We start from the raw sequence: 57671 nt of genomic DNA, 5'->3' as shown, positions 1-57671 counted from the left end.
AGCAGTAGATGCAGGCGCAAACCTAATGCTTATGCACAGGATGGAAGACGCTTTTATAACAAGTATAGATATAGCTGTGAATAAAGCATTTACTTCAGCAGCATTAAAAATAGGAACCCATGAAGTAACTCCAAACATTCAGCCAGGAGAAAGTCTTTATGGATTACAGTTAACTAATAACTGTAGAATAGTACCTTTTGGTGGTGGCTTCCCAATAATAGTAGATGGACAAGTGGTCGGAGCAGTTGGAGTTAGTGGTGGAACTGTAGAGGAAGACATGGCTATAGCACAGGCAGCTGTAGAAGTATTTCAAAAGTAGTATGGGGCTCAAGTAATGAATCCTATATAGAAATACTAGAGATAAGTGAAACCTTAGATTTAAGTATCTATACAATATAAAAAACTTTAGGAGGAAAATTTAAGATGAGAATGTATGATTATTTAGTGCCAAGTGTAAATTTTATGGGAGCAGGTTGTATAAGCCTAGTTGGTGAAAGATGTAAGATACTAGGAGGAAAAAAAGCTCTAATAGTTACTGATAAATTTTTAAGAAGTATGGAAGATGGAGCAGTTGCGCTAACTGCTAAGTATTTGATTGAAGCAGGAATAGAAGTGGCTTATTATGATGGAGTAGAAGCAAATCCAAAAGATACAAATGTAAGAGAAGGTTTAGAAATATTTAAGAGCGAAGATTGCGATATGATAGTTACAGTTGGAGGCGGAAGTTCTCACGACTGCGGTAAGGGGATAGGTATCGCTGCTACTCATGAAGGAGACCTTTATGACTATGCAGGAATTGAAACTTTAACAAAGGCACTTCCTCCAATAGTTGCAGTAAATACTACAGCTGGAACAGCAAGTGAAGTTACAAGACACTGCGTTATAACTAACACAGAAACAAAGGTTAAGTTTGTTATAGTAAGTTGGAGAAACCTACCTCAAGTGTCCTTTAATGATCCAACGTTAATGGTTAAGAAACCAGCAGGTTTAACTGCAGCTACAGGAATGGATGCCTTAACCCATGCTGTTGAAGCATACGTTTCAAAGGATGCTAATCCTGTAACAGACGCAGCTGCAATACAAGCAATTAAACTAGTAGCTCAAAATTTAAGACAAGCAGTTGCTTTAGGAGAAAATCTAGTAGCTAGAGAAAATATGGCATATGCTTCATTATTAGCAGGTATGGCATTTAATAATGCTAACCTAGGATATGTACATGCTATGGCTCATCAATTAGGTGGTTTATATGATATGCCACACGGAGTAGCTAATGCTATGCTTCTACCACATGTAGAAAGATATAATCTAATATCAAATCCACAAAAATTTGCTGATATAGCTGAATTCATGGGAGAAAATATAGCAGGATTATCAGTTATGGAAGCAGCCGAAAAGGCTATAGATGCTATGTTCAGACTTTCACAAGATGTTGGAATTCCAGCAAGCCTAAAGGAAATGGGAGTAAAAGAGGAAGATTTTGAATACATGGCTAAGATGGCATTGAAGGATGGTAATGCATTTAGTAATCCAAGAAAAGGAAATGAAAAAGATATAGTTTCAATATTTAAAGCTGCATTTTAGTTTTACCAAAATGTTATTATTAATACCCTTGGTGTGAAAATCAAGGGTATTATATTAATAACCTGTTCAAACGTTTACTTAGAGGTTGGAGGAGTAATAATTATGACAAACTTTTTAGCGGAAATGCTTGGAACAATGATTCTTATAATTTTAGGGGATGGAGTAGTTGCTAACGTAGTATTAAATAAAACAAAGGCTCAAAATTCTGGGTGGATTGTTATTACATCAGGATGGGCTTTAGGAGTTACTATACCGGTTTTTATATTTGGAACTACTAGTGGAGCTCATTTTAATCCAGCAGTAACACTTGGTCTTGCTGCAATAGGAAAATTCTCTTGGGCTAGTGTACCTAGTTACTTAACAGCTCAATTTATAGGTGGTTTTTTAGGTGCAGTAATAGTTTGGGTATTCTATAGACCACACTTTAAAGAGACTGAAGATCAAGGTGCAAAGCTTGGTGTATTTTGTACAGGACCAGCAATTAGAGATACCTTCTCAAATTTTATCTGTGAATTTATTGGTACGTTTATATTAGTTTTTGCAATATTAGGTATAGGTAATACACATATGGTTGATGGATTAGCTCCAATAGTTGTAGGTCTTATTGTTTGGGCAATTGGAATTACTTTAGGAGGAACAACTGGTTATGCAATTAATCCTGCTAGAGACCTTGGCCCCCGTGTAGCACACTATATTTTGCCTATACATGGAAAGGGACATTCTGACTGGGGATATGCATGGATTCCAGTGATAGCTCCTATAACCGGAGGAATAGTGGCAGCAGTATTCTATAATATAATTTTTTAATATTAATTATATCTAGCAATTATTAAATTTAGTTTTAAGGATTTTTCACGAATAGAACCTACTTGTATAGATTTTTCACAAATGATTAACTACAAGGAGGTTCTTTTTAGATTAGATAAAAGAGGAATAAAGTGTTAATTTATTAACATAGCAATTGTTGAGTTTTTCGTTTATTATTAATATTATAAAAATAATATTTTACCTTAAATAAAAAGTATTTGGAGGGAAATTCATTGGGTGATGTACTTCGTTTACAGGATATTATAAACATTGAAATGTTTCAAAAAATACAGGATGATATTGCAGATGCAACTGGATTAGCTATTATTACAACAGATTATAAAGGAAAACCTGTAACTGAGCACAGCAGGCGTACTGATTTTTGTAGTATTATACGGAGAGATAGTAAGCTTGCAGAACTATGTGAAAAATGTGATTCAAGAGGTGGATTAGAAGCAGTAAGGACAGGAAAACCATATATATATAGATGCCATACGGGGTTAATAGATTTTGCAGTTCCTATTATTGTACAGGGACAATATTTGGGAGCATTAATGGCAGGGCAAATTTTAACAGAGGAAAGCAATTTAATAGAGTTAGAAAGCATTATTCAAAGTAATAAGGATTATATAGAACAAAGTGAAGATCTTATGAAGGAGTATAAGAAGTTACCTATAATTCCTTTTAGTAAAATTCAAGCTATTGCTCAGATGATGTTTCATATTAGTAATTACATTGTAGATGAGGGTGTTTTAAAAATAGCACAACAGGAGCTTAATGAAAAAAATATTAAGTTTATGGAGGCAAAAAGAGCACAGGTAGAGATCGAAAAGGAATTAAAAGCTGCACAGTTAAAGGCTTTGCAATCTCAAATCAACCCTCATTTTTTATTTAATGTATTAAATAGTATATCTTCATTAGCTTTGATTGAAAAAGCATATAAGACACAGGAAGTTACATGTAATTTAGCAGAAATACTTAGATATACTCTAAAGAAAGCAGATCAAATGGTAGAGGTACAGGAAGCAATCAATTATGTAACTGCTTATCTACAGCTGCAGAAAGTAAGGTTTGGACCAAGGTTAGAATTTTATATTGATATAAAAGAAGAATATAGAAAAGTAAGAATTCCATTTATGATCATTCAACCCTTTGTAGAAAATTCTATAATACATGGATTGGAGTTAAAAGAAGAGGGAGGAATGATAAAAATAAGTATTTATGAATCAGGAAAATTCTTAGTAATAAGTATAACGGACAATGGAAGAGGAATTGAAAAGGATAAGCTTGAATTAATAAATGCTGGAAAAGAAGAAGAATATACTAGAAACACCTTAAGTGGAATAGGAATTAGTAATATTAAGCAAAGGCTGACACATTATTATGGTAATAACTATTCTATTAGCATAAACAGTAAGATAAATGAAGGTACAGAAGTTAAAATTAGTTTACCACAATAGTTATGGACGGGAGATCTGAGATGTATAAAATATTATTAGTTGATGATGAAAGTTTAGAAAGAGAAGCGCTGAAAATAATGTTAGAACAATTTAAAGATCAAGTAACAATTGTTGGAGAAGCTGAAAATGGTAGAGAGGCTATAGAACTGGATGGAAAATTAGATCCTGACATAATATTTATGGATATAAAAATGCCAGGGATAGATGGGATAAAGGCTTCAGAAATTATTAAGAATAGAAACGAAAATAAAGCAATTATTGTGCTCACTGCATATGATGATTTTGATCTAATTCATAAAGCTTTAACTTTAGGCGTAAATGATTATATTTTAAAACCGGTAAAAGCTGATAATTTATTAAAAGCTCTAAGTGTTCAAATTGATAGCCTAAAAATTAATAAGAGTAAAATCAAAGAAAAAGAATTATTGTTAATGGATAAAATCATATCTGAAGAAGAGAATGAGGCTGAAACTTTATTGAATAGTATTATAGAAAGTTATGTTATCTCAAGTAACGAAAATATAGATTACTTTAGGGAAAGAATTCAGTTACTTCTAGAAAGAATCATTAAGGTAGCCTTAAAATTTAAGTTGAGACAGGATAAATGGATAAATGAAGAAGAGTGTTTTTATAAACTTAAATCTCTTGAGAATATAGAATCTATTTCTACTTATATACATGAAATTTTAGTACTAGTATTTGACAAAACAATAGAAAAAGAAATAAAAATAGAAGAAAGTGATAATAAAAAGTTAAATCATCTAAATAGAGTTTTAGAACCAGCTCTGAAGTATATTGAAGAAAATTATAGAGAGGAAATGTTCTTAGAGAAGATGGCTAGTATTTCTAACGTGAGTCCTTATTACTTTAGCAAACTATTTAAAAAAGAAATGGGAATGAATTTTACAACTTATGTAACAAAATATAAAGTAGAGAAAGCTAAAGAAATGCTTAAAAATACAGATATACCAATAGTAAATATAGCAGCAGAACTTGGATATTATGAGTGTGGCTATTTTACTAAAATCTTTAAAAAGGTAGAAGGTGTGACACCTACAAAATATAGAAATAAGAATTACTAGTAAATATTTGAGAAAGTCCAGATTAATAAAATGTCTGGGCTTTTTTAGCGTCTTAAAATATGTTGTTTTAAGATTCTAAAATATAAAGTCTAGAATTATAAAAAGACAAAAAAATACTATCTAAAACAGAAAAGTACAAATTTTAAAAGTTCGTATTTTTTATATTGAACAATAATATACAGAAATACAACAAAATAGTTTGATAAGGTTTTCAGATTTATATTGTATCATTTATGTATAAAAACAAATAAGAAAATATTTATATTTTTCAAATAATAATTAAAATATTGCTAAGAGAATTATATCTGGAGGTGTGTAATGAGAAAAGAAGCATCTATTATAGTTGATGAGGTAAAGGATAAAGATTTGAATGATTTACAATTAGAAGATGTAATAGATTTAAATTTTCTACAAAGTTTTCAGGATAATTTTGCAAGAAGTGTAGGAATGACTAGTATTACTACAAATAATAAAGGAATACCTATAACTAAGCCAAGTTGTTTTACTAGCTTTTGTATAGATTTTACACGTAAAACTCATATTGGCAACAGTAGATGTATTGAATGTGATCGTAAGGGTGGAGAAATTGCAGTAAAAACTAAAAGACCATCTATTTATACTTGTCATGCAGGGTTAACTGATTATGCTGCGCCAATTTTATTATGCGAAAGACAAATTGGAACTATGTTAGGAGGGCAAATAATAACTTCACCACCGGATGAAAATAAGTTTAAGGAGATAGCTAAGGAAATAGGTGTAGATTCAAATGAGTATATAGAAGCCTTAAGAAAGATTAATGTTGTAGAAAAAGAAAGAGTGGAATCAGCAGCAGAAGTCTTATATATGGTTGCCAATACATTATCTAAACTTGGATATGAGCAGTATAAGTTAAAACATATGTCTAAAGTTATTAACAATGGTTTAAGTCAAATATCTAGTGCAGTAGAGGAGGTTTCAATGTCGTCGATTAATGTTTCAGAAAATCAACATTCCTTAAATAGTGAAATTGACGATATACAAAAAACATCTGTTGAAATCTATGAAATTTTAGGATTTATAAAGCAAATAGCTGATCAAACTAAAATGTTAGGTTTAAATGCTGCAATTGAGGCTGCTAGATCTGGTGAATCTGGTAGAGGATTTAGTGTTGTAGCAAAAGAAATACGAAAACTCTCAGATAATTCAAAACAAACGGCTATTAAGATTAGTGAACTTATGTCTAATATCCAAGATTCTATAAAAATAACTGTTGAGACATCGAATTATACATTGAATGCTACGGAAAATCAATCTTCGGCTATTCAAGAAATAAACGCTAGCGTAGAAGAAGTTTTATCAATAACACAACAAATGAATAATTTATAAAGTCTTTAAATTAACATATCAAGCAATTATTAAAGGTTATATAAAAAGGGGTGTAATAATGGGGAAATATATAATGGCTTTCGATCAGGGAACCACAGGATCAAAATGTATTATTTTTGATCAAGGCGGAAATATAATTAGTTCTGCTCAAAAAGAAAGCAGTCAAATATATCCAAAGTCAGGATGGGTAGAGCAGAATCCTATGGAAATATGGGCTACACAATTTGGCGTTGCCACAGAAGCAATGGCAAAAAGTAATATACAAGCAAAGGATATAGCTGGAATTGGGATTACAAATCAAAGAGAAACTACTATAGTTTGGGACAAAAGAACAGGAATTCCAGTGTACAATGCTATAGTTTGGCAGTGCAGAAGAACAGCTGAAATTTGTGATCAATTAAAAGAAAAGGGCATGGATAAAGTAATAAGGGAAAAAACAGGATTAATGTTAGATGCTTATTTTTCAGCAACAAAAATCAAATGGATTTTAGACAATGTACCAGGAGCCAGAATAGAAGCTGAAAAGGGAAACCTATTATTTGGAAATGTAGATACATGGCTAATTTGGAATCTGACAAAGGGAAAGGTTCATGTAACCGATTATACCAATGCTTCTAGGACTATGCTTTATAATATATATGATTTAACATGGGATGAAGAATTATTACAAGTATTAGACATTCCTAAGTCAATGCTTCCAGAAGTTAAGCCATCTAGTTGTATTTATGGAGAGACAGATGAAGTATTATTTGGTGGATCGATTCCAATATGCGGAGATGCAGGAGATCAACAGGCTGCATTATTTGGACAGGCCTGTTTTGATGAAGGAACTGCTAAAAATACCTATGGGACTGGTTGCTTTATATTAATCAATACAGGAGAAAAAGCAGTAAAATCTAAAAATGGGTTATTAACTACTATTGCAGTAGGGATGAATGATAAGGTGGAATATGCTCTTGAAGGAAGTGTATTTATGGCAGGAGCTTCTATTCAATGGTTAAGAGATGAAATGAGAATGATAAAAACAGCAGAAGATACAGAGGATTATGCTAAAGCAGTAGAAGATACTAATGGGGTTTATATGGTACCTGCTTTTGTAGGCCTTGGTGCACCTTATTGGGATCCTTATGCAAGAGGGACTATAGTTGGACTTACAAGGGGAAGCAGAAAAGAACACATAATTAGAGCTACTTTAGAAGCCTTGGCATATCAAACTTATGACGTACTAAGAGCAATGGAAGAGGATTCAGGTATTAAATTAAAAAATGTAAATGTAGATGGTGGGGCAAGTGCTAATAATTTTCTTATGCAATTTCATGCGGATATCCTGAATGTTACAATTCATAGACCTAAGGTTATACAAACTACAGCCTTAGGAGCAGCTTATCTTGCAGGCTTAGCTGTGGGATATTGGAAGGATAAAGAGGATATTGCAAGAAATAGAGAAATCTCAATAAGTTTTAAACCCAACATGGAAGAAGAAAAAAGAGAAGATTTACTATCGAATTGGCATGCAGCAGTAAAAAGATCAATGAATTGGTGTAATGCTTAAAATTTAAGGAGGTATAAAATGTTTGATGTAGTTATTGTTGGAGCAGGTGTAATAGGATGTAGTATAGCTAGAGAACTATCTAAATATAATCTAAAAACTTGTGTGGTTGAAAAGGATGTAGATGTAGCGAATGGAACAAGTAAGGCAAATAGCGGGATTGTACATGCTGGTTATGATGCAAAGTTTAATACTTTAAAGGGAAAGTTGAATGGAAGAGCTAATAGAATGTTCGATGATCTATCTAAAGAATTGGATTTCCCCTTTAAAAGAAATGGTTCATTGGTATTATGTTTTGATGAAGATGATAAGGATAAGTTGAAGGAATTAAAAAGTAATGGTGAAAAAAATGATGTTCCAGGTTTGACAATATTGGAAAGAGATGCAGTAAAAGTTCTAGAACCTAATATATCTGACAATGTAGTGGCTGCTCTATATGCGCCAACTGGAGGAATCGTCTGTCCTTATGAAATGACTATTGCTTATGCAGAAAATGCGTGTACAAATGGAGTAGAATTTAAATTTGAAACAGAAGTGAAAGATATAGAAAGAACAGATTTTGGATTTACAGTATATACAAATAAAGGTGATTTTAAAACAAAGTCAATTGTTAATGCAGCAGGTTTATTTGCAGACAGTATAAATAATATGGTTAGTGAAAATAAGTTCAACATTATACCGAGAAAGGGAGAATATTGTTTATTTGAAAAGGATGCAGGAAAGAATTTTGTAAGAACTTTATTTCAATTGCCTACTAAGATGGGAAAAGGAGTACTTGTTACACCAACTGTTGATGGCAATTTATTGATAGGACCTAATTCCATTGATATTGAGGATAAAGATAACATTTCAACAACTCAGGAGGGAATAGGTGATATATTAAGTAAAGCAAAGACTACAATTGAACAAATTCCTATGAGACAGATTATTACTTCTTTCGCAGGTCTTAGAGCTCACTCAGAAGTAAATGATTTTATAATAGGAGAAGCAGAGGATGTAGAAAACTTTATAAATGTTGCAGGAATTGAATCACCAGGACTTTCAAGTGCTCCTGCTATAGCTGAAATGGTAGAGCAAATTGTTGTAGAGAAATTCTCTCCAAACATGAATAAGAGTTTTAATCCTGTTAGAAAGGGTATACCAAAATTTAGAGAAATGAACAATAAAGAAAGAGAAGAGCTAATAGCTAAAGACAATGCTTATGGAAGAATTGTATGTAGATGTGAAACTGTAACTGAAGGAGAGATTGTAAATGCTATTAGAAGACCTTTAGGGGCAAGAAATTTAGACGGGATAAAGAGAAGAACTAGATCAGGTATGGGACAATGCCAAGCAGGATTTTGTTCAACTAAGATAGTGGATATATTGGCAAGAGAATTAACTATAGCACCTATTGATGTAACTAAATTCGGTAGTGACTCAAATATATTAGTAGGAAAAATAAAGGAATAATAATATATTAAGATCTTGCTTCAATCTATGAATAATTATTGGAGGTTAACATAATGAAACAATATGATATTGTAATTGTCGGTGGTGGTCCAGCTGGCCTTGCAGCTGCAATAAAAGCAAAAGAAGAGGGTATTGATAATATACTGATTTTAGAAAGAGATAATAAACTTGGAGGAATACTAAACCAGTGTATTCACAATGGATTTGGACTTCATACCTTTAAAGAAGAACTAACAGGACCTGAATATGCAGAAAGATTTATAAATAAAGCAAAGGAACTAAAGATTCCATATAAATTAAACACTATGGTAATTGATATGACGGAAGATAAAAAAATTACTGCAGTAAATGATGTAGATGGAATTCTTCAAATTGAAGCAAAGGCTATTATTTTAGCTATGGGGTGTAGAGAAAGACCAAGAGGAGCAATAAATATACCTGGCAGCAGATGTGCCGGAATATACTCTGCTGGTACTGCTCAGAAGTTTGTAAATATAGAAGGATATATGCCGGGAAAAGAAGTAGTCATTCTTGGTTCAGGAGATATTGGACTTATCATGGCGAGAAGAATGACCTTTGAGGGGGCAAAAGTAAAAGCAGTAGTTGAATTAATGCCTTATTCAGGAGGGTTAAAGAGAAATATTGTTCAGTGTTTAGATGATTATGGCATTCCACTTAAGCTCGCACACACTGTAACAGATATAAAAGGTAAAGATAGAGTTGAAGGTATCACAATATGTAAAGTTGATGAAAATAGAAGACCTATAGAGGGAACTGAAGAGTTTATTTCTTGTGATACATTACTTTTATCTGTAGGACTTGTACCGGAAAATGATCTTTCAAAAAAAGCAGGAGTAAAGTTATCTAATATTACTTCAGGAGCTTTTGTAAATGAAAGTCTACAGACAAATATTGAAGGAGTATTCTCCTGTGGTAATGTATTGCATGTACATGATTTAGTGGACAATGTTACTACAGAAAGTATGGCTGCAGGAATAAACTCTGCTAAATATGTAAAGGGTAAAAAGTTTGTAAATGAAGGGATAGAAATGATAGCAACTGGTGGAGTAAGGTATACTGTTCCAGCTTGTATTAATCCAGAAAATGTTGAAAAAGCTGTGGATGTAAGATTTAGAGTTGGGGATGTATTTGAAAATAGTTATGTATCTGTATATTTTGATGATATAAGAGAAATGCATATAAAGAAGAGAATTCTTACACCTGGAGAAATGGAAACAGTAAAAATTACAGAGGAAATGTTGGACAAATATACGGAGTGTAAGAAAATAACTATAAAGGTAGAAGGAGAATAGATATGAGTACTATGAGAGAGTTAACCTGTATAGGATGCCCAATAGGATGTTTTTTACAAGTACAACTAGAAGGAACAACGGTAAAAAGTGTAACAGGTAATACCTGTAAGAGAGGTGCAATCTATGGAGAAAAAGAATGCACTAATCCTACTAGAATCGTAACATCTTCTGTAAAAGTAAAGGGTGGAATAGAGAATGTAGTTTCTGTAAAAACTGAAGGCGATATTCCTAAAAATATGATTTTTGGATGTCTAGATTTACTTAAGGGTATAGAAGTGGAGGCGCCTGTTAAAATAAATGATGTAATATTAGCAAATGCAGCAGGTACTGGTGTGAATATTATAGCTACTAGAGATGTAGAGTCAAAGTAGTTTTCTATTTAAAGAACCGCTGTGTATCAGAGCAGTATGCACAGCGGTGTGAGTAGGAGAAAAATAATTTATACAACAAAATGTGAATTTTGTTGCGTAAATTATTTTATTACTTATTAAATATATGTTATGAAATTTTCTCATCTGTAGAAATTTCATTAATCTCATCCAGAGTTTGCCCCTTAGTTTCAACACCTGCTATAGCAACTACTATTGCTACCAATGCAAAAACCATAGTCAGCATAAGAAAGACATAAGTAAAACCAGCTTCTTTACCTTTAATCTGATATACTAAACCAACTATATAAGGAGCGGTGATTGCGCCAATACGGCCAATAGCAGCTGCCCAGCCTGTTCCACTGCCTCTAACCCTTGTAGGATAAACTTCTGGCGTATAAGCATATACTGCACCCCAAGCCCCTAGACTGAAAAAATAAAGCAGGCAGCCAGAAGTAAGAATGGCAGTAACGGAGGCACCTTGACCAAATAGATATGCAGATAATGCAGTGCCTATTAAGTATACTACTAAAACCAACTTACGACCAATTTTTTCTATTAGATAGGCTGCACTATAATATCCAGGTAGTTGAGCAATGCTCATAATTAATGTAAATTCAAAACCTTTTACTAAACTGAATCCTTTGCCTACAAGGAGAGTAGGAGTCCATAAAACAAACCCATAATAACCAAAATTAATACCTAACCATAGAACCCATAACACAAAGGTACGTCTAATATAGCTTGGAGCCAATAGATCCAAAATCGTGATAATGCTCTTCTTTTTTTCTTCAGGATGATTAATTAGGCGGGATTTTTTGCCCGCTATTCCTGCTTGCTGTTCCATTATGCTTACAATTTCATCTGCTTCTTGAAGACGTCCTTTTTGTTCCAAGTATCGAGGAGATTCAGGAATATTTTTTCTCATATAAGCTGCGTATAGTGCTGGTATTCCTCCCAAGAAAAATCCAATACGCCAGCCATAAATAGGAATTAAAAGATAAGCTATTAAAGCGGCAACTATCCATCCCCAGGCCCAAAAGCTCTCTAATAAAACAACCATTTTGCCACGGGCTTTAGCTGGTGAGAATTCACTAACCAAAGTAGATGCTGCGGGCAATTCTCCACCTAGACCTAATCCTGTTAAAAAACGAAAAAGCAATAATACTTCAAAATTAGGTGCAAGTCCAGAGAGAGCACTAGCTAATCCGTATAATATGAGAGTAAAGGTAATAACTGCTTTTCTGCCCCATTTGTCAGCTGCCATTCCAGCAATAGCGGCACCAATAGCCATTCCCACCGCTGAAGCGCTGCCTAATAAACCTAAGTCAGCAGGAGTTAAATTCCATGATTTACCAATTGCGGCCATAACACCAGAGACCATCCCTTGATCCATGGCATCAAATAGCCAACCGATACCAGTTAAAAATAAAACTTTTCGGAGCATGGGGTAACTGGCAATTTTTCAATTCTTTGCGAAATACTATTCATAGATGTTCACCTCTCGTATAATTTAATTATTCATGTTTATCAAACAGTTTGTACAACTAATTTTCGATAACTTTATAAATTTTATATTCATTTTACCTCCATAATATATTCCTAATAATTTTAAGCATCTTTAGGCCTTAAAGAAATTTGTTATTTTAACATTTTCTTAAAATAAATTTTAAATATTATTAATTTGTTAAAAAAACAATTAATTTATTAATAAATTGTTTTAATTATAACAAAAAAAAATCTATATGAAAAATATTTTTTACATATTAATCTATATATATAAAATATGACTATGTTTTCATTTTGGTAAAATTAGAGTTACTAGCTTTCTACTCTAAAACTTTCTATGAAGTTACGAGCAATATTTGATAGATATCGATTTTTTATCCATATTAAATAGCTCTTCGACTCCATGGCAGGTTCTGTAATTTCTTTAATTTCTAAATCTGAATTGTACATTAAGTCTGATGAGGTTTTTGGAACTATAGCTATACCAATTCCTGCATTAGCCCAAGTAAGAGAAGACACAATATCATCATTTTTACATACTATATTTGGAACAAAGCCTTTTTTTGTGCAAGCATCTATTATAATATTTTCATATCTTCTATGGATTATTAAAGGGCTGTTTTTTAGTTCTTCTAAAGATATTTTTTTTTCGGAAATTTCCTTATAGAATTCGTGTTTAGCAACAGCTACCATAGGGTCGTTTATATAATGTTTTGATATTTTGTCCTCGATCAATACAGAGTCATATAACTTTAAATTAAAGGGAGCTCGTACAAAACCTATATCTAATATTCCGTTATTTAACAAATCCATTATTCTAAAACTATCACTTCTCCAAACTTGAAAATCTATGTTTGGGTATTTTTGACGAAAATCATATACTTTTTTAGGTAAAATTTTAACATCACAAGAACCAACAGTACCTATATTTAAGGTACCTTTAAAGCCTTTATTTAAGTCGGTTAACTCTCTAATGGCGGATTTTGTTAATTCTATTATTTGTTCAGATTTATTTCTAAGTATAATACCCGCTTCTGTTAGCTCTACATTTCTGCTGTTTCTTATAAGTAATTGAACTCCTAATTCATTTTCTAATAATTTTAATTGTTGGCTAAGTGGGGGTTGGGATATATTTAACCGCTTAGCAGCAGATGTTATTTGACCTTCTTCAGCAACTGTCAGAAAATATTTAAGTTGTCTAATATCCATATATCTTCTCTCCTTTAAATTCATATGTTTTTTATATGAATGTATATATAATAAATATTTTTCATATACATATGTTTTTGTTATAATAATAAATAAAAAATGAAAATTTATCAATATGAAGTTAGTTTTGTTAATGATTTTCTAATTAAAGATAACTGTTATTGATGAAATGCTAAAATTGATGCTATTTTACAATTGGATAAAAATAGCGAAAATATAACTCGACCAATACTTTTAAGTATCAGTACTCACATTGGCTGAAAAATATAAAAATAAATAATAAGTCAATGTATTTTGAAAAAATATTGTGCTTATTATTTATTTGTAATAAGGATAGGTTGTTGTTAAATATAAAATTGGAGGGATAGCTATGAAAATAGGATTTATAGGACTTGGAGTCATGGGTAGAAACATGGCTAATAATATATTAAAAAGTGGACATGAACTTAAGGTTTATAATAGATCAACAAAAATTGTAAAAGAGTTTGAAAAAAAAGGGGCTTTAATTGGAAAAAATCCAGCGGAAGTTGCAGAAGAATGCAATATAATTATGACTTCACTTCCTAATTCAGAAATAGTTAAAAATGTAATTTTGGGGGAAAATGGAGTTTTACAAGGAGCTAAAGCAGGAACTGTAATAATTGATCTAAGTAGTATTACTCCAAAGGCTATTAAAGAAATTGCTGAGGAGAGTGAAAAAAAGGGGGTAGAAGTAGTGGATGCTCCTGTTAGTGGGGGATCAGTTGGTGCGGAAAAAGGAACATTGACTATTATGGCTGGATGTAAGAAAGAAGTGTTTGATAAAGTAATGTCAATTTTAAAGTGCATAGGTGAAAAGATTTACCATGTAGGTAATGTAGGTGCAGGCGATACTGTGAAACTAGTAAATAATCTTCTTTTAGGTGCAAATATGGTAGCTGTATGTGAGGCACTTACATTAGGAACTAAAGCAGGTTTAGATCCAGAAATACTTTATGAAGTTATGAGTAAAAGTTCGGGTAATTCTTATGCATTAACTTCAAAATACAAGAAATTTATACATGAAAGAAATTTTGATCCAGGATTTATGGTAGATCTGCAATATAAGGATTTACAATTAGCAGTTGATACTGCTAGAGATTTACAATTACCTTTATTTATGGGCAATTTAACTCAACAGATGTATGAAATGGCACGAAGTGAAGGTTTGGGAAAAGAGGATATTTCGTCAATAATAAAGATTTATGAAAAATGGTTAAATATTTAGATTAAACAAATTAACTTGATTGATAAAATATTAATTTTAAATAAAATTATTTTACAAATTAATAAAAATTATATAATCATAAACAATTATTTAAAAATAAGCAAAAATATTAAAAATTAATAGCAACCTAAATGAAAAATACAAATGACGATTAATGCAATAAAGGAGGTTATAAGATGGATTCATTTCAATACTACAGCCCAAGAAATATTAAAGAAGCTATTGATATGCTAAACTTGTGTGATGAAAATACTTATCTTTTGGCAGGTGGAACTGATCTAATTGTTAAATTAAGAAAAAAAATAATACAGCCAAACAATCTTATAAGTTTAAAAAAGATCAAAGAGCTTAGTTATATAGAAGAAAAGGATAATATTATTAAAATTGGTGCTATGGCAACTCACTCTAAAATAGAACAAAGTGAAATAATAAATGGCAAAGCTAAAATATTAGCTGAGGCTTGTAGAGATGTTGGTTCGACGCAAATAAGAAATTTAGGTACAATAGGTGGAAATATTATGAATTCATCAGCTGCTGCAGATTCAGTTGCTGCTTTATGTGCATTAGATGCTAATTGTGTTATAAAAGGTTCTAAAGAAGAAAGAATAGTAAATATCAATGACGTTTTTGGAAATAATGGGAATGCTGTTATATATAAGGATGAATTGCTAAAAGAAATATTTTTTAGAATACCCAATAGTAATACAGTATCAGGCTTTAAAAAATTAGGAAGAAGAAGTGCACTAGCAATAGTTGTAGTAAGTGTAGGAATAATCCTTGAAAGAATACCAGGTGAAAGTAAATGTAAAGATATTAAAATTTCTCTTGGTGGAATTTCAAGAAATCCATGTAGGGCAAAAGCAGCGGAAACCATTCTGATAGGTAAAGAAATAAATAATGAAAATATTGAAAAATGTTTAGATGAAATTTCTAAGTTTACAGTTAACAATCTTGAAAAATCACCTTTTACAAATTTAATTCCACATAAAAGATATGCTGTAAAGGGAATTGCATTAGATGTATTTGAAAGGATTTGTCCAGAACTAAAATAACGAGGAGTTATAATTATGGGAAAAGTAAAGATATTTTTTAATTTAAATGGAGAAGATGTTTCAGCAGAGATTAATCCTAATAAAAGATTATTAGATGTAATTAGAGAGGAGTTCGGACTTACAAGTGTAAAGGAAGGCTGTTCTGAAGGTGAATGTGGAGCCTGTACTGTTATCTTAGATGGAGAGGCAGTAACGTCCTGTTGTATATTAGGACCACAGGTGGATGGATGTTCAGTTATAACAATAGAAGGTCTTGAAAAAAATGGAAAATTAGATATACTTCAACAGGCATTTTTGGATGCAGGAGCTGTTCAATGTGGATTTTGTACTCCTGGAATGATACTTTCTGCAAAGGCATTGCTAACTAGAAAACCCAATCCAACTGTAGAGGAAATTAAAACAGCTATTTCAGGTAATTTATGTAGATGTACAGGCTATAAAAAAATTATAGATGCAGTTCAAATTGCAGCAGCACAGAAAAAGGGTGATATATGTGAGTGACTTTAATGTTATAGGGAAAAATGTTGAAAAAAAAGATGGTATCCCTAAAGTTACAGGAAAAGCTTTGTTTGCTAGAGACATTAGTTTTGAAGGTATGTTGTATGCTAAGATTTTAAGAAGTAAGGTGGCACATGCCATATTAAAAAACATTGATACTAGTAAGGCAGAAAAACTGCCAGGAGTTGTTTGCGTATTAACTAGTAAGGATATCCCAGGAAAAAATAGAGTAGGAATAATTATAAAAGATGAGCCTGTACTAGTAGAGGATAAAATCAGAAGATTTGGTGATGCTTTAGCCGTTGTTGCGGCAGAAACAGAAGAAATTGCAGAAGAAGCATTAGATCTAATAGAGGTTGACTATCAAGAATTACCTGTAATAACCACTATAGATGAGGCATTAAAAGAGGGTTCATTAAAAATTCATGGAGATACCAATATTTTAGAAAACAAAAGTCTGATAAAAGGTGATGTAGATGAAGCCTTTAAAAAATGTGATGTAATAGTAGAAAAAACATATAAAACAAATTATTTTGCACATATGTTTATAGAACCGGAAGCCGGTGTGGCAAAATATGAAAATGGAATACTGACAATCTGGGCATCTACGCAGAATCCTCATTTTGACAGAGGAGAGGTTGCAAGAATGTTAGGCCTTTCTCAGTCTAAGGTTAGAGTGGTACAAGCTGTGACAGGAGGAGGGTTTGGCGGTAAGCTAGATATTTCTACTCAATGCTTTGTTGGACTGGTGACTTATCATATCAAGAGACCTGTAAAGCTTGTTTACACAAGGGAAGAATCTATGGAAGTATCCTCTAAACGACACCCACATGTCATGAAATACAAAACTGGAGCAGATAAAAATGGAAAAATACTGGCTATGGAGGCAGAATTTTTACAGGATTCAGGTGCCTATGCATCCTATGGACCAGCAGTAGTTACAAGGGGCATGGTTCATGCTACAGGACCTTATGAAATACCTAATATTAGGATTAAGACTACTATGGTATATACTAATAATCCAATGGCTGGTGCTTTTAGAGGCTTTGGAGTCCCACAAGTATCAATTGCACATGAACAACAAATGGATTTATTAGCTGAAAAATTAAATATGAGTCCTTATGATATAAGAATAAAAAATGCGCTTAGAGTTGGTTCATATACAAGTACTATGCAAAAATTAGAAGGCAGTGTTGGAATTGTAGAGACTTTAGAAAAAGCTAAAGAGAAGGCTGAAGAAGTTATATTCAATAATAATAAAGATTTAGAATGTATAAAGAAAAGAGGAGTAGGAATAGGATGTATGTGGTATGGAATAGGAAATACGGGACTTCCAAATCCAGCCTCAGCATTTTTAGAGGTGCATAAAGATTGTTCGGTGACAGTTTTAGCTGGATGTGCAGATATAGGACAAGGATCCAATACAGTAATGTGCCAAATTGTATCAGAAACCTTAGGCCTTGACTATGAAGATGTAAACATCGTTTCAGCAGATACAGGTTCCACTCCTGACGGAGGAGCAACTTCTGCAAGCAGACAAACATATATATCTGGTAATGCCTGTAAGAAGGCTGCTGAGATGGCAAAAGAAACATTACTAAAGATCGCTGAAGAATTATTAAATGTGGATAAAAGCGAAATTATATTAAAAAATAAAAAAGCTTATTCAAATAAGGATGAAAATAATAGTATAACCATACAGAAAATATTAAATAATTGTGCAGCTAAGGGAATAATGGTATTAGGCTGTGGATATTTTAATCCAGATACAACTTCTCTTGATGCTGAAACAATGCAAGGGATACCATTTGCAACCTATGCTTTTGCAACACATTTCATAGAAGTTGAAGTTAATACGTACACAGGTGAGATTAAGGTGTTAAAAATTGTTGCAGCTCACGATGTAGGAAAGGCAATTAACAGACGTATGGTAGAAGGCCAAATAGAAGGTGGATGCTTAATGGGTATGGGACTTGGTATTCTTGAAGATTTAAAGGTGGAAAATGCAAAAATGAAAACCTTAAATTTTTCTAATTATTTAATTTATACTGCAAAAGATACACCTGAAATTTATCCAATAATAGTAGAAAGTGAAGAAAAGACAGGCCCCTTTGGAGCAAAAGGTGTAGGTGAACCTGCATTGATTCCAGTGGCTCCGGCAATTTTAAACGCTGTATATAATGCCACAGGTGTAAGGTTTACAGAAGTACCTTTAACACTTGAAAAAGTAGTAGAAAAATTAAATTATTAGTTTTATAGACAATCTATATATTTAGAAGACGTAGCATTTTAAATTTAGTATAGGAGGAGTTTTAATTGATTTCAATTGATATAGATAAATGCAAAGGATGTAAAGTTTGTGAAAATAATTGTCCTCTTGATGCAATTAAAGTTATAGATAAGAAAGCCCAATTATATGACAATTGTGTAAGTTGTGGAATATGTTTTAAAGTATGTCCATTTAAGGCTGTCAATAAGTCGGATGTAAAAAATGCTGAAAACATTACTTGTACTCATTGTCCTGTTAACTGCTCTGTTCCATTAAATAAAACTGGAGCCTGCAAAAGGTATACTAATATAAAGGGAGAATTAATTAGAAATAGAAAGCTTGTGGTAGAGTCAATTAGAAAGGATTTAGAATTAAATAATGCATATAAACCTCTTATTACGGCAGTAGGTAGTGGAACAAACTATCCATGCTTGCGACCTGCACCAAGAATAGTTCAGGATACCGTTAATGGAGTAGATGTTGTAACTGTAGTTACAGAAGCTCCTTTAAGTTATAGTGGAGTAAAAGTTAAAATTGATACTAATATGGATATAGGTGAAGAAGGTGCAAAGGTAAAAAGAGATGGTAAATGTGTGGGTAGGGTGACTACTGAAGAATATGGATCAAAAATGCTTACAATAGGTGGAGCAAATCTTTTAAGTGGAAGTAATGATGGATTTATAGTAGCAAAGACTATTGTAGATTTAGCCAATGGAAGAAGAGTTAAATTGAAAATAGATGATGGAAGTACTATAGAGATTCAACAGGATAGTCCACCTATTATCGATGATATAGAAGAAACATATATGAGAGTTGGTTGTGGTAGTGCAACTATAGGTATGTTCGCCGCTCAGTTAAGCAAAGCAGTAGATGAAGCAATTATATTAGATTTTCATGTAGTAGGCTTACTTTCAGAACATGCTGCTGGAAAGGAAGTAGGTATGAAGTATAGTGGAGTAACACCTTATGGAAGAAAAAGTACTATGGGTAGGTATTTTGGAAAACATGGTCATGGCTGGGGCGGTACAGAAATTACAAGTCCTTTGGATGCTGTAAAATCTGTAGATATGACTATAGCAAAAGAAGGATATAAAATATTAGTTACAGAGACTACAGGGCAGAAGGCTGCATTATTAGAAGTGAAAAAAGATGGAACAGTAGAAGAAATTGAAATGACAGAAGCAGCACTAAAATGTGTCAATTTGATTTCTGAAAATTGTGAACAGTCAAATGCTTCTATTATATATACGGGTGGCACTGGCGGAAGTGCAAGAGCTGGAGTTACGACTTTTCCTAAGAAGCTTACAAATGCAATTCATAATAATGAAGTTACAATGACTATAGCTGGAGCACCTACTTTTGTTCTTCCAGGAGGAGGAATAAACTTTATGGTGGATGTTTCTAAGATGGTACCAGATGCTACAACTTGGGTTCCAACACCGGCAACTGTAGCTCCTATAGAATACACAATGACTAGAGAGAAATATGAGGAAATTGGTGGTCATGTAAATAGCATAATAACAAAGGAACAGTTGCTAAAAGAACTTAATGAGGAAAAATTATGATTCAAGTACTGGAAAACAAGAAAGTATTTATTAATAATGGACCCATTCAGATGGTTGTTGATATATCAGTAAAAGGAAAAAAAATTCCCGAGATAGGCCTTGAAGTTTCAAAATATGTAATTTCAGAATTTGATAAATTAGCAAAACATGTTCCATATATAAAGGCTAATAAGCCATTAAAAGTTATGAAGGATATCCCTAGTATTATTCTTGAGAAGATGATAAATGCAGTTACAAGGTCAGGAGATGAAACTTTAACGCCCTTTGCTGCTGTGGCAGGTTCTTTTTCTGACTTTGCTTTAGAAAAAGCTCTGGAGCTTGGTGCCACTAGAGTAATTATAAATAACGGTGGAGATATAGCACTTAAGGATATAACTGGCGCACTTATAAAAGTAGGAATCCCCTTAAATAATACAGAGTTAGTTCTTAATATTACAGGTGAAAGTAATATTCAAGGTATTTGTACTAGTGGAATTGGAGGAAGAAGTTTTACAAAGGGTATTGCTACAGCAGCAGTGTCCCTAGGAGAAACTGCTGCTATAGCAGATGCATGTGCTACATATCTAGGAAATGAAACCAATGTAGAAGCAGATAGTATAATGAGGTGTTTTGCAGAAGAAATAGATTCAGAGACTGATATACCAGGCCATTTAGTGACTATAAAAGTAGGTAATCTCACCAAAAGGGATATATATAAATCATTGTTAAAAGGAATTGAGAAAGCAGAAAAATTATATAATGAGCATATAATTCAAGGTGCTATACTATGTGTAAAGGATAAGATTGTAATGCTACCAGATAATATTGAAGTGCTAAAGTAAAAATTATATAGAAAAACTATTGCTATAAAGCATCATAGTAACTAATGAGAAAAATTTAGGGTGAAAGAAGCTCAATTTATTCGAAAATGTATACTACTAAGACGGCATAAGGCAATGCTCAGCACAACTTGAGCGTTTATTGGTGTTCTATACAGTAACGGATGGTTGTTAACTATCCGTTTTATTCGTGTGCACCCAGCATGAGCGATAACCTCAAGGATTTGATGAAAGAATCTCCAAACTATGCTCCTTTATTTAGGGTTTCACTTTAAGCCATTCTATATATATGTCAATGAAATACTATATTGATTAGTCATAATATTTGCATATTTTTTTCGTATGAATCAATACAAATCAAATATTTTTAATATGAATAATTTCTTGCTATAATAAAATCAATTCATTAATAATTAAATGATATTTTTGTTAAATTGGTTTTAATGTGGTGTTCTTTTAAAACATAAGGGGGGATTTATGACAATCATAACAACAAAAATTTGTACATTTTTAGAGACTTAAAGATGATGTAGGAAAAGAAGTAAGTAATAAAATTTAGTTAAATATATAAACTATGGAAGTGATTATTATGGATTATAAAAAAGTATATAATAGGAGGATGGAAAAGAAAAAATATGAAGTGACTCAAGGAAAATTTACAAATTATAAGTTAATATTAGGATTGTCGGTTTCCATTATTTTATTAATTATAATTTTATTGATGCCAACTCCAGTGGGATTGACAATAGTTGGACAGCGATGCTTGGCAGTGTTTGCAGCTACTTTTGTATTATATTTATCAGAGGCAATTTCAGCTGCAATTGTAAGCTTAGCGATTGTACCAATACTAGTAATATTTAATATTGTGTCCATAAAAGATGCATTATCGGGGTTTTCATCTACATCAACATACCTAATAGTAGGCTCTTTTATTTTAGCAGTGGCAATGTTGAAATCTAAACTAGCCAATAGGATTACTTATTTGATAATGCTGAAAATTGGAGTATCCGCACGGAATATAACATTTGGAATTGTATTAGTGAATATTGTGCTTGCATTTATGGTACCATCATCTACCGCTCGTACTGCTATGTTATTGCCGATATGTATTAATATCATTAACCAGTTTAGGGGCGAAAGTAGAGAAAAAACAAAATTCGGTGCTAATATTTTATTAACACTATGTTGTACTAATTCAACTATTAGTGCCGGTATTCTAACAGCAACAGTAAGTAACCCAATGGCTATTCAATATATTAAAGATGCAACTGGTAAAGTTGTAACCTTTGGGCAATGGTTTGTTTGGGGATTTCCGCCTGCTCTTATAATGACATTTGTTGCATGGGCAATTATTCAAGTTATGTTTAAGCCAGAAGTAAAAGAACTAAATGGTGGAAGAGAATTCATACAAGAAAAAATGAATGAACTTGGAAAAATAAAATTAGATGAAGTAAAAGCACTTATTGTACTAGGGATAACAATTATACTTTGGGCCTTTGGAGATAAAATTGGGATTGATAGTACAACCGCTTGTTTGTTAGGTGCTTGTGCATTATGTATTCCCAAGATTGGTTTTTTGTCATGGGATGATTGTAAAAGTAGTATTTCTTTAAGTGTGGTTTTTATTACTAGTGGCGGAATAAGTCTAGGTACAGCTATGAGTAGTAGCGGAGCAGCTAAATGGATGGCAGAGAAAATTTTTAGTTTACTTAATTTGGGAAGTTATTCAGTAGTTGTGATGATTATTATTTTAATTATTGTGGTACAGTTTATGCATGTTGTTTTTGTAGGAACAGCAACTATGGCAAATGTTTTTTTTCCAATATTATCAGGTATTGCAATAGTTGCAAATATTAATCCGATTTTGACAATTATACCTTCTGCTATGATGTTAGGTGGGTATCCAATAATAATGTTCTTCAATACAACGCCTAACATTTTATGTTATGACACAGGAGAGATAAGTTCGGATATGTTTCCTAAATTTGGTGTAATATTATCTGTGATAGCTTGTGTATTATATGCAGTATGTGTCTTTGTATATTGGCCACTAGTAGGATTATTTTAAAATCAGTTATAATGAAAGTTGCTGCTTCAAAAAACGATAGATATAAAAGCGTGGCGCAAAAGTCACGCTTATTTTATGTAAAAAAATAAAGCGTGCTGTCTCACCTAGAAATTATTCTATTGTGAGACTGCACCTTTTTTATAAAAAACAAATTAACCTATTATAATGTTTACATATTTTTTTAATATGAATTAATATATATAAAATATTTTTAATATGAATATATTTCTGTTATAATAAAATGAATTTAATAATTAAGTGATAATATTTTTGATAAATTAATTTTATTAAAGCGATTTTTTAAAAGAATGTTAAATAAGCAATGCTGGGTTAGGAGCTTTAATAAAAATATATTTCAAACCTCTTTTTATTAATGGCTTGGAAATGTGTTGTAAAAATAATTTTAGAATTTAAACATTAAAACACTTAAAAATAAAGATGGAGGGATTAATTATGGAGATTAGAGTAAGAAAATTTTACACTTGTGTAGAAGAAATTAAATCAGATGGCGGTAAGGATATAACGGATAAGATTCATAAAAAGGTTACAGCTGCAGTTATAATTGAAAATCCTTTTGCAGGGAAATATGTTGAAGACTTATCACCACTTACAGAATGGAGTGTGGGAATAGCACCAACTCTTATTCAGAAGGCATTAGAAGCTGGTAGAATGGATATATCTGAGGTAGAGAGCTATGGAAAGGGAGCTATTGTGGGTGGAAATGGAGAGCTAGAACATGCAGCAGCAATTCTACATCCAAAGCTTGGGAAGCCATTTAGAGATGGAGTAGGTGGAGGAAAAGCTATAATTCCGTCATCAAAAAAAATGGGATTTCCAGGATGCACATTAGATATACCATTACATTATAAAGATGCAGCATTTGTAAGAACACATTTTGATGCTATGGAATTAAGAATACCAGATGCTCCAAGAGATAATGAGATAATTGTAGCACTTACTGTTACAAATTGTGGAAGACCACATCCTAGAGTAGGCGGACTTAAAATAGAAGAAGTTAAAGGCGAAGATGGTTTAAGATAACTAAAGGATTTAAGGGGGATTTATTATGTCAGTATTAGCTATAAAAAATATTGGTATATTAGTTTCAGGCGATATAAATAAACCTATATTAGAGTATAATACAATATTGATTGAAAATGGGACTATAAAGAAAATAGGAGATGAGTCAATTCTAGTTGGAGTTCAATGTGATAAAGTTTTAGACGCAAAAGGAACAACAGTTGCACCAGGCTTTATTGATTCACATACTCACCCAGTAATAGGAGATTTTACACCAAGACAAAGCACATTAGGATATATAGCAAGTTCGCTACATGGTGGAGTAACAACTATGATATCTGCTGGAGAATGTCATACTACAGGAAGACCAAAAGATCCGTCAGGTACAAAAGCATTAGCTATATTAGCTCATAAAAGTTCTGAAAATGCAAGACCAGGTGGAGTAAAACTTCATGGTGGAGCACTAATTCTAGAAAAAGGCTTACAAGAAAAAGACTTTGAAGAGTTATCAAAAGAAGGTGTATGGTTAGTGGGGGAAATAGGACTTGGGTCGGTAAATTCTCCAGAACTTGCAGCACCAATGGTAAAATGGGCTAGAAAAAATGGATTTAAGATTATGATGCATACAGGAGGTACATCTATTCCAGGAAGTAGCACCATCACTGCACAAAATGTAATAGATACAGATCCAGATGTAGTATCACATTTAAATGGAGGTCCAACAGCTATTCCTTTAAAAGAAGTTGATAAATTAGTAAATGATACAAAATATGCACTGGAAATAGTGCAATGTGGTAATTTTAAGGTGATGAAATATGCAGTAAATGCAGTTGCAGAAAAGGGTGAATTAGAAAGAATAATAATAGGAAACGATTCTCCATCAGGTACAGGAATTATTCCTTTGGGAGTAATGCGTACATTATCATACATTGCTTCAGAAACGGAAATTTCAGCGGCTCAAGCAATATGTTTTGCAACAGGAAATACTGCAAAAGTATTTGGATTAAATGTAGGAATAATAGAAGAAGAAAGAGAAGCTGATTTAGTAATAATGGATGCACCAATGGGTTCAGTAGGTAAAAATAGTTTAGAAGCATTGGAAGCTGGAGATCTACCAGGAATTTCAATGGTACTTGTGAATGGAGAAATATTGGTTACAAAAAGTAAGAATACACCGCCAGCTACAGTAAAGCCTGTAATCTGTTAATGTAATATTTTTGTAATATAACTTTTTAAGCAAACAAAAAAATTATAGATAATTATATCCCAGATGCAATGCTTTTAGAGATTAAAGATGGATATCGATAGTTATAAAAAATATTAAACATTAAACGAGGATTGATTAGATATGCTTGAAGAAATTATTATAATTAGAGGTGGGGGAGATATTGCATCAGGAACAATACAAAAGCTATATAGAAGTGGGCTTAAAGTTTTAATACTAGAAATAGAAAATCCCACTTCTATTAGGAGAAATGTATGTTTTAGTGAAGCTATATTTCAAAATTATGTAGAGATAGAAGGAATAAGAGCTGTAAAGGCTGGTAATATAGATGAAGTAAGAAAATCATGGAGAGAGGGAGTTATACCTGTTGTTATAGATCCAAAAGGTAAATATGTAGATTTAGTAAAGCCTCAGGTTCTGGTAGATGCTATACTGGCAAAGAGAAATTTAGGAACCAATAGAAGAATGGCGCCTATAACTATAGCATTGGGCCCAGGTTTTGAGGCAGGTAAAGATGTAGATGTAGTAGTGGAAACTAACAGAGGACATAATTTGGGGAAGCTAATCTTTCAGGGGTGTGCAGTGAAGAATACTGGTATACCTGGTGATATAAAGGGGTATTCAAGAGAGAGGGTCATATATAGTCCAGTAGAAGGCATTATTGATAATGTGAAAGAGATTGGCGATATAGTTAAGGCTGGAGAAAATATAGCTTGTGTGGATAATATTTCGATTAAAGCTACCATTGATGGGGTATTAAGAGGAATAATCAGAAATGGTAGTAATGTTTTTAAAGGACTTAAAATAGCAGACATAGATCCAAGACTTAATGAAGTAGAAAACTGTAATACAATTTCAGATAAAGCTAGAAACATAGGAGGAGCAGTGCTAGAGGCAATATTATATTTAAAGAATAGGCAGCAGTATTATAAAAAGCAGGCTATATAACTAGGCATTAGTGTATCTTTAGTAGAAAATTATGATATGCATAAAAATTGAAATATAAGGTGTTAGCAAAACTATTTATTGTTCTAAATCAAAGAAAGGGATATCTCAAAATGATTTTTTAATCATTTTGAGATATCCCTTTCTTTGAATAAATACTAAAAGACAGCTATAAGTGTAAATGATATTTAGGCAATTATTTATTTTAGGGCATAGCAAAAATGAGAATTTTTAAGTTTCTGCATTTAGTTGATATACATCAAAATAGTACATCATATTCAAATCTATATAATACAAAAATAAGTCGAAATAATCAAAAAAAGTTAAGGGGTTTAGGAATAAAATTTAATCATAAAAACAATCAATAAAAATTATATAAATTTAATTAAATCAAGGGGGTCATTTAAGTGAATGAAGTTTTAAACAAACTCTATAGTGTAAATCAAAGTAAAAGAATAGAAAAATTAATTAACGATTTATACTCAGTAACTCCTGAAATCGAGGCGCAAAGAGCAGTTTTAATAACTGAATCTTTTAAGGAAACGGAAGCTTATCCTATGGTTATTAGAAGAGCTAAAGCTTTAGAAAAAATACTAAATGAAATGGATATAGTTATTCGTGATGAGGAGCTTATTGTAGGAAACCTAACTAAAAAGCCTAGAGCAGCTTCTGTATTTCCTGAATTTTCTAACAAGTGGCTTTTGGATGAATTTGATACTTTAGCTAAAAGAACTGGAGATGTATTTCTTATTAGTGAAGATGTAAAATTACAACTTCGTGAAGTATTTAAATATTGGGATGGAAAAACTACAAATGAGCTTGCAACAGAGTATATGTTTGAAGAAACAAAGGAAGCAATGGCAGCAGGGGTATTTACTGTTGGAAATTACTATTTCAATGGTGTAGGTCATATTTCCGTAGATTATGCCAAAGTATTATCTAAAGGATTTAATGGAATAATTGAAGAAGCAGAAAATGAAAGGGCTAAATCAGACAAAGGAGATCCTAATTACATAAAGAAGGAGCAGTTTTTAACAGCTGTAATTATAACTTCAAAAGCTGTTATTAAATTTGCCAAGCGTTTTGCAGAATTAGCTAGAAATCTCGCAAGTCAAACATTGGATTCAAGAAGACGTGAAGAGTTAATACAAATAGCTGAAAACTGTGAATGGGTACCAGCAAAGCCAGCTAGAACATTTTATGAGGCCCTACAATCATTTTGGTTTGTACAAGCTATTATTCAAATAGAATCTAATGGACATTCAATATCACCTATGCGTTTTGATCAATATATATATCCTTATTTTAAGAAGGATATATCAAATGGTTTTGTTACACAAGAAAAAGCTCAAGAACTTCTTGACTGCTTATGGGTTAAATTCAATGATGTTAATAAGGTTCGTGATGAGGGATCAACAAAAGCCTTTGGTGGATATCCAATGTTCCAGAATTTAATTATAGGCGGACAAACTACTGATGGAAAAGATGCTACAAATGAGCTTTCATTTATGTGCCTTGAAGCTACTGCACATACTAAATTACCACAACCATCAATTTCAATAAGAGGTTGGAACAAAACTCCAGATGAGTTATTGTTAAAAGCTGGTGAAGTGACTCGTTTAGGATTAGGTATGCCAGCTTATTATAATGATGAAGTTATCATTGCTTCTCTAACAAGTCGTGGTCTTACACTAGAAGATGCTAGAGATTATGGTATTATTGGATGCGTAGAACCTCAAAAAGGTGGAAAGACTGAAGGATGGCATGACGCTGCATTCTTTAACATGGCAAAGGTATTAGAGGTAGCTATAAATAATGGTATGGATAATGGTAAACAACTAGGATTAAGAACTGGAGATTTTACTTCTTTTACATCCTTTGAGAGATTCATGGATGCATACAAAATGCAAATGGAGTATTTTGTTAAGCTTCTAATTAATGCAGACAATAGTGTAGACTTAGCACATGGAGAGAGAGCACCATTACCATTCTTATCTTCAATGGTAGATGATTGTATAGGTAGAGGAAAATCACTACAAGAAGGGGGAGCTCATTATAACTTTACAGGTCCACAAGGAGTGGGAGTTGCAAATGTAGCAGACTCATTAGTAGCTATTAAGAAACTTGTTTTTGAAGAAAATAAAGTAACTCTACAAGACTTAAAGGATGCGTTAGATACTAATTTTGGTGAATGTAAGAAAAATCCGATATCTGAAATTGCTAATAGCATAAATGGAGCAAGTGGTATAGAAGGCTTAACACGTGAAACCATAATGCAAGCTATTGAGAAGTTAATATTTGAAGAAAAGAAAATTTCATTAGAAGATTTAAAAGAGCCAGGTAAAGATATTAACTTAGGTAGCTATGGTCATAAAGAAAATCTTCGTCAGATGCTCTTAAATAGAGCACCTAAGTTTGGTAATGATATAGATGAAGTTGATGATTTAGCACGTGAAGCAGCATTAATTTACTGTAGTGAAGTTGAGAAATACACTAATCCACGTAACGGTCAATTCCAACCTGGTCTTTATCCTGTTTCTGCAAATGTTCCAATGGGATCACAAACAGGAGCAACACCAGATGGAAGAAAAGCTGGTGAAGCACTAGCAGATGGTGTATCACCAGTTTCAGGAAGAGATATAACAGGACCGACTGCAGCTGTTAACTCTGTTGCGAAAATAGATCATTATAAGGCTTCAAATGGTACATTATTTAATCAAAAATTCCATCCATCTGCTTTAGAAGGTCAGACTGGTTTACAGAATTTATCTTCTCTAGTAAGGAGTTTCTTTGATCAAAAGGGGTTACATGTGCAATTTAATGTAGTAAGTCGAGAAACACTTTTAGATGCCCAAAAGAATCCTGAAAATTATGGAAATCTAGTAGTGCGTGTAGCTGGGTATAGTGCTCACTTTACATCTTTAGATAAATCAATTCAGGATGATATTATAAAAAGAACAGAACATGCTTTTTAGTTAGATTAGTTCATTATACAGTGAGGAAGAGTTTTTCAACTACTTCCTCATTTTTTAAATAAGACTTATTTATTCAATTAGTAAAGGTAGAAATATTTGTAGAATTTTTTTGTAGAAGAACTTTTTATAGGAGGGAACGTTATGTTGAAACATCAAGTAAATTTAAATAAAAAAGGTGTTATTTTTGATATACAGAGATTTTCTGTTCATGATGGACCAGGAATTCGTACAATAGTTTTTTTTAAGGGATGTCCATTGTCTTGTCGTTGGTGTAGTAATCCAGAATCTCAGTGTATGGAACCACAAGTAATGTTTATTCCACATAATTGTATAGGATGTAAAAAATGCTATGAAATTTGTAGTAAGGGGGCAATAGATTTTAATCTTCCTTCTAGAGTTGATCAGAATAAATGTGTTAAGTGTGGCAAATGTGTTGAGAGTTGTTATGCTGGAGCTTTAAATTTAGCAGGAAGTATGAGAACCGTAAGGGAATTATTAATAGAATTGAAAAAGGACAACATATATTATAGACGTTCTGGTGGTGGTATTACCTTATCAGGAGGAGAAGTAACAGCTCAACCTGAGTTTGCTGAAGAATTACTAAAAGGCTGTAAAGAAAATAATTGGCACACAGCCATTGAAACGACAGCCTTTACAAATCCAAGTGTTTTAGAAAGAATACTACCCTGGCTTGATTTAGTTATGCTTGATATTAAGCATATGGATCCAAATAAACATTTAGAATATATAGGGCAGTCTAACGATTTAATATTACAAAACGCAAAATTAATAGCCCAGTTTGGAGCTCCGTTAATAATAAGAGTCCCAGTTATTCCGGGAGTTAATAGTGATGAGAAGAATATAAAAGCTACAGCTAATTTTGCAGCTAGTCTTAAAAGTGTTAAAGAATTGCATCTCTTGCCTTATCATCGTCTTGGTCAAAATAAGTATGAATACTTAGGGTATAATTATATAATGAAGGATTTACAGCCACCTACCAAAGAAGAAATAAATAATCTTAAAGACCTAGTAAAAAAATGTGGACTAATATGTAAAGTTGGCGGAATTGACTAAGTTTAAAGGTTATATAACTAAGAAGTGTATTAAAATGCAGCATTTTAATACACTTCTCCTATTAATTGAGCAGTAAAATTTAAGTATTACTGCAGTAACCCATTTTAAATTTATAAGGTGATTTATTTTCATTTTTAAAAAATACTTTGCTGAAATATGCAACATCAGTGTAGCCCACTTCCATGGCAATTTGTGTTATAGACTTATCTGTATTAACTAACAGCCTTTTAGCATTTTCAAGTCTTAAATTTGTAACATATTGAGTAAAGGTTACTCCTATTTTTTGTTTGAAATATCTACTTAGGTACTGAGGGTTTAAGTGCACAAAATTCGCTACAGTATTTAATTTTATATCTTGTGTATAGTTGTTATGAATATATTTTATTGCAGCTTTTATAGTATTTTCAGAAATTTCCTTAGACTTTAAATTAGCTATTTTTGTAGAGTCAATATTCTCTATAGATTTAAGAGCTTTATATACGGAAGCTTTTAAATCAGATGGTCGTACAGGTTTTAATAAATAATCTATTACCCCATATTTTATTGCAGTTTGTGCATAGTCAAATTCTCCATAGGCTGTCATTATAATTGTTTTAGTGTTTGGTAGAAAATTAATTATTTCTTTTTGAGCATCTAGACCAGTTTTTTCAGGCATTTTTATATCCATAAGAATTATATCAGGTTTATAAATCTTGGCATTTAATACTGCTTCTTCGCCGTTTTTAGAATCTTCTTTAATATCAATATTAAAGAATTCTCTTTGTAGTATTATTCTTAACGCTCTTCTCTCAAGAGGTTCATCCTCTACTATCATAAGTTTATACACCTTAATCATCACCTTCTTAGTTAAAATATTATAAAATTTATTGGAACAATATAGCGAAAATTTAATTAATATCTTTATCTTAAATAATAAGAGTTATTATTTAAGCTTTGGGATACATACACATACTTTTGTTCCAACACCAGGTTCACTTTCTATTTTAAGACCATAATCCTTACCAAAATAATGTTTAAGTCTACTATCAGTATTTTGAAGTCCTATACCTAAACCACTATCAGATAGATCTTTTACGTTATTCAATAAATTTAGTATACTACTATGAATTCCTTTGCCGTTATCACTTATTTCAATTAACATATCTTTTTTTGAATTAGAGCTGCCCTTTATAGTTATTTTTCCACCCTCTTTTTTTGTTTCAAGACCATGAACAAGGGAATTTTCAACAAGTGGCTGAAGAATCATAGTTGGAATTCTACATTCATTAAGAGATTCTTCTATGTTAATTTCATAAGTTATTCTATCGCTATACCTTAAAGTTTGGATAAAAAGATATCTTTTTATATTAGCAATTTCAGCTTCAAGTTTAGGAAATTCTTCTGAGTTTCTTAAGTTATATCTTAATAAATCAGAGAGGTTATATATTAGCTCTTCTGTTGTAGGAGCATCTTCAACTAGAGCCATTCTTGCTATTGTATTTAAAGTGTTAAATAGAAAGTGAGGATTGATTTGAGCTTGTATAGTTTTTAATTGCATCTTCTTGGCATGTTGTTCAAGCTTGATTTTCTCTTCACTTTCTTTTAATAATTTTTCTTGAGTAAGAGTATGAAGCCCCATTTGAGCAATATAGTTTGCAAGAAAGTTATAAAATTCAACATAATTCTGTAGATAATCACTTTCAACAATTTCTATGAGCTCAGCAGCTTCTTTTAATTTTTCTAGGGGAATTTCATATTCTTCAGAAATTCTTTTTAAGTCTAGGGTGTCTCTTGTTTGTTGTCCCTTTAATAGAACTTGACCACCTAATACAGAACCTAGATAAACATCGTTTACTATTATAGGTGCAGCACAATCTATAAGTCCTGTATGACAGGTATAAACTCTAGGTTTTTTAGCTTGCATAGCTAAAAAACCTGCTTGTGAATCACAGGAGATACAGTTTTTACATCCTTTTGGTGAGGAACGAATAAGCTTACAAAATGGAGTGAAATTATTTTCATTACATACTGGAATGCCATGAATATCTACTGTAATTGCAGAAAATACAACTATTTTAGCTAATTTATCTTGAATATCCTTTAGAGTGTTTATATCAATAATGTCACTAAACTTAAGATCTTTTAATGAATTCATTTGTATATCCTCCGTAAAAAGAAATCTTGTAAATAGGTAAATTGCTTAGAAGTCTAATTTATATATGTATTTGTAAAATCTAAGAATGTTTTAAAAATCATATGATTTGAAAGTTAGAGAAAATAAAATTTATTAAAGGTATTTTCAAAACAACCAAACAAGTTAAAAAATTAACATTTAATCAATCGTACTACTAAAGTAAAGTTTTTTAGTATTTAATAAAATTATAATATTTAATGTATTGCTTTACAAGAAAATTAACTAATTAATATAAAAATATAACAAATTCCTAACACATCAAAATAATACAACATATATAAATATATATTGTACAAAATGGAGTCGAATTTATTAAAAAATTTCAATCAGTTTGGTAATAAAATTAAATTGCAAACTTGATTATAAAAAATATTAAAACTTATGGAGGTGCGATTTTATGGGACAAGAAGCATTGGGAATGATAGAAACTAAGGGATTAGTAGCTGCTGTAGAGGCTGCAGATTCAATGGTTAAGGCAGCAAATGTTGCTTTAATAGGATATGACAAAATAGGATCAGGACTTGTAACTGTTATGGTAAGAGGGGATGTTGGAGCTGTTAAAGCTGCTACTGATGCTGGTGTTGCTTCAGCTAAGAGAGTAGGGGAAGTTATTTCAGTACATGTAATTCCAAGACCACATACAGATGTAGAAAAAATATTACCTTCATTGTCAAAATAATTAGAGGTTTTGAGGTGAAAAAATGGATCAAGAGATAATTAATAAGGTTTTGGAAGAGCTTAGAAAGAAAATAAATATAGAAAGCTCAAATAGTGATTTGATAAAGAGTACCGCAACTGAAATAAATAGCATAGAAAATCTTAAATCTGAGTTACAAGAAGAAAAATTAATAGAAAAAGAGGAAAAGAGGGGAGTTCATATGGTAAATGATATACCTACGATAACAGAATATGTAGGATGTGCTATTGGAGATACAGTTGGTTTAGTTATAGCTAATATTGATGGATATCTTCATGAGAAAATGAAATTAGATCCTAAGTATCGTTCATTAGGAATTGTAAGCGCAAGAACAGGTGCTGGTCCTCATATTATGGCCGCAGATGAGGCTGTAAAGGCAACAAATACTGAAATTGTGGCAATAGAGCTTGCAAGGGATACAAAAGGTGGAGCAGGACATGGATCACTTATAATTTTTGCTTCTGAAGATGTATCGGATGCAAGAAGAGCTGTTGAAGTTACATTAAAAGATGTAGAAAGAACTTTTGGTGATGTATATGGTTGTGATGCAGGACATGTAGAGCTTCATTATACTGCTAGAGCAAGTCTTGCACTTGAAAAGGCCTTTGGAGCTCCACTTGGAAAATCTTTCGGAATAATTGTAGGAGCACCAGCAGCAGTAGGTTTGGTTATGGCAGATACTGCAATGAAAACTGCTAATGTAGAATTAGTTACTTATGCAAGCCCGAATGATGGTACAGCACACTCAAACGAAATTATTATAACAATAACAGGAGATTCAGGGGCTGTTAGGCAGTCAGTAATAGCAGCTAGAGAAGTAGGAATAGGAATATTAAAATCTATGGGACAAAATCCTGTTTCAACCACAAAGCCTTATATTTAAAATACATATAACATATGGGCAATGTGAGAACGTTTAATTAAAATCATAAATGGAAATCTAATTTTAAAATAAAACATCCTTTTCAACTAAATTTATGTAAATTGCGTAAAAAGGATGTTTTAAAAATATATAATACTAAAATAGTTGTAATCATTAGGTTTAGTTATTCATGTAAAAAAGTTTTAAGTTGAAGTAAACAAAGGTGGTGTCAACAAAGATGCAGGCACTTGGATTTATAGAAGTTGTGGGAAAGGTTGCAGCTATTGAAGCAGCCGATACATGTCTTAAGTCAGCAAATGTTAATCTAATAGGTTATGAACTTACAAATGGAGCACTGATAACCGTAAAGGTAGAAGGCGACGTAGGTGCAGTCAAGTCTGCAATCGATGCTGCTAAGGCAAGGGATATAGTTCAAGATCAATTAGTAGCTGCTTTAGTTATTCCAAGACCAGCTAAAGGAATTAGTGCAATGGTTGAATCGGAGCCAACTAAACAAGTAGTATCTAAGACTAAAGTAGAGGACAGTGAGAATAGTTATAAAAATGAAGGAGAAATGGAGTTTTCTAATAAAGTAGAAAATAACGAGGAAGTTTTAGATCCGGATGAAGTAAATAATAATGAGACTTCAACCTGTAGTGAGAGGGTAAATGAGGATATTTTTATATCTGAGAAAAAGGACAATAAAGATAATAATAAAGATGTTGAAGATGTACAGGAAATAAGTACAGTCATAGATATAGGCATGATTAAAAGTGGTAAGGTTAAAGCTGAGATTGAAAATAGCAATGATACCGATAATACAGATAATGAATTAGTTGAAGAAAATCAACAATTAGAAGATAAAAAAGAGATTAGTTGTAATTTGTGCCATGATCCAATGTGTTTAAGAAAAAGAGGACAACCTAAAAATTTATGTATGCATTACAAAGATAAAATGGATAATATTGGAGGTGATACAAGTTATGAAGCTAAATGATATGCTTGTAAAAGACATAGTTTGGGAAATAATTAAAAAATCAAAAATCAAGGATAGGAGCTTATGTATACCTGTTGGAGTGTCTAATAGACATATTCATCTAACTCAGGAGGATTTAGATACTTTGTTTGGCAATGGGTATAAACTTACTATAAAAAAAGAATTAAGCCAACCAGGACAATTTGCAGCTGAAGAGACTGTATGTATTGCGGGACCGAGGGGTTGCTTTACTAACGTAAGAATTCTTGGTCCCGTAAGGAAATATAGCCAAATTGAAATATCTAAAACGGATGCCTTTAGCTTAGGGATAAAGGCACCAGTAAGAAATTCAGGAAACATATCTGGATCAGCTTCTTTATGTGTAATCGGACCTAAGGGAATGAAAGTATTCAATGAAAATGTAATATGTGCAAAAAGGCACATACATATGACTGAGAAACAATCACAGTTATTTGGAGTTAAAGATAATGATTTGGTAGATGTAGAAACCTTAGGGGAAAGAAAAGTGGTATTTAATAATGTACTTATAAGAGTAACTGAGGATTCTGACCTGGAAATGCATGTAGATACAGATGAGGCAAATGCTACAGAAATAAAAAACAAAGATTTAGTAAGGATTACAGGTAAAAATAGGTGATAGCTATGTTGGAAAGTGCAAATAAAGTTATAAAAGATATGGAAGATAAAATTTTAGATGAAAATTTAAATTTTAAAAATAGTGAAAATATCATTAAAAAGTTAACTAAAAGTGATATAAAAGTGGGAGTGGACTTAGGGACATCCAATATTGTTATAACGGTTTTAGATAAAGAGAATAGACCTATAGCTTGTGCTTTAAAATCAGCTAGAGTAGTAAAGGATGGTATAGTAGTAGATTACATTGGAGCAGTAAATATTGTGAAAGAACTTAAAGAAAGAGTAGAAAAAAAGCTCAATCTAGAACTTAATTATGCAGCAACTGCTATACCTCCAGGAATAATTAAAGGAAATGTCAAGGTTATTAAAAATGTTGTTGAAGCATCTGGCTTTCAGGTTACTAATGTTATAGACGAACCTGAGGCAGCAGCAAAAGTTCTTAATACTAAAAATGGAGCTGTTGTTGACATTGGTGGTGGTACCACAGGTATATCAGTATTAGAAGATGGAAAAGTTGTCTTTTCAGCAGATGAACCAACTGGAGGAACTCATCTTACTCTTGTTACTGCAGGAAACTTCAATATATCCTTTGAAAATGCAGAGAAATACAAATTAGATCCTAATAACTATAATATGGTTTTTCCACTTGTTACACCAGTAATTGAAAAAATGGCAGATATAGTTTTAAGAAGCATAAATGGATTTTATGTGGAGTGTATTTACCTGGTTGGAGGAACCTGCTGTCTTAAAGGGCTAGAAAGTGTTTTCCAAAAATATACTTCAATAAAATCAATAAAGCCATATAATCCCTTACTTGTAACACCAATTGGAATTGCTATAAGCAATATCTAGAATGGGGCGCTATTATGAATATGGAAGAAATAATAAAAAGTATAGTTAGACAAATATTGCCATTAATTAATAAAAAGATATTAATTTTTATAAGTGGAGGCAAGGTTAATGCAGAAAGTCTGATAAGCACGTTATCAGATTTTGAATTAATAGATTATAACATAGTCATGTCGGAGGCAGCAGCATCAGTTATAGATAAAAGATTAATAGAAAAATTAAAAGGTAGAATTATAGACTCGCAAGATAAGTTAAATGAGACTATAAGGAGCTCGGAGTTTATCCTGATTCCTATACTTACAAGGAATACCTTAAGTAAAGTGGCTCTAGGAATAGAAGATAACCTTATCACAATTGGTATAGCACGAGCAATAATGCTTAGTAAAGAAATTATTGCTGTGAGAGATAGCTATGATTCCCAAAATTCCATTAACATTTCTGAAGGATTTTCAAGTAATTTAGCTTACAATTCAATGCTTTCAAATCATGAGAAAATATTAGATAGTTTTGGGGTTAAATTTATTGACTCAAGTGAATTTAGAGAAACTATTCAGGATAAATTTTACAAATCATCACTTCAACCTTTTGATAAGAAAAAAGTTGATATTCCGGAGAGATATACTGAAAGCAATAAAAAGGAAAATATAGCCAGACAAAACAAGCTTATTGAAAACAAAAAAGAAGAAAGAATTATATTTAATTCTTCTATTTTGACAGTAAAAGATATTAACCACACTTTAGAGGATGGTGTGATTAGGTTAAATAAGGGGACAATAATTACTCCTCTAGCTAAAGATTATATTTACAATAATAATCTTAGAGTTGAATTCTGTTAAGCTATTAAAAATTAAAAAATGGAGGTAGAAAATAATGGAAATATTAGATAGAGATTTACAATCAGTACAAGAAACAAGAAATCTTATTTTAAGAGCAAAAAAAGCTCAAGAGCAATTTAAAAATTTTTCTCAAGAACAGATAGATAAAATTGTTAAAGCAATAGCTGAGGCTGCTGAGGCAGAAGCTGTGAGACTTGCAAAGTTAGCTAATGAAGAGACTGGTTTTGGAAAATGGGAAGATAAAGTATTGAAAAATAAGTTTGCAAGTAATATCGTGTATAACCATATAAAAGATATGAAAACTGTTGGAATCATTAATGAAGACATAGAAAAAAGAATAGTAGAAGTGGCTGTACCCATGGGCGTTGTAGCTGGTCTTATTCCTTCAACAAATCCTACTTCAACTACAATCTACAAGGCGTTAGTGGCATTAAAAGCAGGAAATGCTATAGTATTCTCACCACATCCAACTGCTAAAAAATGTATTATAGAAACTGTAGAGGTATTAAGCAAAGCAGCAGTAGAAGCTGGTGCACCAGAAGGCATAATTGGATGTATGACTATCCTTTCAATGCAAGGAACAAATGAACTAATGAAACACAATGATGTTGCATTAATACTAGCTACTGGCGGAGAAGCAATGGTTAAGGCTGCTTATAGTTCAGGAACACCGGCAATAGGAGTTGGACCTGGAAATGGACCAGCATTTATTGAAAAATCTGCAGATCCTGAACTTGCTGTTAAAAGAATAATTGATAGCAAAACCTTTGACAATGGTGTAATCTGTGCATCAGAGCAATCAATCGTTATAGAGGCCTGCAGTAGGGAAGAGATTGTGGCAGAGTTAAAGAAACAGGGAGCATATTTTTTAGATAAAGCTGAGTCTGATAGATTAGGTAAGTTTATATTAAGAGCCAATGGAACAATGAATCCACAAATAGTAGGAAAGAGTGTACAAACATTAGCTGAACTAGCAGGTTTAGACATACCAGAGTGCACAAAAGTGTTAATCTCTGAACAAGATACAGTAGGAAAAAATAATCCTTACTCAAGAGAAAAACTTGCTCCAATATTGGCATTTTATTGTGAAGAAAATTGGGAAAAGGCTTGTGACAGATGTATTGAAATATTGATGAATGAGGGAAAGGGGCATACTTTAGTAATCCACTCAAATAACGATGACGTGATAAGGGAGTTTTTACTTAAGAAACCTGTGTCAAGATTACTTGTAAATACTCCTGGAGCACTTGGTGGAATTGGTGGAACAACAAATCTTGTGCCTGCTTTAACATTAGGATGCGGTGCAGTAGGTGGAAGTGCAACCTCAGATAATGTTGGTCCAATGAATCTATTAAATATTAGGAGACTGGCTTATGGAGTTAAGGAACTGGAAGAATTAAAAGGCGAAGAGCCTGAAAAAGCATTAGAGAGTATATCAGAAGATGCCCTTGAAAACATTGTTAGAAGTCTTTTGTTAAAGTTAAACTCTTAAAATTGAACAATCAAGTAAAAATTCTAGTTAAAGAGGTATTTAGTTATGTATTTGGCAAAAGTAGTTGGTAATGTTGTATCAACTCAAAAAAGTGAAAAACTTATTGGTGCAAAGCTTCTATTAGTTAGACTAATTGATGATAATAAAAACGTTATTGAAAGTAACTCTATAGTTGCTGTAGACACAGCCGGTGCAGGTATAGGGGATAATGTTCTTTTAGTTAAGGGTAGTTCAACAGGAGCCATATATGAAGATAAAAGAATTCCAGCTGATGCAGCTATTGTGGGTATTATTGATTCTGTTGAAGTAGATGAAAGATATAAGTAGTAGAAAGCTGTTAACCTAGTAAAAAAGGAGGTGTAAGCGTGGATTTACTTGAGAAGATTCGACAGGCTGGAATTATAGGAGCCGGTGGAGCTGGTTTCCCTACTCATGTTAAGCTAAACTGCAAGGTTGAGTATTTTATAGTGAATGGATTGGAATGCGAACCATTACTTCAATCGGATAAATATATGATGCGAAACAAGAATGATGAAATAGTACAGGCAGTAGAAGAAATCGGCAAGGCAATTGGAGCAGAACACTTGGTAATAGGATTAAAAGAAGAGTATAAAGATGAGATACAGGCATTAAGGGCATCTATAGGAAAGTTTAATTCTAGGGTAAAGCTCCATTTAAGCAGAGCCTTTTATCCAGCTGGAGATGAGCAGGTTTTAGTTTATGAAGTAACAGGAAGAACAATACCACCAGCAGGAATTCCTTTGAATGTTGGTGCTGTGGTTTCAAATTCTGGTACTGTATTTAATATATATGAAGCTATGCAGGATAAACCTGTGACATATAAATTTGTTACGGTTATAGGTGAAGTATCTAAACCTTCCATTGTCAAAGTGCCTATAGGTACAACAGTTAAAGAAATTTTAGAAAAGTGCGGCGGAGTAATTACTAGAGATTATGCCATAATAATGGGGGGGCCTATGATGGGAAAAAGAATGTCAAAGGATCAGATCGAGAGTAGAGTTATTACAAAGACTGATGGTGCCATTATAGTACTACCTGCAGATCACTATTTAGCTGAAAGGGAAAAAATGACTATTGACCATATGAAGAACCAAGCTAAGTCTGCTTGCATACAATGTCATTTCTGTACAGACATGTGTCCTAGAAACCTAATTGGACATCCAATAAATCCTCATAAAATCATGAGAAGTGTTGCATTAAATGAAGATAATAAGGATGTTTTAAAGCAGGCAATAATATGTTGTGAGTGTGGAGTATGTGAAATGTACGCGTGTCCTATGAGATTATCGCCTAAGCGTATCAATGTCTATGTAAAAGGTAAATTAAGAGAAAGTGGAGTAAAGTGGGAAAACACTACAAACACATTTACAGGCAATATATTAAGAGACTATAGAAAAGTACCTACAGAAAGATTGGTAGCTAGATTGCAGCTTAGTGGATATAAAAGACAAAGACTGCAGGAAGGTGAAGAAATAAATCCTATTGAAGTAAAGATTCCTTTAAGACAGGGAATAGGAACAGCAACAGCTGCTGTTGTTAATGTTGGAGATACTGTGGAAAAAGGACAGCTTATAGGCAGAGTTGAAGAGGGTAAAATGGGAGCAAATGTTCATGCAAGTATTGCTGGAGTAGTCTCTGAAATAAGCGATAGTATAGCTATAAAAGCTATCCAAGCCGAGGTGATAAAATGATAAGAACTATAGGATTGATAGAATTAAATAGTATTGCTAGGGGAATTCAAGTTGCAGATGAAATGATTAAGTCTGCAGAAGTAGAGTTACTTTTAGCTAAAACTGTTTGTCCAGGCAAATACATTATTTTAGTTACAGGTAATGTAGGTGCTGTACAGGCGGCAATTAGCCATGGTGAAGCTGCTGGACGAGAAGCTGTAGTTAATAAGTTATTAGTGCCTAACGTTCATCCACAGGTAATACCTGCGATTAATGCAGCTAGTAATGTTGAAAAGTTAAGAGATTTAGGGGTATTGGAATTCTTTAGTATTGCATCTGCTATTATTGCTGCTGATGCAGCGGCTAAATCAGCAAATGTAGAATTAATAGAAGTTAGATTGGGAGTTGGAATTGGAGGAAAAGCCTTCATAACTCTTACTGGTGACATAAGTTCAGTTAATAATGCTGTAACAGTAGGAGCAAATACAGCTCTTGAAAGTGGAATGTTAGTAAACAAGGCTATAATAGCTGCTCCAAGTAAGGAATTACTTCAGAGCTTGCTTTAGCCTTTTAACATACTTAAAAGTACTAGTAATTTTGGTATTGCAGCGGCTATTGTTTGTATTGATACCGCTGCTACTAAGTAATAGATATTATAAACGTAAAAGAAGGGATAATATGAATACATTTAGCATTAAACCTACAATTTGTTTTGATACAGGATCGATAGAATATTTGAAAAATATAAAGAATAAAAGAGTGTGTATAGTTACAGACCCATTTATGATTAAGTCAGGTGCTGCAGATAAAATAACTAATATCTTCAAAGCTAATAAGGTGGAATATGAGATTTTTTCAGAGATAAAACCTGATCCAACAGTCCAAACTGTTGCTGCAGGAGTAAATAAAATGAGAACCTTTAAACCGGATGTAATAATTGCATTAGGTGGTGGTTCATCAATTGATGCTACAAAAAGCATTATACTCTTTACTGTTAAAATTTTAAATGCTAGTGGAGATGAATACAAAAAACCATTATTTATAGCGATTCCAACTACTAGTGGTACTGGATCTGAGGTTACTTCATTTTCAGTAATTACAATGGGAACAACAAAGTTTCCATTGGTTGATGATAAGATAATTCCAGATATAGCTATAATAGATGCGGATTTTGTTAAAACAGTACCTCCACAAATAACAGCAGATACTGCAATGGATGTTTTAACTCATGCTATTGAGGCTTATGTTTCTACAAATAACTCAGATTATACAGATGCTCTTGCTGAAAAAGCAATTAAAATAGTATTTGAATATCTGATAAAAGCCTATGAAAATGGAGAAGACTTAGAAGCTAGGGAAAAACTACATAATGCTTCTTGTATGGCTGGTATGGCATTTACAAATGCGTCTCTAGGAATTAATCATAGCATTGCACATACGTTAGGAGGTAATTTTCATATACCTCATGGCAGAGCAAATTCGATTTTGTTACCTTATGTTATTAAGTATAATGCTAACTTAGAATCAGGAGAAGAAACAGAAGCAGGAAAAAGATATGCCAAGTTGTCTAAGATTTTAGGTTTGCCTTGTTCTTCGATAAGTGAGGGAGTAAAAAGCATTATTGTTGCAATAAAAATATTAATGAAGACAACTAATATTCCTATGAACTTAAAAGAAGTAAATATAGATAAAAATGATTTTCTAAATAAGCTAGAAAGTATGGTAAATGATGCTTTAAATGACAAGTGTACAGCTACTAATCCAATAAAGCCTAGTAAAGAAGAGTTAACGCAATTATTTCAAGAGATTTATGGTGAATGAGATTGTTTTCATAAGGTAATAAAATTGTTAATGATCAGGAGGAGAATAATAATATGAAAAATAACTTATTTGGTGAGTGTTTGGCTGAATTCATGGGTACATTTATTTTATTATTTATTGGAATTGGAGTAGTAGCATCTCTAGTTGCAGTAGGGGCAGATGTTACATTTTGGGGATTATCTATATGTTGGGGATTAGCTATAACAATAGCTATATTTGTTGTTGGAGCTACTTCTGGAGCTCATATAAATCCGGCGGTTACAATAGCTCTAGCAGTATGGAAGGGTTTTGATAAGAAGAAAGTAATTCCTTATATTGTTTCACAATTTTTAGGAGCTTTTGCAGCAGCGGCAATAGTTTATGGATTATATGGTAGTGCTATAAAACAATTTGAAAGTAGCAAAAATATTATTAGAGCATCACAAGCTGGCTGGAGCTCAGCAGGAATATTCAGCACATTTCCTAGAGCAGGATTATCAATGACTAATGCTTTTATGGTAGAAGTATTTATAACAGCTATTTTAGTATTAGTTATTTTTGCAGTGACTGATGGAAATAATAGCAGTTGTCCTAAGGCGGGCATGCCAGCTTTAGCTATAGGGTTAGTGGTAGCATTATTAGGGGTTTCCTTTGGGCCTTTAACTGGTTTTGCCATGAATCCAGCTCGTGATTTTGGACCAAGATTATTATGTGTGTTAGCAGGATGGGGAACAAGTGCTTTTGGACCTGATAACTATGGACTTATTGTACCAATATTTGCACCTATTGTAGGAGCTATTTTAGGTGGAGGTATCTATGAAAAATTAATTTCACTTTATTTACCTACTAGAATAGAACTGGAGATTGAAAAGAGCTAAGAAGCATAATAGCGGGTATATAAGATGAAAATATAAAAGGTGTAATCTGAATAAATTGGTGATATGCTCCCCCTTGCGGTAGACAGTTAAAATAAAAAACTGTTTATTTCAAGGGAGGCATATTTTTTTATGAGTCGAAAAGCTAAAGCTACATTTGAAAACAAAGAATAGCTTTCATCTGGTTATAATAACTGAAGGTTTTAAATTTTAACTAAAATCATATTGATTAATTGTTGTTTTAATAGTAAAATGATAATGTAAATTGTACGTACAAATTTTTAGTTTGTATGAATGTTATTTTATTATAAAGAGATAATATTTGAAGTACTTGTTTAACTATGAAAGGACAAGCAATAAATTCATATAAATATAACAATAGTAACAGAAATATTGGAAAAAGCTCCATAACACATTGTACGTACATTATATGTTGGGGGCTAAACACATATCTGCTAAGAAAACGTTTGTAAGTGTTTTAAAAAAGTTATCAATTCACATAATATAAATATAAATATTAATATTGTGGATATTTTATGGAGGATTAAAAATGAGTGTTGCAATGAATGATATGAAAAATTCCATTATCAACGGAAAAACAGTGCTTGGTATTGAACTTGGTTCAACCCGAATTAAAGCAGTTCTAATTGGTGAAGACAATACACCTATCGCTTCCGGCAGCCATGAATGGGAAAATAGCTATATTAACAATATCTGGACCTACAGCTTAGAGGATGTTTGGAAGGGTATACAGGATAGTTATCAGAAGATGGCCAGTGACGTAAAAGAAAAATATGGAGTAGCCCTTACAACTATTGGTGCAATCGGTTTTAGTGCTATGATGCATGGTTATATGGTTTTCAACAAAGAGGGAGAACTTCTAGTACCATTCCGTACATGGCGTAACACTATTACTGAAAAGGCTTCAGAAGAATTGACTAAGCTATTTAACTACCATATTCCTCAAAGATGGAGTATAGCTCATCTTTATCAGGCTATTTTAAATGGCGAAGAACATGTATCAGATATCGCATTCCAAACAACATTAGAAGGATATGTACATTGGAAATTAACAGGTGAAAAAGTTTTAGGTGTTGGTGAAGCATCAGGAATGTTTCCTATTGATATAGACACAAAAGACTATAATAAAACTATGATTAATCAGTTCAATGAATTAATTGCTCCTAAAAACCTTCCATGGAAGCTTGAAGATATCATGCCAAAGTCTTTAGTAGCTGGTGAAAGTGCTGGAGTTCTTACTGAAGAAGGAGCAAAGCTTCTAGATGTTACAGGACAATTGAAACCGGGTATTCCACTTTGTCCTCCAGAAGGTGACGCAGGAACAGGTATGGTTGCAACAAATAGTATTGCTAAGCGTACTGGTAATGTGTCAGCTGGAACATCTGTTTTTGCAATGGTTGTGCTTGAAAAGGATTTGGCAAAAGCATATGAGGAAATCGACTTAGTTACAACACCTACCGGTAACTTAGTAGCTATGGTTCACTGTAATAACTGTACATCGGACCTTAATGCATGGGTTGGCGTATTTAGAGAATTTGCCGAGTCAATGGGAATGGAAGTTGACATGGATAAGTTATTTGCAACTTTATATAACAAGGCTCTTGAAGGAGATGCAGACTGCGGCGGATTACTAGCCTATAACTATTTTTCAGGTGAACATATAACTGGTTTTGAAGAAGGACGTCCATTATTTGTGCGTACACCGGAAAGTAAATTTAATTTAGCTAACTTTATGCGTGTACATTTATTTACATCCTTAGGTGCACTAAAAACTGGTTTAGATATTCTTCTTAAAGAAGAAGGCGTTAAGGTTGATGAAATGTTAGGTCATGGTGGACTATTTAAGACTAAAGGTGTAGGACAAAAGATTATGGCTGCAGCTATAGATGCTCCTGTTTCTGTTATGGAAACTGCCGGAGAAGGTGGAGCATGGGGAATGGCATTACTTGCCTCATATATGCTTAACAAAGCTGAAAATGAGACATTAGATGATTATTTAACACATAAAATATTTGCAGGTCAAGTTGGTACAAAAGTTGAACCAGACTCTAAGGACGTGGCAGGCTTTGATGAATTTATGAACCGTTATACTAAGGGACTTGCGATTGAAAGAGCAGCTGTATATAATCTTAAATAGTTAATGAGGGCACACTATACAGAAAGCTTTTGTAAAAGAAAATAAATTAAAGAATAGAAGAATTAAATTAAGCCTATATCTTAAATTACTATGTAAAATAAGATATAGGCTTTGTTTCATATTATTTAATTTTGGCTTTGAGTCTGAGCCTGAGATTGTTGTGCTGCTCTAACACTAACTTTAGATATAGTAGTTTTATTACTATCTGAATAGGAAATATCTAATCTATCTCCTACTTTTATGTCTTTTACAGTTATAGTTTTTTCAGTTCCACCATTTTCACCTTTGTTAAATGTAGTGATAGAAACCCCATCAGAAATTTTTATAGTTTTAGTTTCTCCAGTGTATTTGACTTCCATTTTAGGTCTTTCACCAGGTTGTCCGCTAGGTTTTTGTCCACTTTGATCACTAGGGGCATTTCCAGTAGTTTTTTGATCAGCTTGCTGTGTACTTTGAGTTGAAGTACTTGCGCTTGAGTTGGTGCTTTGTCCATCCTGTGATTTACTATTTTTGTCTGAATTCATAGCTGGAAGTTCAATAAGTTTTAATGTAACCTCACTACCGCTAATCGCTGTAACTTCCCCAGCAAGATCAGGCATTTTTTTATTTTGATTGCTTGTAGTAGAACTGCTGCTTTGAGTAGTAGTAGTAGTACTAGCTTGGGTGCTTGTACTATTATTTTGACTGCCACAACCTGTGAAAAGAGACATTAAAATTACTGAAGTAGTTACGAGAGTTAGTATTTTTTTCATATTTCTATTCCTCCTTGATATTTAAATATCATGTTTTCGTATGTTTATTATTATAAAAACCCAGTATTACATTTATATTACAGAACTAAGGCAAAAGTGTGGCAGAAGCACTTTATCCGATGACTACCTGTTCTAATACTCCAATCTGATTCAAGTCTACACCTCATCAATTGAAGATTGAATTAGATGAAAGCTAAGACAAGATCAAAGAGATATTACATCTAAGTACTTATCAGATAAAGTTATAAAACTGTAATTAAGCTGTAACTAAACTGTAACAATCTAAGATTAAAATATATATATGTTTAACCTGACTAACTTGGCGTAAGTCTCCCACTTTATATTAAACTCCTCTTCCTAACGTCAGAGGAGTAAGTGATTCACACAAAATCATAGATTTTGGTTCTCTGCTTAAGTGGGAGTTCAACGCCAAGTAAGCCATGCATTCGCAGCTCTAAAATTCAGATGGGGTAAAAGAATCCCCATCTGAATTAAGATCTTGCTTCAATTGTGAAAAATTCAATGAAGGAGTTTCAAAGGTACATGAAAATGACATTTTTCAAAAAAAACCTGCTTAAAATAGGTCTAATTCTTGCACTAGTAGTATCAGTATTTTTATACATTTATACAACAGTGAGTTATAAAACTAATACCAATGTAATAAAGTGTAAAATTTTTCCTATTCCTTTAGATATATAAAAATTATTAAATAAATGATGAAATATTTTGTTTATTTGTATTGATTAATTTAATCTAAGATGATATTATAAACATATGAAATGTACGTACAAATTTTGATTAAGTGCATACATTTATTTGCAGAAATTATATTGTGGAAGTAAAATTTTTTATTAATGATGAAAACGATTATAAAAATAAGTCTAAGAGGGGTTAATATTTTTGTTATAGAACTCTAGGGCTAAGCAGGCAAAAGTAAGGAGGTTAAAAAGTGTTAGAAGATTTAAAACAAAAGGTGCTTGAGGCAAATTTAGAATTAGTTGAAAAAAACCTTGTTATATACACTTGGGGAAATGTAAGTGGTATTGATAGAGAAAAAGGTCTTATAGTTATAAAACCAAGTGGTGTAGATTATGATAAGCTCAAGGCAGAAGATATGGTTGTTGTAGATCTTAAAGGAAATGTAGTAGAAGGAAAATTAAAACCTTCATCAGATACACCTACTCATGTTGTACTTTATAATGCCTTCAAAGAAATAGGGGGAGTTGTTCATACTCATTCAGAATGGGCTACTAGTTTCGCACAGGCAGGCTTAAGTATTCCGGCCTTTGGAACAACTCATGCAGACTATTTCTACGGTGAAATACCTTGTACAAGACCTATGACTGCTGAAGAAATAAATGGTCAATATGAAAAGGAAACTGGCAACGTAATAGTTGAAACCTTCAAAGATGTTGATCCATTATTTGTTTCAGGTGTAGTAGTAAACGAACATGGACCATTTAGCTGGGGGACAAGTCCGGAGGATGCTGTTTATCATGCGGTAGTAATGGAGCAGGTTGCTAAGATGGCGTTTAATACTATTAATTTAAAAGGGAATAGAGAACCGATGGATAAAGTACTTCTAGATAAGCATTTCCTAAGAAAGCATGGAAAAAATGCTTACTACGGACAATAATATCACTAAAATAAGATAACTGAAAGGTTGTTTGCAGAACACTGTAAACCATCATTATAAAATATCATTAGGGGGTTAACAAAGATGAAAATATTTATTGATACAGCTAATGTAGAGGATATAAAAAAGGCCAATGACATGGGAGTTATATGTGGTGTTACGACTAACCCATCTTTAATTGCAAAAGAAGGTAGAGATTTTGTTGAAGTTGTTAAAGAAATTACTACTATAGTAGATGGACCTATAAGTGCAGAAGTAATAAGCTTAGAGAAAGATGGAATGGTTGCTGAAGCAAGAGAATTAGTAAAGATACACAAAAACATTGTTATAAAAATTCCTATGACAATAGAGGGATTAAAGGCTGTAAAAGTTCTTACTGCTGAAGGAATAAAAACAAATGTTACACTAATATTCTCTTCAACACAAGCTTTACTTGCAGCAAGAGCAGGAGCAACTTATGTAAGTCCATTTTTAGGAAGATTAGATGATATTGGATCAGTAGGAATGACATTAATAAAAGAAATATCAACTATATTTAAGGCTTATAATATACCAACAGAAATTATTTGTGCTAGCGTAAGAAATCCTCTACATGTAATCGAAGCTGCTCAATTAGGAGCCGATATTTCAACAATTCCTTATAATGTAATTGTTCAAATGGCAAAACATCCTTTAACAGATATAGGCATAGAGAAGTTTTTAAAGGATTGGGAAAGTGTGCCTAAAAAGTAATAACTAAAAGAGTATAACTGTTAGGAGGATACAAATGGATAAAAGTAAAGAAAAAGAATTGGCTATAATAGCTATTAAGGTAAGAAAAGATATAGTAGAGCAGGTATACAGGGCTAAATCTGGACATCCAGGAGGTTCGCTTTCTATAGCAGATGTGCTGACAGTATTGTATTTTAACAACATGAATATAGATATAAATAATAGTAAATGGGAAGATAGAGATAGATTTGTATTATCTAAAGGGCATTGTTCTCCAGCCCTATATGCAGTTTTAGCAGAAAGAGGTTTTTTCCCAGTTGAGGATTTAAAAGGCTTTAGAAGTATTGATAGTGTTTTACAGGGACATCCAGATATGAAGTATATTAAGGGAGTAGATATGTCCTCAGGATCATTAGGGCAAGGTTTATCTGCTGCTAGCGGCATGGCACTTTCAGGAAAAGTACACAATAAGAACTATACAGTTTATGCTGCTTTAGGAGATGGTGAAATAGCAGAGGGGCAAATTTGGGAAGCTGCTATGTTTTCTGCGCATTACAAATTAGACAATCTTATTGCATTTGTTGATGTTAACGGACTCCAGATTGATGGACCTACCTGTGAAGTTATGAATTCAGAACCGATTGATAAAAAATTTGAAGCCTTTGGGTGGAATGTTATAAAGATAGATGGACATAACTATGATGAAATAGATTCAGCTATAAAAAACGCAAAAGAAATAAAAGAAAAGCCTACCGCTATAATATGTAAGACAACGAAGGGGAAAAATGTATCCTTCATGGAAAATCAAGCTAAGTGGCATGGTTCAGCACCTAATGAAGAACAGTATAATCAAGCTATTAGAGAATTAGATGAGTTGATTTCTAAATTGGAGGTGCTTTAAATGTCAGAGATAATAGCAACAAGAGAGGCTTACGGTAAGGCTTTAGCAGAACTAGGGAATAAATATGAATTCTTTGTTTTTGATGCTGATTTAGCAGAAGCAACAAAAACTGGAATCTTTAAAAAAGCGTTTCCGGAAAGGTTTTTTGATGCAGGAATTGCGGAGTCAAACATGATATCTACTGCAGCTGGAATGGCTGCCTGCGGAGATGTAGTTTTCGCTAGTTCCTTTGCTATGTTTGCAGCAGGAAGAGCTTTTGAACAAGTAAGAAATTCAGTATGTTACCCTAATTTAAATGTAAAAATATGTGCTACTCATGCAGGATTATCTGTTGGTGAAGATGGGGCAACGCATCAGTGTTTAGAAGATATAGGAATTATGAGAACTATACCTAATATTACTATATTGAGCCCTGTTGACGCAGTAGAAACTAAGGCGGCAATAGAAGTGGCTATACAGACAGATGGACCATTCTATGTAAGATTAGGTAGAATGGGTGTACCAGTAATAAATGATGAAAGCACATACAAGTTCGAGCTTGGAAAAGGAGTAACCTTGAGAGAGGGTAAGGACGTAACTATAATTTCTACAGGAATAATGGTATTCGAAGCGCTTAAAGCTGCTGAAACTTTAGAAAAAGAGAATATAAGCGCTAGAGTAATAAACCTTCACACATTAAAACCTGTAGATAAGGATATAATAATTAAAGCAGCTCAAGAAACCGGAGCTATAGTAACTGTAGATGAACACAACGTTATGGGTGGGCTTGGAAGTATAGTTGCTGAAGTAGTTGTAGAAAAATATCCGGTACCAATGAGAATAGTTGGAGTTAATGATACTTTTGGACAATCAGGAAAACCTGCACAGTTGTTTGAAAAATATAACTTGACTAGTAATGATGTTGTAAATAGTGTAAAGCAAGTATTAGAAATTAAGAAATAAAAGTTCGAATAACACTTATCAAATATTTAAGGTTACAGGAGGATTAATTATGTTACAAGTTAAAAAATCAGTATTTTGGTTTATTACTGGAAGTCAGCATTTATATGGTGAAGAGGTATTGAGACAAGTAGATAGAGATTCACAAGATATGGTAGATGGATTAAACAAAACTGGAAAGCTTCCATATGAGATAGTTTTCAAACCAGTTGTAACGACTCCAGAGTCTATCCGTAAAATATGTGTAGATGCTAGTTCAGACGATTCTTGTGCTGGTATAATCACTTGGATGCATACTTTCTCACCTTCAAAAATGTGGATTGCGGGATTATCAGCATTAACTAAACCATACCTTCACTTACACACTCAATATAACAGAGAAATTCCATGGAATAGCATAGATATGGATTTCATGAACCTTAACCAATCAGCTCATGGTGACCGTGAACATGGATTTATTGGTGCTAGAATGGGCCTAAATCGTAAGATAGTTGTAGGATACTGGCAGAACCCTGAAGTGGTAGAAAACATTGGGTCATGGATGCGTGTTGCAGTAGGATACCAGGAAGGACGTCAGCTTAAAGTTGCAAGAATAGGGGACAACATGCGTGACGTTGCTGTAACTGAAGGCGATAAAGTTGAAGCTCAAATTAAATTAGGTTGGTATGTTGATGCTTATGGAATAGGCGATCTTGTAGAATACGTAGATGCTGTATCTGAATCAGATCTAAATGCTCTTATGGATGAATATGATCAATTATACGAAATTCCAGAAGAAGGACGTAAAGCTGGTGCTTTCCGTAATTCAATCCGTGAACAAGGAAGAATTGAGCTTGGAATGAAAGCGTTATTTGAAAAAGGTGGATACACTGCGTTTACTACAAACTTCCAACACTTGAATGGAATAAAACAACTTCCAGGACTTGCAGCTCAACGTTTAATGGCTCAAGGATACGGTTTTGGAGCTGAGGGAGATTGGAAAACTGCTGCACTAGTACGTGTAATGAAGATTATGGGAGATGGGCTTACTGGTGGTACATCCCTTATGGAAGACTATACTTACCACTTAGAAGCTGGAAAAGAACTGATATTAGGTGCACATATGCTTGAGATATGTCCTTCAATTGCATCTAGCCGTCCTAAAATTGATGTAAAACCACTTGGTATTGGAGGAAAAGAGGCGCCAGCACGTTTACTATTTGAAGCTAAAGAGGGTCCAGCAGTTTGTGCTTCCTTAATAGATATGGGAAATCGTTTCCGTCTAATAGTTAACGAAGTTGATGCTGTAAAGGTTGAAAATAAGATGCCAAATCTGCCAGTTGCAAGTGTACTTTGGAGACCACAACCTTCACTTGCTGTAGCTGCAGAAGCTTGGATTATGGCTGGTGGTGCTCATCATACTTCTTACTCATATGATGTAACTGCTCAGCAGTTAGTTGATTATGCAGAAGCTGCAGGCATTGAATGTGTAGTTATAAATAAAGATACTGACCCACTTAAGTTCCGTAATGAACTTAGATGGAATGAAGTTGCATGGGGCTATCGCTTTCGTTAACTTTCAGTATATGTAGTTTTAAAGAAGGTTGTTCTAAAAATGCTTTTAGAACAACCTTCTTCAAAATATTTACAGTACAGTCAATATTAAAAATATATAAATATGTACTATGTTTATATATTTTATTGATTAAAGTTGTTGCAGATAGTAAAATAAAACTATTGATTGTACGTACAATTGAAGGGAGAACCAAAAAAATTATGGAAAATAGTTCGACTACAAAATATTCAATGATAGAACAGCATTTTATTAAGAAAATATACTCAGGTGCTATAAAATACATGGAACAGATTCCTACTGAAAATGAAATAGTACAAGCATTTAATGTAAGTAGACACACGGTAAGAAAGGCATTAGATAATTTAGAAAATAATGGTTTTATAAAAAGAGAACAAGGCAAGGGGACGTTCTGCTGCTATAGTATAGAAAAGAAAACAAGTCGGAAAATAGCTATAGTTACAACTTATATATCTGACTATATTTTTCCAGGAATTATAAGCGGTGTAGAAGATGTCTTAAGTTCATTCGGACATACTTTATCTCTTTTTAATACTAATAATGATAAGAATAAAGAAGCAGAATGTCTTAGAAAAATCGTTGATGGAGACTTTGATGGTGTTATAATAGAACCTACCTTGAGTGCCTTAGAAAATGTAAATATTAATTATTTTAGAGAATTGGATAAAAATAATATTCCTTACGTTATGTTTCATGCTAAGTATGATGAATTGGATTGTTCATACCTAACAATGGATGATTTAGAGGGAGGATATATTGCTACTAAGTATTTACTGCAATTAGGTCATAGAAAAATATGTGGCATTTTCAAGAGTGATGATATGCAAGGAGTAAATAGACGCCTTGGATATATTAAAGCATTAAATGAATTTAATGTTGATATTAATTATGATTTTATTGGTAATTATACAACTAAAGAGTTAAATTCTTATGCCTATGAATTTACAAGTAATGTTCTGGCTAGAAATGATAAACCTACTGCATTCTTTTGCTATAATGATAAAATAGCATTTCAGGTAATTCAAGCAGTGAGAGATTGCAATCTTAGAGTGCCTGAAGATATATCAATTATAGGCTATGACGATTCAAGTCTTGCTATTGCAACGGAGACTAAGTTAACTACTATAAAACATCCTAAGATAGATATGGGAAGAAAAGCAGTAAGGATGTTACTGGATGTAATTGAGAGAAAAGTTGATAAAAACAACTATGTATATAAACCTGAGCTAATAGTTAGAAACTCCTGTAGGAGCATTTGATAGATGATTGGAGAAAATATAAACCTAAAATAGCTTTACATATAAATTTATCAGTTTGAAAATTTATATGTAAAGCCTAGTTTTGTTCATTATGTAAATTTTACTTTTTATCCGATGACTACCCGCTCTAATACTCCCATCTTCTTCAAAGTGTACGTTGCGAGCGGCTACGTCCCTGGATTCGCTCAACTAAGAATCAGGTGGAGTTTTAAACTCTATCTGATTCAAGTTTCCACTTCATAGATACTATTGAGTTTCAAGCTCAAGTATTTTTTCTGTAGAAAAGTTCTGTTTTGATAAGATATCTATAATTCTTCCTTTAGATAGCACCGCTATTCTATCACACATGCCCATAAGCTCATGTAGGTCCGAGGATATTAGTATTATGGCTGCTCCCTTTTGCAAAAGTTCATTCATTAGATTATAGACGTCAACTTTTGATGCTATATCTATACCTTTGGTAGGTTCGTCAAAAATAAATATTTTTGACTTTGACATAATCCACTTTGCAAGTACCACTTTTTGTTGACTACCTCCACTTAGATGAGAAATTTCAGAATTTACGTTATGTGACTTAATTCCAAGCTTATGCATGTAAGATCTAGCTATCTCTTTTTCGTACTTTTCATTTATCATAAATCCATGTTTTATTCTATACATGCTTGCAGCGGAAATATTTTCATACACTTTAAGATGTGGAAATAGGCCTTTTATAATTCTATCTTCTGTTACATATGCAATACCGGCCTTAATAGCGTCAGAAGGTGAATTAATTTGGTTATAAATACCATTAATCACAATTTTGCCAGAATCGATCTTGTTAATTCCGAATATTGATTCCGCTATTTTTGTACCGCCGGAACCGATCAGTCCTGTTATTCCTAAGATTTCTTTTTTTCTAAGTGAAAGATTTATCTGCTTTAAAAAATCTCCAGAATTTAGGTCGGATATCCTTAGAACCTCGTTTCCTAATTTAAAATTTATTTTAGGATATCTCTCATTTGAATCAAAACCAATTATCATATTGAATATATCATTTATACTTATATTTTCTATAGATTGAGTTCCTGTTATTTTTCCTTCTCTCATAGTAGAAACTCTATCACATATTTTATTTATTTCTTCTAGTTTGTGAGTTATATAGAATATTGAAATGTAGTGCTTTTTTAACTCTTTTATAATATCCAATAGTATTGAGGTTTCGTTTTCACCTAAAGAGGAAGTTGGTTCATCCATAATAATTATTCTGGCATGGGAAACGTAAGCCTTTGCAATTTCAACTATTTGTTTTTGCGCGGGGCTAAGATGCTTTACGATAGTCTTACTGCTTACATTAAGACCAAACTTATTAAGTAACGTATCACAATCACTATATATTTTTCTAAAATCTATTAGTTTAAGTTTCTTACTTAAGTAAGGGTTATTATCTATAAATATATTTTCAGCAATGCTGATATGTTCGAAAAGTGAAGATTCTTGATGAATCATTGTAATACCAAGCTTTTTAGCATCTAAAGGAGAATTTATGTTAACCAGTTCATCATCTATATAAATGTTTCCGCTATCTTTTATATGAAGTCCAGATAGAATATTCATTATACTGGACTTGCCTGAACCGTTTTCACCAACGATTGCATGAACTTCACCTTCATTTAAATCTAAATCTATATTTTTAAGGGAAAAGTTTTCGGAAAGTTTTTTGCTTACACCTTTAATTTTTAATAGAGCATTACTCATCTATATACCACCCTCATAAGTATTAAAAGCAGTAAAAAGCTGGATGTTATTTTCAAAAAAATAATTTTTATAGTTATCAGATATTTGTGGATTTGTTATTACTTTATTAGCGATAGAAATTGGGGCTAATTGAGAAAAAGCTATAAAATCAAAAGCTTTATATGGACATACAATAATCTTCTGATGAGAAATATTAAGCATCTCTTTTACAACAGAAGTCTTGTTGATATCTTGCAGGGTGTATCCCCTAGCTAAGCTAACTCCATCCACTTCGATAAAAGCTTGATTAACATAGAAGTTTCTTATATTTTCTTCTGTTAGTTTACCAGACAAATTTAGAGTAACAGGATCTAAGTCTCCACCAGGTAGAATTACTTTGTTGCCAGCATTGCTTGAAAGTTCTCCTGCAATGTTAAGATCGTTAGTAAGAATTGTTACATTCCTTTTAGACGAAAGTTTTTTGGCAATTTGCAAATTTGTAGGTCCTGGACTTAGTAGTATTACATCATTATCCTCGATTAATTGTACAGCAATATCACTTATTTCACTTCTATATTGAAGTAAAGGATCTTCTTCTGCATTACTATCATAAGGTATATCTTCATAAACTGACGTATCATTAATAACAGCACCACCATGGGTCCTTGTAAGAAAGCCCTGATTCTCTAGTTTTTCAAGATCTCTTCTAATAGTAACCTCGGAAACATTGAGAAGGGAACTGAGGGTTGAAACATCAATATGTTTTTTGTCTGTTAAAAGTTCTTTAATTAATCTAATTCGCTCTACAGCAAACATAAAATCCACCTATGCCTTTAAAAAAATTAATTGATCGTTTGTAAACTCAATTATACATTAATAAAAATAATATTACAACTATATGGATAACAGAGAAAAGAATAAAATACTTCAAAAAAACATTCAATTAAATAACTATGATATGGTTTACATGTTGAATTTTTGTTTCGAATATAATAATATATGATTATATTCGAAACAAAATGAAAGCATTAGAATGTGGTAAATGATCAAGTTTTCTATTAAAAAAGAGGAGGGATTAGATTATGTCTAAAAGGTATAGTATTCGAAATATATGGGATAAAGTATTTAAGCGGAAAAAAGATAACTTAGGTAAAACTAGCATAAATACTAAGTTGAAAAGTATAGGATTTAAATTGACAATGTCATTTCTTGTAATGACAATTCCTATAATTCTGTTAGGAAGTATATCCTACTACAAATCAAGAAATATTGTAAAAAACAATACCATTAGTGCCTCTATACAAACAATAGGACAAACCAATAAATATTTAGATATGATGTTCTTAAGAACAATCAGTACTGCAAAACAAATGTATTCAAACACACAAGTAATGGATTTATACTCAAGTAACAATCCAGCATCTATGGATCCAGATGTTGTTACCAAGCGTACACAGGTTGTTAAAATGATGAATACCTATTTGTCTACTGATAATAATATTGGTGCAATTCTCATTGCAGCTCAGCCAGGTGCTTCAATCAGCACACCATCATCCTATAGTGGAAGTGAGTCAGATTTATCATTAGATAATATTAAGAATGGACAATGGTATAAAAAATTTGAGGAATCAAAGAAAAAATCAGCATGGATCGGCCGTCATTCTGAGCTTGATGCTTTAGGTGATCCAGTTCTTAAATACTCTGATACACTTAAAAGTGGTTCTTATATTTCCTTTGTGACCAATATAGACAATATAAACTTGGATAGAACAAATCAACTTATGATAATAGATTTAAAACTAGAGCCTATAATTGAAACATTAAAAAGCATAAATTTTGGTGCTAATTCACAAGTTCACATGATTATGCCCGATGGAAGAGATATAGGATTGAAAATAGATAGTAAGACAAATAAATCTGAAAATACATCGGATACTATAAATAATTTACCATTTTATTCAGAAGCCTTAAGAAGTAAAGAGAAACAAGGAACTCAAACTGTGTCTTTTAATGGTAAGAATAATCTTATGATATACAGTAAAGTAGGACAAACTGGCATAATGTTAGTAAGTCTTATTCCAGAGACCAATCTATTGATGACTGCAAATGAAATAGCAGTATTAACTTTAATATTGATATTTTTAGGTGTTATTATTTCTATAGGAATAGGATTATTTGTAGCCACAGATATAGGAAGAGTTATAAATAGATTGGTAACTGCAACTAATTATGCTGCACAGGGAGATCTTACCGTATCTTTTAAATCTAAAAGGAAAGATGAATTTGCAGTGCTTACGAATAGTATTGCAGACATGATTAGTAATATGAAGAATCTTATAGGAAATACAACTAATATCTCTAAAAAGGTTGAAGAATCCACTGAAACCATGGCTGCGATTACATTAGAGGCTTCTAGTGCAATACAAGATATAGCTGAGGCAGTTCAGGGGATTTCCCTAGGAGCATACGCACAGGCTCGAGATGTAGAAGAAGGCGTAAAAAAGATGGATGAATTAGCTATAAAAGTAGCTGAGGCAGACAAAACAACAAAAAGTATAGAAAAATTATCATCTGATACTATGGAGCTTGCAAAATTAGGATTGAAAACAGTGAATGATCTTGATAAAAAATCTAATGAAACATCACATATAACTAAAATTATATTACA

The 57671-nt window shown here is 32.5% G+C and carries 47 protein-coding genes and 2 pseudogenes (2 of these 49 cut by a window edge); 42 read left to right on the top strand and 7 right to left on the bottom strand.

Annotation, left to right across the window (positions count from 1 at the left end; genetic code table 11):
- The 10 genes and pseudogenes from CLMAG_RS18850 to CLMAG_RS18805 all read left to right on the top strand — a co-directional run.
- Nucleotides 1-319, top strand: partial view of a GlcG/HbpS family heme-binding protein gene (locus tag CLMAG_RS18850; RefSeq protein ID WP_066626230.1) — the 3' portion only. The gene continues 107 nt to the left of window position 1, outside the view; the window shows 319 of its 426 coding nt (coding positions 108-426); the start codon falls outside the window, past its left edge; the stop codon is at nt 317-319.
- Between the two features lie 104 nt (nt 320-423).
- Nucleotides 424-1581 carry a 1,3-propanediol dehydrogenase gene (dhaT, locus tag CLMAG_RS18845; RefSeq protein WP_066626228.1) on the top strand — a complete coding sequence of 386 codons (1158 nt, stop codon included), beginning with the start codon at nt 424-426 and terminating at the stop codon, nt 1579-1581.
- A gap of 102 nt (nt 1582-1683) precedes the next feature.
- Nucleotides 1684-2388, top strand: a complete 705-nt coding sequence (locus CLMAG_RS18840) for an MIP/aquaporin family protein (RefSeq protein ID WP_066626225.1) — start codon at nt 1684-1686, stop codon at nt 2386-2388.
- 233 nt (nt 2389-2621) lie between these two features.
- The gene (locus CLMAG_RS18835; RefSeq protein WP_066626222.1) at nt 2622-3848 is read left to right on the top strand and encodes a sensor histidine kinase; all 1227 of its coding nucleotides are present in this window, start codon (nt 2622-2624) and stop codon (nt 3846-3848) included.
- A 20-nt stretch (nt 3849-3868) separates the two neighbouring features.
- Nucleotides 3869-4930 carry a response regulator transcription factor gene (locus CLMAG_RS18830; protein ID WP_066626220.1) on the top strand — a complete coding sequence of 354 codons (1062 nt, stop codon included), beginning with the start codon at nt 3869-3871 and terminating at the stop codon, nt 4928-4930.
- A 318-nt stretch (nt 4931-5248) separates the two neighbouring features.
- A complete protein-coding gene (locus tag CLMAG_RS18825) occupies nt 5249-6295 on the top strand; it encodes a PocR ligand-binding domain-containing protein (protein ID WP_066626219.1) in 1047 nt (348 codons plus the stop codon).
- A gap of 58 nt (nt 6296-6353) precedes the next feature.
- Nucleotides 6354-7847: a glycerol kinase GlpK gene (glpK, locus tag CLMAG_RS18820; protein WP_066626217.1), complete on the top strand. Its 1494-nt coding sequence runs from the start codon at nt 6354-6356 to the stop codon at nt 7845-7847.
- 15 nt (nt 7848-7862) lie between these two features.
- Nucleotides 7863-9296: pseudogene (locus tag CLMAG_RS18815) on the top strand (FAD-dependent oxidoreductase); the annotation flags it as partial.
- A gap of 53 nt (nt 9297-9349) precedes the next feature.
- The gene (locus tag CLMAG_RS18810) at nt 9350-10609 is read left to right on the top strand and encodes an NAD(P)/FAD-dependent oxidoreductase (RefSeq protein ID WP_066626214.1); all 1260 of its coding nucleotides are present in this window, start codon (nt 9350-9352) and stop codon (nt 10607-10609) included.
- Nucleotides 10610-10611: 2 nt separating this feature from the next.
- Nucleotides 10612-10980, top strand: coding sequence for a DUF1667 domain-containing protein (locus CLMAG_RS18805; RefSeq protein ID WP_066626213.1), 369 nt, complete (start codon nt 10612-10614; stop codon nt 10978-10980).
- A gap of 127 nt (nt 10981-11107) precedes the next feature.
- Here the strand turns inward: CLMAG_RS18805 and CLMAG_RS18800 are convergent.
- Together CLMAG_RS18800 and CLMAG_RS18795 are read right to left on the bottom strand one after the other, a co-directional pair.
- A pseudogene (locus CLMAG_RS18800) lies at nt 11108-12468 on the bottom strand (MFS transporter).
- 330 nt (nt 12469-12798) lie between these two features.
- Nucleotides 12799-13695, bottom strand: a complete 897-nt coding sequence (locus tag CLMAG_RS18795) for a LysR family transcriptional regulator (protein WP_066626207.1) — start codon at nt 13693-13695, stop codon at nt 12799-12801.
- A gap of 370 nt (nt 13696-14065) precedes the next feature.
- Between CLMAG_RS18795 and CLMAG_RS18790 the strand changes: the two genes are divergently transcribed.
- The 12 genes from CLMAG_RS18790 (at nt 14066) to CLMAG_RS18735 (ending at nt 30450) form a co-directional block, all read left to right on the top strand.
- A complete protein-coding gene (locus CLMAG_RS18790) occupies nt 14066-14941 on the top strand; it encodes an NAD(P)-dependent oxidoreductase (protein WP_066626205.1) in 876 nt (291 codons plus the stop codon).
- A 176-nt stretch (nt 14942-15117) separates the two neighbouring features.
- Complete coding sequence (locus tag CLMAG_RS18785) at nt 15118-15993, top strand: FAD binding domain-containing protein (RefSeq protein WP_066626203.1); 876 nt, start codon at nt 15118-15120, stop codon at nt 15991-15993.
- A 15-nt stretch (nt 15994-16008) separates the two neighbouring features.
- A complete protein-coding gene (locus tag CLMAG_RS18780) occupies nt 16009-16494 on the top strand; it encodes a (2Fe-2S)-binding protein (RefSeq protein ID WP_066626201.1) in 486 nt (161 codons plus the stop codon).
- Nucleotides 16487-18742, top strand: a complete 2256-nt coding sequence (locus CLMAG_RS18775) for a xanthine dehydrogenase family protein molybdopterin-binding subunit (RefSeq protein WP_082832001.1) — start codon at nt 16487-16489, stop codon at nt 18740-18742. Before CLMAG_RS18780 ends, CLMAG_RS18775 begins: the two co-directional genes overlap by 8 nt.
- 65 nt (nt 18743-18807) lie before the next feature.
- Nucleotides 18808-20325, top strand: coding sequence for a DUF362 domain-containing protein (locus tag CLMAG_RS18770; RefSeq protein ID WP_066626197.1), 1518 nt, complete (start codon nt 18808-18810; stop codon nt 20323-20325).
- Nucleotides 20322-21146, top strand: a complete 825-nt coding sequence (locus tag CLMAG_RS18765) for a UPF0280 family protein (protein WP_066626195.1) — start codon at nt 20322-20324, stop codon at nt 21144-21146. The genes CLMAG_RS18770 and CLMAG_RS18765 overlap by 4 nt, the downstream gene beginning before the upstream one ends.
- 616 nt (nt 21147-21762) lie before the next feature.
- Nucleotides 21763-23211: an SLC13 family permease gene (locus CLMAG_RS18760; RefSeq protein ID WP_066626193.1), complete on the top strand. Its 1449-nt coding sequence runs from the start codon at nt 21763-21765 to the stop codon at nt 23209-23211.
- A gap of 453 nt (nt 23212-23664) precedes the next feature.
- On the top strand, nt 23665-24252 hold the full coding sequence (locus CLMAG_RS18755; protein WP_066626191.1) for an amino acid synthesis family protein: 588 nt from the start codon (nt 23665-23667) through the stop codon (nt 24250-24252).
- A 25-nt stretch (nt 24253-24277) separates the two neighbouring features.
- On the top strand, nt 24278-25438 hold the full coding sequence (locus tag CLMAG_RS18750) for an amidohydrolase family protein (RefSeq protein WP_066626189.1): 1161 nt from the start codon (nt 24278-24280) through the stop codon (nt 25436-25438).
- 141 nt (nt 25439-25579) lie between these two features.
- A complete protein-coding gene (gene yqeB / locus CLMAG_RS18745; protein WP_066626187.1) occupies nt 25580-26404 on the top strand; it encodes a selenium-dependent molybdenum cofactor biosynthesis protein YqeB in 825 nt (274 codons plus the stop codon).
- A gap of 404 nt (nt 26405-26808) precedes the next feature.
- Nucleotides 26809-29376, top strand: coding sequence for a glycyl radical protein (locus CLMAG_RS18740; RefSeq protein ID WP_066626186.1), 2568 nt, complete (start codon nt 26809-26811; stop codon nt 29374-29376).
- Between the two features lie 141 nt (nt 29377-29517).
- Entirely contained in the window at nt 29518-30450 is a 933-nt protein-coding gene (locus tag CLMAG_RS18735) for a glycyl-radical enzyme activating protein (RefSeq protein WP_066626181.1), read from the top strand.
- A gap of 79 nt (nt 30451-30529) precedes the next feature.
- Here the strand turns inward: CLMAG_RS18735 and CLMAG_RS18730 are convergent, their stop codons facing one another.
- Together CLMAG_RS18730 and CLMAG_RS18725 are read right to left on the bottom strand one after the other, a co-directional pair.
- Entirely contained in the window at nt 30530-31264 is a 735-nt protein-coding gene (locus tag CLMAG_RS18730) for a response regulator transcription factor (protein WP_242873075.1), read from the bottom strand.
- A gap of 108 nt (nt 31265-31372) precedes the next feature.
- Entirely contained in the window at nt 31373-32584 is a 1212-nt protein-coding gene (locus CLMAG_RS18725) for a sensor histidine kinase (RefSeq protein WP_066626177.1), read from the bottom strand.
- Between the two features lie 436 nt (nt 32585-33020).
- On the opposite strand from CLMAG_RS18725, the gene pduA reads away from it, so the two are divergent.
- The 13 genes from pduA to CLMAG_RS18660 all read left to right on the top strand — a co-directional run bounded on the left by pduA (nt 33021) and on the right by CLMAG_RS18660 (nt 45516).
- Entirely contained in the window at nt 33021-33302 is a 282-nt protein-coding gene (gene pduA, locus CLMAG_RS18720; protein WP_066626175.1) for a propanediol utilization microcompartment protein PduA, read from the top strand.
- 22 nt (nt 33303-33324) lie between these two features.
- Nucleotides 33325-34203, top strand: a complete 879-nt coding sequence (gene pduB, locus CLMAG_RS18715; protein WP_066626173.1) for a propanediol utilization microcompartment protein PduB — start codon at nt 33325-33327, stop codon at nt 34201-34203.
- Between the two features lie 217 nt (nt 34204-34420).
- Nucleotides 34421-35179 (top strand): BMC domain-containing protein, encoded by a 759-nt coding sequence (locus CLMAG_RS34425; protein WP_066626171.1) that lies wholly within the window; start codon nt 34421-34423, stop codon nt 35177-35179.
- Entirely contained in the window at nt 35166-35816 is a 651-nt protein-coding gene (locus tag CLMAG_RS18705; RefSeq protein WP_066626169.1) for a phosphate propanoyltransferase, read from the top strand. The genes CLMAG_RS34425 and CLMAG_RS18705 overlap by 14 nt, the downstream gene beginning before the upstream one ends.
- A 5-nt stretch (nt 35817-35821) precedes the next feature.
- On the top strand, nt 35822-36667 hold the full coding sequence (gene eutJ / locus CLMAG_RS18700; protein ID WP_073393346.1) for an ethanolamine utilization protein EutJ: 846 nt from the start codon (nt 35822-35824) through the stop codon (nt 36665-36667).
- 14 nt (nt 36668-36681) lie between these two features.
- A complete protein-coding gene (locus tag CLMAG_RS18695) occupies nt 36682-37500 on the top strand; it encodes a flavoprotein (RefSeq protein ID WP_066626167.1) in 819 nt (272 codons plus the stop codon).
- A gap of 34 nt (nt 37501-37534) precedes the next feature.
- Nucleotides 37535-38992 carry an acetaldehyde dehydrogenase (acetylating) gene (locus CLMAG_RS18690; RefSeq protein ID WP_066626165.1) on the top strand — a complete coding sequence of 486 codons (1458 nt, stop codon included), beginning with the start codon at nt 37535-37537 and terminating at the stop codon, nt 38990-38992.
- Between the two features lie 45 nt (nt 38993-39037).
- Nucleotides 39038-39319: a EutN/CcmL family microcompartment protein gene (locus CLMAG_RS18685; RefSeq protein ID WP_066626164.1), complete on the top strand. Its 282-nt coding sequence runs from the start codon at nt 39038-39040 to the stop codon at nt 39317-39319.
- 38 nt (nt 39320-39357) lie between these two features.
- On the top strand, nt 39358-40704 hold the full coding sequence (locus CLMAG_RS18680; protein ID WP_066626163.1) for a 4Fe-4S dicluster domain-containing protein: 1347 nt from the start codon (nt 39358-39360) through the stop codon (nt 40702-40704).
- Entirely contained in the window at nt 40701-41249 is a 549-nt protein-coding gene (locus CLMAG_RS18675; protein WP_066626162.1) for a BMC domain-containing protein, read from the top strand. The genes CLMAG_RS18680 and CLMAG_RS18675 overlap by 4 nt, the downstream gene beginning before the upstream one ends.
- 112 nt (nt 41250-41361) lie before the next feature.
- The gene (locus tag CLMAG_RS18670) at nt 41362-42504 is read left to right on the top strand and encodes a 1-propanol dehydrogenase PduQ (protein WP_066626161.1); all 1143 of its coding nucleotides are present in this window, start codon (nt 41362-41364) and stop codon (nt 42502-42504) included.
- A 53-nt stretch (nt 42505-42557) separates the two neighbouring features.
- The gene (locus CLMAG_RS18665; protein WP_066626159.1) at nt 42558-43361 is read left to right on the top strand and encodes an MIP/aquaporin family protein; all 804 of its coding nucleotides are present in this window, start codon (nt 42558-42560) and stop codon (nt 43359-43361) included.
- Nucleotides 43362-43908: 547 nt separating this feature from the next.
- On the top strand, nt 43909-45516 hold the full coding sequence (locus CLMAG_RS18660) for a xylulokinase (RefSeq protein ID WP_066626157.1): 1608 nt from the start codon (nt 43909-43911) through the stop codon (nt 45514-45516).
- A 125-nt stretch (nt 45517-45641) separates the two neighbouring features.
- On the opposite strand, the gene CLMAG_RS18655 is transcribed toward CLMAG_RS18660, so the two are convergent.
- Nucleotides 45642-46268, bottom strand: coding sequence for a hypothetical protein (locus CLMAG_RS18655; protein ID WP_066626156.1), 627 nt, complete (start codon nt 46266-46268; stop codon nt 45642-45644).
- 949 nt (nt 46269-47217) lie between these two features.
- On the opposite strand from CLMAG_RS18655, the gene araD reads away from it, so the two are divergent.
- The 6 genes from araD (at nt 47218) to CLMAG_RS18625 (ending at nt 53287) form a co-directional block, all read left to right on the top strand.
- Nucleotides 47218-47904, top strand: coding sequence for an L-ribulose-5-phosphate 4-epimerase (gene araD, locus CLMAG_RS18650; RefSeq protein ID WP_066626149.1), 687 nt, complete (start codon nt 47218-47220; stop codon nt 47902-47904).
- An 84-nt stretch (nt 47905-47988) separates the two neighbouring features.
- Nucleotides 47989-48636 carry a fructose-6-phosphate aldolase gene (gene fsa, locus CLMAG_RS18645; protein WP_066626141.1) on the top strand — a complete coding sequence of 216 codons (648 nt, stop codon included), beginning with the start codon at nt 47989-47991 and terminating at the stop codon, nt 48634-48636.
- A gap of 34 nt (nt 48637-48670) precedes the next feature.
- On the top strand, nt 48671-49516 hold the full coding sequence (locus CLMAG_RS18640; protein WP_066626138.1) for a transketolase: 846 nt from the start codon (nt 48671-48673) through the stop codon (nt 49514-49516).
- On the top strand, nt 49517-50458 hold the full coding sequence (locus CLMAG_RS18635; RefSeq protein WP_066626134.1) for a transketolase family protein: 942 nt from the start codon (nt 49517-49519) through the stop codon (nt 50456-50458). It abuts the gene before it with no gap.
- A 49-nt stretch (nt 50459-50507) separates the two neighbouring features.
- A complete protein-coding gene (gene araA, locus CLMAG_RS18630) occupies nt 50508-52010 on the top strand; it encodes an L-arabinose isomerase (RefSeq protein WP_066626131.1) in 1503 nt (500 codons plus the stop codon).
- A 200-nt stretch (nt 52011-52210) separates the two neighbouring features.
- Nucleotides 52211-53287: a GntR family transcriptional regulator gene (locus CLMAG_RS18625; RefSeq protein WP_066626294.1), complete on the top strand. Its 1077-nt coding sequence runs from the start codon at nt 52211-52213 to the stop codon at nt 53285-53287.
- Nucleotides 53288-53533: 246 nt separating this feature from the next.
- Here CLMAG_RS18625 and CLMAG_RS18620 read toward each other — a convergent pair whose 3' ends face one another.
- On the bottom strand, nt 53534-55024 hold the full coding sequence (locus CLMAG_RS18620) for a sugar ABC transporter ATP-binding protein (protein WP_066626129.1): 1491 nt from the start codon (nt 55022-55024) through the stop codon (nt 53534-53536).
- The gene (locus CLMAG_RS18615; protein WP_066626128.1) at nt 55025-55819 is read right to left on the bottom strand and encodes a DeoR/GlpR family DNA-binding transcription regulator; all 795 of its coding nucleotides are present in this window, start codon (nt 55817-55819) and stop codon (nt 55025-55027) included.
- A 266-nt stretch (nt 55820-56085) separates the two neighbouring features.
- Between CLMAG_RS18615 and CLMAG_RS18610 the strand changes: the two genes are divergently transcribed.
- Nucleotides 56086-57671: the 5' portion of a methyl-accepting chemotaxis protein gene (locus tag CLMAG_RS18610; RefSeq protein WP_066626125.1), read on the top strand. 595 nt of this gene lie beyond the right edge of the window; the window shows 1586 of its 2181 coding nt (coding positions 1-1586); the start codon lies at nt 56086-56088; the stop codon falls past the right edge of the window.

Source organism: Clostridium magnum DSM 2767 (assembly GCF_001623875.1).
Lineage (GTDB): Bacteria > Bacillota > Clostridia > Clostridiales > Clostridiaceae > Clostridium_AM > Clostridium_AM magnum.
This window is presented reverse-complemented; position numbering and strand designations above follow the sequence as displayed.

Coding starts and splice junctions, on each gene's coding strand:
- dhaT (WP_066626228.1), top strand. CDS start 424: ATGAGAATGTATGATTATTTAGTGCCAAGTGTAAATTTTATGGGAGCA.
- CLMAG_RS18840 (WP_066626225.1), top strand. CDS start 1,684: ATGACAAACTTTTTAGCGGAAATGCTTGGAACAATGATTCTTATAATT.
- CLMAG_RS18830 (WP_066626220.1), top strand. CDS start 3,869: ATGTATAAAATATTATTAGTTGATGATGAAAGTTTAGAAAGAGAAGCG.
- CLMAG_RS18825 (WP_066626219.1), top strand. CDS start 5,249: ATGAGAAAAGAAGCATCTATTATAGTTGATGAGGTAAAGGATAAAGAT.
- glpK (WP_066626217.1), top strand. CDS start 6,354: ATGGGGAAATATATAATGGCTTTCGATCAGGGAACCACAGGATCAAAA.
- CLMAG_RS18810 (WP_066626214.1), top strand. CDS start 9,350: ATGAAACAATATGATATTGTAATTGTCGGTGGTGGTCCAGCTGGCCTT.
- CLMAG_RS18805 (WP_066626213.1), top strand. CDS start 10,612: ATGAGTACTATGAGAGAGTTAACCTGTATAGGATGCCCAATAGGATGT.
- CLMAG_RS18795 (WP_066626207.1), bottom strand. CDS start 13,695: ATGGATATTAGACAACTTAAATATTTTCTGACAGTTGCTGAAGAAGGT.
- CLMAG_RS18790 (WP_066626205.1), top strand. CDS start 14,066: ATGAAAATAGGATTTATAGGACTTGGAGTCATGGGTAGAAACATGGCT.
- CLMAG_RS18785 (WP_066626203.1), top strand. CDS start 15,118: ATGGATTCATTTCAATACTACAGCCCAAGAAATATTAAAGAAGCTATT.
- CLMAG_RS18780 (WP_066626201.1), top strand. CDS start 16,009: ATGGGAAAAGTAAAGATATTTTTTAATTTAAATGGAGAAGATGTTTCA.
- CLMAG_RS18765 (WP_066626195.1), top strand. CDS start 20,322: ATGATTCAAGTACTGGAAAACAAGAAAGTATTTATTAATAATGGACCC.
- CLMAG_RS18760 (WP_066626193.1), top strand. CDS start 21,763: ATGGAAAAGAAAAAATATGAAGTGACTCAAGGAAAATTTACAAATTAT.
- CLMAG_RS18755 (WP_066626191.1), top strand. CDS start 23,665: ATGGAGATTAGAGTAAGAAAATTTTACACTTGTGTAGAAGAAATTAAA.
- CLMAG_RS18750 (WP_066626189.1), top strand. CDS start 24,278: ATGTCAGTATTAGCTATAAAAAATATTGGTATATTAGTTTCAGGCGAT.
- yqeB (WP_066626187.1), top strand. CDS start 25,580: ATGCTTGAAGAAATTATTATAATTAGAGGTGGGGGAGATATTGCATCA.
- CLMAG_RS18735 (WP_066626181.1), top strand. CDS start 29,518: ATGTTGAAACATCAAGTAAATTTAAATAAAAAAGGTGTTATTTTTGAT.
- CLMAG_RS18730 (WP_242873075.1), bottom strand. CDS start 31,264: ATGATAGTAGAGGATGAACCTCTTGAGAGAAGAGCGTTAAGAATAATA.
- CLMAG_RS18725 (WP_066626177.1), bottom strand. CDS start 32,584: ATGAATTCATTAAAAGATCTTAAGTTTAGTGACATTATTGATATAAAC.
- pduA (WP_066626175.1), top strand. CDS start 33,021: ATGGGACAAGAAGCATTGGGAATGATAGAAACTAAGGGATTAGTAGCT.
- pduB (WP_066626173.1), top strand. CDS start 33,325: ATGGATCAAGAGATAATTAATAAGGTTTTGGAAGAGCTTAGAAAGAAA.
- CLMAG_RS34425 (WP_066626171.1), top strand. CDS start 34,421: ATGCAGGCACTTGGATTTATAGAAGTTGTGGGAAAGGTTGCAGCTATT.
- CLMAG_RS18705 (WP_066626169.1), top strand. CDS start 35,166: ATGAAGCTAAATGATATGCTTGTAAAAGACATAGTTTGGGAAATAATT.
- eutJ (WP_073393346.1), top strand. CDS start 35,822: ATGTTGGAAAGTGCAAATAAAGTTATAAAAGATATGGAAGATAAAATT.
- CLMAG_RS18695 (WP_066626167.1), top strand. CDS start 36,682: ATGAATATGGAAGAAATAATAAAAAGTATAGTTAGACAAATATTGCCA.
- CLMAG_RS18690 (WP_066626165.1), top strand. CDS start 37,535: ATGGAAATATTAGATAGAGATTTACAATCAGTACAAGAAACAAGAAAT.
- CLMAG_RS18685 (WP_066626164.1), top strand. CDS start 39,038: ATGTATTTGGCAAAAGTAGTTGGTAATGTTGTATCAACTCAAAAAAGT.
- CLMAG_RS18675 (WP_066626162.1), top strand. CDS start 40,701: ATGATAAGAACTATAGGATTGATAGAATTAAATAGTATTGCTAGGGGA.
- CLMAG_RS18670 (WP_066626161.1), top strand. CDS start 41,362: ATGAATACATTTAGCATTAAACCTACAATTTGTTTTGATACAGGATCG.
- CLMAG_RS18665 (WP_066626159.1), top strand. CDS start 42,558: ATGAAAAATAACTTATTTGGTGAGTGTTTGGCTGAATTCATGGGTACA.
- CLMAG_RS18660 (WP_066626157.1), top strand. CDS start 43,909: ATGAGTGTTGCAATGAATGATATGAAAAATTCCATTATCAACGGAAAA.
- CLMAG_RS18655 (WP_066626156.1), bottom strand. CDS start 46,268: ATGAAAAAAATACTAACTCTCGTAACTACTTCAGTAATTTTAATGTCT.
- fsa (WP_066626141.1), top strand. CDS start 47,989: ATGAAAATATTTATTGATACAGCTAATGTAGAGGATATAAAAAAGGCC.
- CLMAG_RS18640 (WP_066626138.1), top strand. CDS start 48,671: ATGGATAAAAGTAAAGAAAAAGAATTGGCTATAATAGCTATTAAGGTA.
- CLMAG_RS18635 (WP_066626134.1), top strand. CDS start 49,517: ATGTCAGAGATAATAGCAACAAGAGAGGCTTACGGTAAGGCTTTAGCA.
- araA (WP_066626131.1), top strand. CDS start 50,508: ATGTTACAAGTTAAAAAATCAGTATTTTGGTTTATTACTGGAAGTCAG.
- CLMAG_RS18625 (WP_066626294.1), top strand. CDS start 52,211: ATGGAAAATAGTTCGACTACAAAATATTCAATGATAGAACAGCATTTT.
- CLMAG_RS18620 (WP_066626129.1), bottom strand. CDS start 55,024: ATGAGTAATGCTCTATTAAAAATTAAAGGTGTAAGCAAAAAACTTTCC.
- CLMAG_RS18615 (WP_066626128.1), bottom strand. CDS start 55,819: ATGTTTGCTGTAGAGCGAATTAGATTAATTAAAGAACTTTTAACAGAC.